This is a genomic window from Sulfitobacter alexandrii (assembly GCF_001886735.1).
Lineage (GTDB): Bacteria > Pseudomonadota > Alphaproteobacteria > Rhodobacterales > Rhodobacteraceae > Sulfitobacter > Sulfitobacter alexandrii.
Genome location: NZ_CP018076.1, coordinates 897,739 through 953,460 on the forward strand (window position 1 = coordinate 897,739; position 55,722 = coordinate 953,460).

General features: G+C 66.1%; 56 protein-coding genes and 1 riboswitch (2 of these 57 cut by a window edge). Of the genes, 29 read left to right on the plus strand and 27 right to left on the minus strand.

Features of this window, described 5'->3' with window-relative positions; all coding sequences use genetic code 11:
- The 3 genes in view from BOO69_RS04440 to BOO69_RS04450 are tightly spaced (each overlapping or abutting the next) and all read right to left on the minus strand, a layout consistent with a single transcriptional unit that may run on beyond the window.
- Positions 1-698 carry the 5' portion of a quinone-dependent dihydroorotate dehydrogenase gene (locus BOO69_RS04440; protein ID WP_071970676.1) on the minus strand. The gene continues 346 nt to the left of window position 1, outside the view, so only the first 698 of its 1,044 coding nucleotides appear in the window; its start codon is at positions 696-698; the stop codon falls past the left edge of the window.
- A complete protein-coding gene (locus BOO69_RS04445; protein WP_071970678.1) occupies positions 695-1,129 on the minus strand; it encodes a DUF1330 domain-containing protein in 435 nt (144 codons plus the stop codon). The genes BOO69_RS04440 and BOO69_RS04445 overlap by 4 nt, the downstream gene beginning before the upstream one ends.
- Positions 1,126-1,476, minus strand: coding sequence for a DUF952 domain-containing protein (locus tag BOO69_RS04450; protein ID WP_071970681.1), 351 nt, complete (start codon positions 1,474-1,476; stop codon positions 1,126-1,128). Before BOO69_RS04450 ends, BOO69_RS04445 begins: the two co-directional genes overlap by 4 nt.
- Positions 1,477-1,733: 257 nt before the next feature.
- Here BOO69_RS04450 and BOO69_RS04455 point away from each other — a divergent pair, with 257 nt between their 5' ends.
- Positions 1,734-3,290, plus strand: a complete 1,557-nt coding sequence (locus BOO69_RS04455; protein WP_071970683.1) for a bifunctional metallophosphatase/5'-nucleotidase — start codon at positions 1,734-1,736, stop codon at positions 3,288-3,290.
- 84 nt (positions 3,291-3,374) lie between these two features.
- On the opposite strand, the gene BOO69_RS04460 is transcribed toward BOO69_RS04455, so the two are convergent.
- Positions 3,375-4,619, minus strand: a complete 1,245-nt coding sequence (locus BOO69_RS04460) for an MFS transporter (RefSeq protein ID WP_071970685.1) — start codon at positions 4,617-4,619, stop codon at positions 3,375-3,377.
- 155 nt (positions 4,620-4,774) lie between these two features.
- Between BOO69_RS04460 and BOO69_RS04465 the strand changes: the two genes are divergently transcribed.
- On the plus strand, positions 4,775-5,443 hold the full coding sequence (locus BOO69_RS04465) for an SOS response-associated peptidase (protein WP_071970687.1): 669 nt from the start codon (positions 4,775-4,777) through the stop codon (positions 5,441-5,443).
- Between the two features lie 58 nt (positions 5,444-5,501).
- Here BOO69_RS04465 and BOO69_RS04470 read toward each other — a convergent pair whose 3' ends face one another.
- Together BOO69_RS04470 and BOO69_RS04475 are read right to left on the minus strand one after the other, a co-directional pair.
- Positions 5,502-5,849: a cupredoxin domain-containing protein gene (locus BOO69_RS04470; RefSeq protein ID WP_071970689.1), complete on the minus strand. Its 348-nt coding sequence runs from the start codon at positions 5,847-5,849 to the stop codon at positions 5,502-5,504.
- A 94-nt stretch (positions 5,850-5,943) separates the two neighbouring features.
- On the minus strand, positions 5,944-6,843 hold the full coding sequence (locus BOO69_RS04475; RefSeq protein ID WP_071970690.1) for a LysR substrate-binding domain-containing protein: 900 nt from the start codon (positions 6,841-6,843) through the stop codon (positions 5,944-5,946).
- Positions 6,844-6,943: 100 nt separating this feature from the next.
- On the opposite strand from BOO69_RS04475, the gene BOO69_RS04480 reads away from it, so the two are divergent.
- Both BOO69_RS04480 and BOO69_RS04485 read left to right on the plus strand, forming a co-directional pair.
- On the plus strand, positions 6,944-8,167 hold the full coding sequence (locus BOO69_RS04480; protein WP_071970692.1) for an acyl-CoA dehydrogenase: 1,224 nt from the start codon (positions 6,944-6,946) through the stop codon (positions 8,165-8,167).
- Between the two features lie 278 nt (positions 8,168-8,445).
- Positions 8,446-8,991: a hypothetical protein gene (locus BOO69_RS04485; protein ID WP_071970694.1), complete on the plus strand. Its 546-nt coding sequence runs from the start codon at positions 8,446-8,448 to the stop codon at positions 8,989-8,991.
- Between the two features lie 3 nt (positions 8,992-8,994).
- Here BOO69_RS04485 and BOO69_RS04490 read toward each other — a convergent pair whose 3' ends face one another.
- The 8 genes from BOO69_RS04490 to BOO69_RS04525 form a co-directional block, all read right to left on the minus strand.
- On the minus strand, positions 8,995-10,227 hold the full coding sequence (locus BOO69_RS04490) for a mandelate racemase/muconate lactonizing enzyme family protein (RefSeq protein WP_071970696.1): 1,233 nt from the start codon (positions 10,225-10,227) through the stop codon (positions 8,995-8,997).
- A gap of 66 nt (positions 10,228-10,293) precedes the next feature.
- On the minus strand, positions 10,294-11,382 hold the full coding sequence (locus BOO69_RS04495) for a Zn-dependent alcohol dehydrogenase (RefSeq protein WP_071970698.1): 1,089 nt from the start codon (positions 11,380-11,382) through the stop codon (positions 10,294-10,296).
- A gap of 101 nt (positions 11,383-11,483) precedes the next feature.
- Positions 11,484-12,689: a TCR/Tet family MFS transporter gene (locus tag BOO69_RS04500; protein WP_071970700.1), complete on the minus strand. Its 1,206-nt coding sequence runs from the start codon at positions 12,687-12,689 to the stop codon at positions 11,484-11,486.
- Positions 12,690-12,693: 4 nt separating this feature from the next.
- Positions 12,694-14,019, minus strand: coding sequence for a lyase family protein (locus BOO69_RS04505; protein WP_071970702.1), 1,326 nt, complete (start codon positions 14,017-14,019; stop codon positions 12,694-12,696).
- Positions 14,020-14,064: 45 nt separating this feature from the next.
- Positions 14,065-14,853, minus strand: a complete 789-nt coding sequence (gene pcaD / locus BOO69_RS04510) for a 3-oxoadipate enol-lactonase (RefSeq protein WP_071970704.1) — start codon at positions 14,851-14,853, stop codon at positions 14,065-14,067.
- 91 nt (positions 14,854-14,944) lie between these two features.
- A complete protein-coding gene (locus BOO69_RS04515; protein ID WP_071970706.1) occupies positions 14,945-15,913 on the minus strand; it encodes a threonine ammonia-lyase in 969 nt (322 codons plus the stop codon).
- Positions 15,910-16,734 carry an alpha/beta fold hydrolase gene (locus BOO69_RS04520; protein WP_071970708.1) on the minus strand — a complete coding sequence of 275 codons (825 nt, stop codon included), beginning with the start codon at positions 16,732-16,734 and terminating at the stop codon, positions 15,910-15,912. The genes BOO69_RS04515 and BOO69_RS04520 overlap by 4 nt, the downstream gene beginning before the upstream one ends.
- Positions 16,734-17,420, minus strand: a complete 687-nt coding sequence (locus BOO69_RS04525; RefSeq protein ID WP_071970710.1) for a haloacid dehalogenase type II — start codon at positions 17,418-17,420, stop codon at positions 16,734-16,736. The genes BOO69_RS04520 and BOO69_RS04525 overlap by 1 nt, the downstream gene beginning before the upstream one ends.
- A gap of 187 nt (positions 17,421-17,607) precedes the next feature.
- Here BOO69_RS04525 and BOO69_RS04530 point away from each other — a divergent pair, with 187 nt between their 5' ends.
- Positions 17,608-18,036 carry an FKBP-type peptidyl-prolyl cis-trans isomerase gene (locus BOO69_RS04530; RefSeq protein ID WP_071970712.1) on the plus strand — a complete coding sequence of 143 codons (429 nt, stop codon included), beginning with the start codon at positions 17,608-17,610 and terminating at the stop codon, positions 18,034-18,036.
- 127 nt (positions 18,037-18,163) lie between these two features.
- Here the strand turns inward: BOO69_RS04530 and BOO69_RS04535 are convergent, their stop codons facing one another.
- Complete coding sequence (locus BOO69_RS04535; RefSeq protein ID WP_172839496.1) at positions 18,164-18,430, minus strand: hypothetical protein; 267 nt, start codon at positions 18,428-18,430, stop codon at positions 18,164-18,166.
- A 127-nt stretch (positions 18,431-18,557) separates the two neighbouring features.
- Between BOO69_RS04535 and BOO69_RS04540 the strand changes: the two genes are divergently transcribed.
- A complete protein-coding gene (locus BOO69_RS04540) occupies positions 18,558-19,676 on the plus strand; it encodes a THUMP domain-containing class I SAM-dependent RNA methyltransferase (protein ID WP_071970716.1) in 1,119 nt (372 codons plus the stop codon).
- A 133-nt stretch (positions 19,677-19,809) separates the two neighbouring features.
- Here the strand turns inward: BOO69_RS04540 and BOO69_RS04545 are convergent, their stop codons facing one another.
- Together BOO69_RS04545 and fabB are read right to left on the minus strand one after the other, a co-directional pair.
- Positions 19,810-20,601 carry an enoyl-ACP reductase FabI gene (locus BOO69_RS04545; RefSeq protein ID WP_071970718.1) on the minus strand — a complete coding sequence of 264 codons (792 nt, stop codon included), beginning with the start codon at positions 20,599-20,601 and terminating at the stop codon, positions 19,810-19,812.
- Positions 20,602-20,611: 10 nt separating this feature from the next.
- Complete coding sequence (gene fabB / locus BOO69_RS04550; protein WP_071970720.1) at positions 20,612-21,841, minus strand: beta-ketoacyl-ACP synthase I; 1,230 nt, start codon at positions 21,839-21,841, stop codon at positions 20,612-20,614.
- A gap of 147 nt (positions 21,842-21,988) precedes the next feature.
- Between fabB and BOO69_RS04555 the strand changes: the two genes are divergently transcribed.
- Positions 21,989-23,368 (plus strand): NAD-dependent succinate-semialdehyde dehydrogenase, encoded by a 1,380-nt coding sequence (locus BOO69_RS04555; protein ID WP_071970722.1) that lies wholly within the window; start codon positions 21,989-21,991, stop codon positions 23,366-23,368.
- A 65-nt stretch (positions 23,369-23,433) separates the two neighbouring features.
- Positions 23,434-24,060, plus strand: coding sequence for an SDR family oxidoreductase (locus tag BOO69_RS04560; RefSeq protein WP_071970724.1), 627 nt, complete (start codon positions 23,434-23,436; stop codon positions 24,058-24,060).
- 76 nt (positions 24,061-24,136) lie between these two features.
- On the opposite strand, the gene fabA is transcribed toward BOO69_RS04560, so the two are convergent.
- Positions 24,137-24,646, minus strand: coding sequence for a bifunctional 3-hydroxydecanoyl-ACP dehydratase/trans-2-decenoyl-ACP isomerase (gene fabA / locus BOO69_RS04565; RefSeq protein WP_071970727.1), 510 nt, complete (start codon positions 24,644-24,646; stop codon positions 24,137-24,139).
- 188 nt (positions 24,647-24,834) lie between these two features.
- Between fabA and irrA the strand changes: the two genes are divergently transcribed.
- A complete protein-coding gene (gene irrA, locus BOO69_RS04570) occupies positions 24,835-25,254 on the plus strand; it encodes an iron response transcriptional regulator IrrA (RefSeq protein WP_071970729.1) in 420 nt (139 codons plus the stop codon).
- A gap of 20 nt (positions 25,255-25,274) precedes the next feature.
- Positions 25,275-26,069 (plus strand): phytanoyl-CoA dioxygenase family protein, encoded by a 795-nt coding sequence (locus BOO69_RS04575; RefSeq protein WP_071970731.1) that lies wholly within the window; start codon positions 25,275-25,277, stop codon positions 26,067-26,069.
- Positions 26,070-26,085: 16 nt separating this feature from the next.
- Here BOO69_RS04575 and BOO69_RS04580 read toward each other — a convergent pair whose 3' ends face one another.
- Positions 26,086-26,955, minus strand: coding sequence for a hypothetical protein (locus BOO69_RS04580; RefSeq protein WP_071970733.1), 870 nt, complete (start codon positions 26,953-26,955; stop codon positions 26,086-26,088).
- Between the two features lie 109 nt (positions 26,956-27,064).
- On the opposite strand from BOO69_RS04580, the gene miaB reads away from it, so the two are divergent.
- Entirely contained in the window at positions 27,065-28,363 is a 1,299-nt protein-coding gene (gene miaB, locus BOO69_RS04585) for a tRNA (N6-isopentenyl adenosine(37)-C2)-methylthiotransferase MiaB (protein WP_071970735.1), read from the plus strand.
- Between the two features lie 7 nt (positions 28,364-28,370).
- Here the strand turns inward: miaB and BOO69_RS04590 are convergent, their stop codons facing one another.
- Positions 28,371-28,721, minus strand: coding sequence for a hypothetical protein (locus BOO69_RS04590; protein ID WP_071970737.1), 351 nt, complete (start codon positions 28,719-28,721; stop codon positions 28,371-28,373).
- A gap of 574 nt (positions 28,722-29,295) precedes the next feature.
- Between BOO69_RS04590 and BOO69_RS04595 the strand changes: the two genes are divergently transcribed.
- The 11 genes from BOO69_RS04595 (at position 29,296) to BOO69_RS04645 (ending at position 39,040) form a co-directional block, all read left to right on the plus strand.
- Positions 29,296-29,871 (plus strand): OmpA family protein, encoded by a 576-nt coding sequence (locus tag BOO69_RS04595; protein WP_071970739.1) that lies wholly within the window; start codon positions 29,296-29,298, stop codon positions 29,869-29,871.
- 12 nt (positions 29,872-29,883) lie between these two features.
- Positions 29,884-30,207, plus strand: a complete 324-nt coding sequence (locus tag BOO69_RS04600; protein WP_172839497.1) for a hypothetical protein — start codon at positions 29,884-29,886, stop codon at positions 30,205-30,207.
- A gap of 117 nt (positions 30,208-30,324) precedes the next feature.
- On the plus strand, positions 30,325-31,335 hold the full coding sequence (locus BOO69_RS04605; RefSeq protein ID WP_071970741.1) for a PhoH family protein: 1,011 nt from the start codon (positions 30,325-30,327) through the stop codon (positions 31,333-31,335).
- Positions 31,336-31,377: 42 nt separating this feature from the next.
- Positions 31,378-31,881, plus strand: coding sequence for an rRNA maturation RNase YbeY (gene ybeY / locus BOO69_RS04610; RefSeq protein WP_071973635.1), 504 nt, complete (start codon positions 31,378-31,380; stop codon positions 31,879-31,881).
- Between the two features lie 34 nt (positions 31,882-31,915).
- Positions 31,916-32,815, plus strand: a complete 900-nt coding sequence (locus BOO69_RS04615; RefSeq protein WP_071970743.1) for a hemolysin family protein — start codon at positions 31,916-31,918, stop codon at positions 32,813-32,815.
- Complete coding sequence (lnt, locus tag BOO69_RS04620) at positions 32,812-34,317, plus strand: apolipoprotein N-acyltransferase (protein WP_071970745.1); 1,506 nt, start codon at positions 32,812-32,814, stop codon at positions 34,315-34,317. Before BOO69_RS04615 ends, lnt begins: the two co-directional genes overlap by 4 nt.
- 38 nt (positions 34,318-34,355) lie before the next feature.
- A riboswitch (SAM-SAH riboswitch) is annotated at positions 34,356-34,405 on the plus strand.
- Between the two features lie 4 nt (positions 34,406-34,409).
- Positions 34,410-35,591, plus strand: a complete 1,182-nt coding sequence (gene metK, locus BOO69_RS04625) for a methionine adenosyltransferase (RefSeq protein WP_071970747.1) — start codon at positions 34,410-34,412, stop codon at positions 35,589-35,591.
- A 130-nt stretch (positions 35,592-35,721) separates the two neighbouring features.
- Positions 35,722-36,423, plus strand: coding sequence for a tRNA (guanine(46)-N(7))-methyltransferase TrmB (gene trmB, locus BOO69_RS04630; RefSeq protein ID WP_083545449.1), 702 nt, complete (start codon positions 35,722-35,724; stop codon positions 36,421-36,423).
- 171 nt (positions 36,424-36,594) lie between these two features.
- The gene (gene aroA, locus BOO69_RS04635; RefSeq protein WP_071970751.1) at positions 36,595-37,947 is read left to right on the plus strand and encodes a 3-phosphoshikimate 1-carboxyvinyltransferase; all 1,353 of its coding nucleotides are present in this window, start codon (positions 36,595-36,597) and stop codon (positions 37,945-37,947) included.
- Positions 37,947-38,570, plus strand: a complete 624-nt coding sequence (locus tag BOO69_RS04640) for a (d)CMP kinase (protein WP_071973636.1) — start codon at positions 37,947-37,949, stop codon at positions 38,568-38,570. The genes aroA and BOO69_RS04640 overlap by 1 nt, the downstream gene beginning before the upstream one ends.
- Before the next feature lie 89 nt (positions 38,571-38,659).
- Complete coding sequence (locus BOO69_RS04645) at positions 38,660-39,040, plus strand: rhodanese-like domain-containing protein (RefSeq protein ID WP_071970753.1); 381 nt, start codon at positions 38,660-38,662, stop codon at positions 39,038-39,040.
- A 33-nt stretch (positions 39,041-39,073) separates the two neighbouring features.
- Here the strand turns inward: BOO69_RS04645 and BOO69_RS04650 are convergent, their stop codons facing one another.
- The 5 genes from BOO69_RS04650 to BOO69_RS04670 all read right to left on the minus strand — a co-directional run bounded on the left by BOO69_RS04650 (position 39,074) and on the right by BOO69_RS04670 (position 44,713).
- Positions 39,074-40,672: an N-acyl-D-amino-acid deacylase family protein gene (locus BOO69_RS04650; protein WP_071970755.1), complete on the minus strand. Its 1,599-nt coding sequence runs from the start codon at positions 40,670-40,672 to the stop codon at positions 39,074-39,076.
- A gap of 15 nt (positions 40,673-40,687) precedes the next feature.
- Positions 40,688-41,977, minus strand: coding sequence for a TRAP transporter large permease (locus BOO69_RS04655; RefSeq protein WP_071970757.1), 1,290 nt, complete (start codon positions 41,975-41,977; stop codon positions 40,688-40,690).
- Positions 41,974-42,513 (minus strand): TRAP transporter small permease, encoded by a 540-nt coding sequence (locus tag BOO69_RS04660; RefSeq protein ID WP_083545450.1) that lies wholly within the window; start codon positions 42,511-42,513, stop codon positions 41,974-41,976. The genes BOO69_RS04655 and BOO69_RS04660 overlap by 4 nt, the downstream gene beginning before the upstream one ends.
- Positions 42,514-42,580: 67 nt before the next feature.
- Positions 42,581-43,633 carry a TRAP transporter substrate-binding protein gene (locus tag BOO69_RS04665; RefSeq protein ID WP_237267559.1) on the minus strand — a complete coding sequence of 351 codons (1,053 nt, stop codon included), beginning with the start codon at positions 43,631-43,633 and terminating at the stop codon, positions 42,581-42,583.
- Between the two features lie 153 nt (positions 43,634-43,786).
- Positions 43,787-44,713 carry a LysR family transcriptional regulator gene (locus BOO69_RS04670; RefSeq protein ID WP_071970759.1) on the minus strand — a complete coding sequence of 309 codons (927 nt, stop codon included), beginning with the start codon at positions 44,711-44,713 and terminating at the stop codon, positions 43,787-43,789.
- A 96-nt stretch (positions 44,714-44,809) separates the two neighbouring features.
- Here BOO69_RS04670 and BOO69_RS04675 point away from each other — a divergent pair, with 96 nt between their 5' ends.
- From BOO69_RS04675 to BOO69_RS04685, 3 genes are all read left to right on the plus strand, one after another.
- Positions 44,810-46,438, plus strand: coding sequence for an amidohydrolase (locus tag BOO69_RS04675; protein WP_071970761.1), 1,629 nt, complete (start codon positions 44,810-44,812; stop codon positions 46,436-46,438).
- On the plus strand, positions 46,435-47,301 hold the full coding sequence (locus BOO69_RS04680) for a CobW family GTP-binding protein (protein ID WP_071970763.1): 867 nt from the start codon (positions 46,435-46,437) through the stop codon (positions 47,299-47,301). The genes BOO69_RS04675 and BOO69_RS04680 overlap by 4 nt, the downstream gene beginning before the upstream one ends.
- Positions 47,302-47,369: 68 nt before the next feature.
- On the plus strand, positions 47,370-48,212 hold the full coding sequence (locus tag BOO69_RS04685) for a sulfotransferase (protein ID WP_156874857.1): 843 nt from the start codon (positions 47,370-47,372) through the stop codon (positions 48,210-48,212).
- A gap of 17 nt (positions 48,213-48,229) precedes the next feature.
- Here the strand turns inward: BOO69_RS04685 and BOO69_RS04690 are convergent, their stop codons facing one another.
- Positions 48,230-49,894 carry an alpha-glucosidase gene (locus BOO69_RS04690; protein ID WP_071970767.1) on the minus strand — a complete coding sequence of 555 codons (1,665 nt, stop codon included), beginning with the start codon at positions 49,892-49,894 and terminating at the stop codon, positions 48,230-48,232.
- A gap of 32 nt (positions 49,895-49,926) precedes the next feature.
- Positions 49,927-50,778: a UTP--glucose-1-phosphate uridylyltransferase gene (locus tag BOO69_RS04695; protein WP_237267561.1), complete on the minus strand. Its 852-nt coding sequence runs from the start codon at positions 50,776-50,778 to the stop codon at positions 49,927-49,929.
- A gap of 439 nt (positions 50,779-51,217) precedes the next feature.
- On the opposite strand from BOO69_RS04695, the gene BOO69_RS04700 reads away from it, so the two are divergent.
- The 4 genes in view from BOO69_RS04700 to BOO69_RS04715 are tightly spaced (at most 38 nt apart) and all read left to right on the plus strand, a layout consistent with a single transcriptional unit that may run on beyond the window.
- Positions 51,218-52,348 carry an NAD(P)H-dependent glycerol-3-phosphate dehydrogenase gene (locus tag BOO69_RS04700; protein WP_083545451.1) on the plus strand — a complete coding sequence of 377 codons (1,131 nt, stop codon included), beginning with the start codon at positions 51,218-51,220 and terminating at the stop codon, positions 52,346-52,348.
- Entirely contained in the window at positions 52,348-53,112 is a 765-nt protein-coding gene (locus tag BOO69_RS04705; protein ID WP_071970771.1) for an HAD-IIB family hydrolase, read from the plus strand. Before BOO69_RS04700 ends, BOO69_RS04705 begins: the two co-directional genes overlap by 1 nt.
- Positions 53,102-54,580, plus strand: coding sequence for a glucosylglycerol-phosphate synthase (gene ggpS, locus BOO69_RS04710; protein WP_071970773.1), 1,479 nt, complete (start codon positions 53,102-53,104; stop codon positions 54,578-54,580). The genes BOO69_RS04705 and ggpS overlap by 11 nt, the downstream gene beginning before the upstream one ends.
- A 38-nt stretch (positions 54,581-54,618) precedes the next feature.
- Positions 54,619-55,722 carry the 5' portion of a cytochrome-c peroxidase gene (locus BOO69_RS04715; RefSeq protein ID WP_071973640.1) on the plus strand. It continues 228 nt past the right edge of the window, so 1,104 of the gene's 1,332 nt are visible here — the first part of the coding sequence; its start codon is at positions 54,619-54,621; its stop codon lies off the right edge, out of view.

Sequence of the window (55,722 nt, forward strand, 5' to 3'; positions counted from 1 at the left end):
ATGATCGCGTCGACACCGGCGGTTTCGGCGACCTCCGCCACGTCCGAGATCTCGGCGTCCGACAGGTCGGGCGCGATCTTCAGGAAGACCGGGGTGGTGCCGCGGACGCTCATCACCCCCGCCAAGAGCCCAGCCAGCGCCGCCTTGCCCTGCAGGTCGCGCAGCTTTTCGGTATTGGGCGAGGACACGTTGACCGTCGCGAAATCGACGTGGTCCCGTGCCGCGACCATGACGCCGGTGAAATCGGCCGAGCGGTCGATGCTGGCCTTGTTCGCGCCAAGGTTCAGCCCGACGGGAACGCTGCTGCGGCGCCGCGCCAGCCGATCGCAAATGAGCCGCGCGCCGTCGTTGTTGAACCCGAAACGGTTGATCGCGGCCCCGTCTTCTGTCAGGCGGAACAGGCGGGGGCGGGGGTTTCCCGGCTGGGCGAGAGGCGTCGCCGCCCCCACTTCGAGAAAACCGAAACCGGCCCTCGACAGGGGGCCGACCGCGCGCGCGTTCTTGTCGAAGCCTGCTGCCAGCCCGACGGGGTTGGGCAGGTCGATGCCCGCAACGCGGGTCCGCAGCCGGTCCGAGGTCACCGGGCCGGGTTGCGCCGCAAGCCCGCTGCGCAGCGCCCTGAGCGCCATGCGATGTGCTCTTTCCGGATCAAGTCGGTGCAGGGCCGCGAGGCCCAGCCGCTCCACCGCCGGTCTCATCCGAAGCCGCCTTGGGTCACCGCGCGCGGCGTCGTGCGGATCAGCCGCGAGGTGCGCACCGCCGCCTGCCGGTGGATCACCGCACGCTGGTACTCGGGGTCCGACACCATGGCGAGAAAGGCATGCGCGCTGGGGTAGGCGGCAATGAAGACCGCGTCCCAGGTCTCGTCCTGCGGGCCGATCAGGGTCACGTCGAAACGCCCGCTCCACAGGATGCTGCCGCCGACGCGGGCCAGAACGGGGGCCGAATGCTTGCCATAGAGCGCATAGGCCTCCGCCCCGCTGAGCCCGTCGCGCGCGAGGTCGTGGTCGCCCGGATAGTCGGCCTTGTCCCTGAAGGCGACCAGGTTCAGCATGTTGAGAGGCGCGTCGCGGTCCAGCGCCTTGAACGCGTCGAACTGCGCGCGGTCGGGGTCGATGTATCCTGTCATCGGCTGGCCTCCTCCAGGCCCGCGGGAAACTGGTGCGCGCCGCCGGCGATCGGCAGCGGCTGGGCCCAGACCACGTCGTCCATGGTCAGCCGGCGGTAGAGATGCGGAAACAGCGCGCCGCCGCGGGACGGTTCCCATTTCAGGTCGGCGCCCGCCGCATCGGCGTCGACGGCCACCAGCATCAGCCCCTCGATCCCGGCAAAGTATTTCTCCGCCGTTTCCGGGGCCTGCCCGGCGGTAGAGAAGTGCACGTAACCGTCCGCGACGTCGATCGGTGCGCCCTCTGTGCTGCCGTCGCGGCGCAGGGCCGCCCATTCGTCGGCGAGAAAAATCTTGTATATCAACATGGCGCAGTGATGCCCCGGGAGACGCCAGCGGTCAAGCACCTGCGCCGCCCCGGGCGCAGGGTCATGATCGGGGGCAGGCGCCCCGCTTCTTTATGCCAGAAATACTCCATCACGCGGTTTCGGCCCGTGCACCGGCTGCATGACGCGGCACATCCGCAGACGGGACGGGCTGACCCGGCGGCAGGCGGGATACAAGCCTTTGACAGGGGGCAGGTCGCAGGCCACCATGCGGACATGCATTCCAACGGGGAAAGACCATGACACGATTCTTGACGGGCGCCGCGGCGCTGGCCCTCACGGCCGGCGCGGCCGCCGCCGATTACCAGCTGACCATCCTGCATACCAACGACTTCCACGCGCGGTTCGAGCCGATCAGCAAGTACGACGGACCCTGCGCGGCCGAGGACAACACCGCGGGCGAGTGTTTCGGTGGCTCCGCGCGCCTGATGACGGCGATCACCGAGGCGCGGGCGCGGTCGAACAATTCGATCCTCGTCGATGGCGGCGACCAGTTCCAGGGCACGCTGTTCTATTCGTACTACAAGGGCGCACTGGCCGCCGAGATGATGAACAAGATGGGCTATGACGCGATGACCGTGGGCAACCACGAATTCGACGATGGCCCCGAGGTGCTGAAAGGCTTCATCGACACCATCGACTTTCCGATCCTGATGTCCAATGCCGACGTGTCGGCGGAGCAGCTGCTGGCGGACAGCCTGCCGAAGTCGGTGGTGATCGAGCGCGGCGGCGAGAAACTGGGCCTGATCGGCCTGACCCCGCAGGATACCGACGAACTGGCCAGCCCCGGTGAGAACGTCACCTTTTCCGATCCCGTCGCCGCCGTTCAGGGCGAAGTGGACAAGCTGACCGCCGAAGGCGTGAACAAGATCATCGTGCTGTCGCATTCGGGCTACGCGGTGGACCAGCGCGTCGCGGCCGAGACCACGGGCGTCGACGTGATCGTCGGCGGCCACACGAACACGCTGCTCAGCAACACCAACGATCGTGCCGAAGGCCCCTATCCGACAATGGTGGGGGATGTCGCCATCGTGCAGGCCTATGCCTACGGCAAGTTCCTGGGCGAGCTCAACGTGACCTTCGACGACGAGGGCAAGGTGACCGAAGCGACCGGCGAGCCGCTGATCATGGACGCTGCCGTGACCGAGGACGAGGGCACCGTCGCTCGCATCTCCGAAGCGGCCGCGCCGCTGGAGGAGATCCGGAACAAGGTTGTGGCCGAGGCCACCGACGCCATCGAGGGCAACCGCGATGTGTGCCGCAAGCAGGAATGTTCGATGGGCAATCTCGTCTCGGACGCAATGCTGGCGCGGGTGCGTGACCAAGGCATCGACGTGGCGATATCGAACTCGGGCGGTCTGCGGGCCTCCATCGATGCCGGCGAAGTCACGATGGGCGAGGTTCTGACGGTGCTGCCGTTCCAGAATACCCTGTCCACCTTCCAGGTCACCGGCGAGACGTTGAAGGCGGCGCTCGAGAACGGCGTCAGCCAGATCGAGGAAGGCGCGGGCCGCTTCCCGCAGGTGGCGGGCATGACCTTCGCCTTCGACGCCAGCGCCGAGCCGGGCAGCCGGATCAGCGACGTGACCGTGGGCGGGGAACCGCTCGACCCGGCCAAGACCTATGGCGTGGTCTCAAACAACTACGTGCGCAACGGCGGCGATGGCTACGAGATGTTCAAGACGGCGATGAACCCCTACGACTTCGGACCCGACCTTGCGGACGTCACGGCGGAATATCTTGCCGAGAACGGGCCCTACACGCCCTACACCGACGGTCGCATCACCGCAAAGTAAGGTGGCACTGAGGCCAGTTCAGAGGCGCGGCCGGTCCCGGCCGCGCCTTTTACTTTTTGCACCGGACCTTTTGCCCCCGGATCCTCAGCTGGTGGTTTCCGGGGCCTGCTGCGAGACCTCGACCGTTTGCAGGGCGGATGTCCGGCCCGCGTTGATCGGCTGGAAGCTGGACTTGTCCGCATCGGCCACCGCCTCGCGCTTGGATATCCGCCACAGCGTATAAAGGATCACGACTCCGTGCGAGACTGCCGTGGTGAGGAACAGCGCCCGCACGCCGATCTCCGCCATGGCGAGGCCCGCGACCGTGGGCCCGATGATAGACCCGATCCCGAAGGTCAGCAGCAGCCCGCCCGAGATCTGGATCGCGGTGCCGGGTTCGGCGTGGTCGTTCGCATGGGCGACGATGACCGGGTACATCGCGTAGATCGATCCGCCCAGAAGCGCGGCGAGGGTCAGGTTCAGCGCGCGGCCATCGGGGGCCAGCAGGATGAACGCGAGATCCGCCACCAGTGCCAGCGCCGCGACGCCCACGAGTACCTTGCGGCGGTCCATCCGGTCCGACAGCAGGCCCACCGGCATCTGGATCACCGCTCCGGCGAGGATGGGGATGGAGATGAACAGCGACACCGCCGCCAGCACCAGCCCGACGTTCTGCGCATAGACGGCCGCCAGCGTTCCGAAGGCGGCGTTGGACACGCCGACCCAGAAAACCGCAAAGACGGCCACGGGGGAATTGCGCCACAGCGCCCTGAGGTTGAGCTTGACCGTGACCAGCGGGGCAGGGGTGGAGGAGGAACTGAGCGCGGTCGGCACCAGCGCCATGCAGTAGAAGATCGCGGCCAGCGCAAAGAACAGGAAGCCCGAGGGGTCTCCGATCGTCAGCATCAGCGATCCCGCGGTGCTCGCCGCGAGGTTGACCATGGTGTAGACACCGAAGATGCGCCCGCGCGTTTCGGGGGTGGATTGCTCGCTCAACCAGCTTTCCACGATCATGGCCGCGCCCGCGAAACAGAAGCCGCAGACCCCGCGCAGCACGATCCACGCCCAGGGGGTGATCTGTATGGCGCTGGCCAGCATCGATATGGCGGCGATGGCTGCAAGCGCGCCGAACGCGCGGACATGGCCGACCCTTGCCACCAGGGCCGGCGTCATCAGGCAGCCCGACACATAGCCAAGCGCCCAGCCGGTCCCCAGAAGCCCGAGAGAGATGGCCGAAAAGCCCTCGATATTGCCGCGCACGGGCAGGATCAGGCCATTGATTCCCCCGGCGAACAGCAGGAAGGCGGACCCGAGCAGCAGGGCGCTGACAGGCAGGAATTGTCTGAGCATGGCGGTCCTTTCTCTTGCCGGATGACCGAAGATTGCCAGAGACCGGTCCGGGATTACAGCCCGCACGGGGCGATTCCGGGTTGGGTGGATGTCTTTGCAGGCCCCGCCGTGACGCTGTAGCCTGCGGCGCAGACATGACGCTGGAGGATGGATGAATGTGTGGACGAATGGCCGTGACGCTTCCGCATGATGCGATGGCGCAGATCTTTGCCGCGGCGCCCGCGAACGCCTTGCCGGCCGTTCCGAACTACAATGTCTGCCCGACCAACGACGTGCACGTCGTGACGGCGGGCGACGACGCTGGCCAGCGCCGGCTGGGGGCCATGCGCTGGGGCTTCATTCCGCACTGGTACAAGAAGCCGGGCGACGGTCCGTTGCTGATCAACGCGCGGGCCGAGACCATCGCGGAAAAGCCCGCCTTCCGCGAGGCGGCGCGTGCGCGGCGCGGCATCATCGTGGCCTCGGGCTTTTACGAATGGACAAAGGACACCGACGGCGGGCGCGATCCGTGGTACATCACCCGTCGCGACAACGGACCGCTGGCGCTGGCGGCTGTCTGGCAGGACTGGCGACCGGATGCGGAGGAGGGGATGCGGACCTGCGCGGTGGTGACCTGCGGCGCGAACGGGCCGATGCAGCAAATCCACCACCGCATGCCCGTGGTGCTGGAGCCCGAGGACTGGCCGCTCTGGCTGGGCGAGGCGGGCAAGGGCGCGGCCGTGCTGATGAAGTCCGCCCCGGATGACGCGCTGACGTGGCATCGCGTCGATCGTGCCGTGAACTCGAACCGCGCATCGGGGTCCGCGCTGGTCGAACCGGTCTGACCGCACGCCGAAAGGCCCCGTGCGGCGCACGGAGCCTTCGGCGGTCTGTCTTGGTGGATCAGTCGTTCAGCGGGGCCGGATCGTAGGAAATCTCGCCTTCCACAAGCCCTTCGCCGTCCTGACCGTTGGAGAAGGTCAGCGGGGTCGAATGGGTCAGGTTCAGACGATAGGTCGCATCCACGCCGATCGGGCCGGATTCCCAGCTGTCTTCCGGGCCGGAAAGATACTGTACCTGGCCGCTCAGGTTGGTGAAGATCACGTTGTCGCCCGGCTTGGCATAGGTCGTGGACGGGAAGAACGACCCTTCCATGATCAGGACGGACTGGTTGTCGGCCTGGGCGGCGCCGACCCAGAATGCGGTTGCGGCAGCAACGGCGACAGCGCCCTTGCAGAATGTGTCAAGCATCGAAGTGCTCCTTGTAACGGCCCCACCCGGTTACGGATGAGTCGTGGTAAACGGCAAATGCGGCGAAATTTTGTTCGCTCGCCGCTTTGTGACCCTATTTTTCGCCGGCTTCGCCTGCCTGTGCGGCGAGCCAGGCAATGAAGGATCCCAGCGCCGCGCCGGTTTCGCGTTCGCGCGGCCAGACGAGGTAGTAGCTGCCGATGCTCTGGGTCGTCTGGTCGGACGCGAGCGCGAGCTGCCCGTCGCGCAGATAGGGATCGGCAAAGAAGGTCGGCAGCAGCGCCACCCCCAGACCGTGTATCGCCGCCTGCGCCATGGTCGAGAACTGATCGAAGACCATGCCCGCCGGCGGGTCGGCATCGACATCGAGCGCGGCAAGCCAGCGCGCCCATCCCCTCGGTCGTGTCTCGAGATGCAGGAGCGGATGTTTCAGGATCTCGGCGGCATCGCGTACCGGCGCATCCATCAGCGACGGGGCGCAGACCGGCACGACGGTTTCGGGCATCAGCGGCAGATAGCTGACGCCGGGCCAGTCCTCGTGCCCGAAATGGATCGCGGCGTCGAAGGTGCTGTCCTGGATCGCGAAGGGTTTCAGCCGGGTGGACAGGTTCACCGTCACTTCCGGGTGGCTGCGGGCAAAGTCGCGCAGGCGCGGCGCCAGCCAGTGCATGCCGAACGCGGGCAGGATCGCCAGATTCAGTGCGCCGCCCTGCGGGTTGGTGCGGGCCGATACGCTGGCCTGCGCCAGCCTGTTCAGCACGTCGCGCACATGACCGACATAGGCGCGGCCCGCTTCCGTCAGGTCCAGCTGCCTGCCGTTGCGTGCCAGCAGGTCGACGCCAAGCTGGTCTTCCAGCGTCTTGAGCTGGCGGCTGACCGCCGATTGCGTCAGCGACAGCTCTTCGGCCGCGCGCGTGGCCGACCCCAGCCGCGCCACGGCCTCGAAGGCGAGCAGGGCGGAAATCGAGGGCAGGAAACGACGCGGCGCGATCATCTATGACTTTTTCTCATGCATGCAGGACAAAGGAGCGATAGTCATCGGAGGCGGATTTTGCAATACTGGGCGCAACCGCAACCCCTATGGAGGAATTGCCATGAATGCCGAAGCCCCGATCCTGCGCGCCAAGGATGCACCCGACCTGGGTACTTTCGACTGGTCCGACCCCTTCCGGCTGGACAGCCAGTTGACCGAAGACGAACGCATGATCCGAGATTCCGCGCATGCCTATGCGCAGGAGAAACTGCAGCCGCGCGTCATCGACGCCTTTGCCAACGAGGAAACCGACCCGGAAATCTTCCGCGAGATGGGCGAGATGGGCCTGCTGGGCATCACCATCCCCGAGGAATACGGCGGGCTGGGCAGCGGCTATGTCTCTTACGGTCTGGTCGCCCGCGAGGTCGAGCGGGTCGATTCCGGCTATCGTTCGATGATGTCGGTGCAAGCCAGTCTGGTGATGTACCCGATCTACGCCTATGGCTCGGAAGCGCAGCGCAAGAAATACCTGCCCAAGCTCTGCACGGGCGAGTGGATCGGCTGTTTCGGCCTGACGGAACCGGATGCCGGTTCGGACCCCGCCGGGATGAAGACCCGTGCCGTGAAGACCGAAAACGGCTACAAGCTGACCGGCTCCAAGATGTGGATCTCGAACGCGCCGATCGCCGACGTCTGCGTCGTCTGGGCCAAATCCGAAGAGCACGGCGGCAAGATTCGCGGCTTCGTGCTGGAAAAGGGGATGAAGGGCCTGAGCGCCCCCAAGGTGGGCAACAAGCTCTCCCTGCGCGCCTCGATCACCGGCGAGATCGTCATGGATGGCGTCGAGGTGGGCGAGGATGCGCTGCTGCCCCATGTTCAGGGGCTGAAAGGCCCGTTCGGCTGCCTCAACCGGGCCCGCTACGGCATTTCCTGGGGGGCCATGGGCGCGGCGGAGTTCTGCTGGCACGCCGCGCGTCAGTACGGCCTCGACCGCAAGCAGTTCGGCAAGCCGCTGGCGCAGACGCAGCTTTTCCAGAAGAAGCTTGCCGACATGATGACCGAAATCTCCCTCGGCCTGCAGGGATCGCTGCAGGTGGGCCGCCTGATGGATCAGGCGAATGCCGCGCCCGAGATGGTCTCCATCGTCAAGCGCAACAACTGCGGCAAGGCGCTTGAAGTGGCGCGCAATGCCCGCGACATGCATGGCGGCAACGGGATTTCGGGCGAATTCCAGGTCATCCGGCACATGATGAACCTCGAGACGGTCAATACCTACGAAGGGACCCACGACGTGCATGCGCTGATCCTTGGCCGCGCGCAAACCGGTTTGCAGGCGTTCTTCTGAAACGCGGACCGGGCTGATTGCCCCGGATCCTCTGCCGGAGATTTCCGCCGAAGATGACATCGGCCCACGCCTGCCGGCGTGGCTCAGCGCCCGGGGAACACCGGGCGCTTTTTCGTGTCTTTGGGTGGGGGTGTCGGCACAATCCCCAGTGCGGTTGGGGCATTTTTGCACCATATTTGGGCAACAAACCAAATTGTGACCGTTTCATTGCGGTCGTGTTTTGCTTTTGAAAATATTCGTGGGTTAGCCTTAACGCGCAACGCGCAACAGGAGTTCCCATGTTTCGAAATTTTTTTGCGGCCTGCCTTCTTTCCATTTTCACCCAGCCGGTGCTTGCGGCGGATGTCCTGCCGGAGTGCAGCCGCGCCGGTCCCGGTCTGACCTTCTGCGCCGGCGCGGATTTCACGCGCATCGACAAGGGGCAGAACAAGGGCATCAGCTACTGGCTGCACCCCAAGGGCTTCATCTCCAAGGTTCTGGCAGAGAAGGGCGGGGCGCTCACCGTCACGCAGCAGGCCATCGAGGCGCGGATCATCGAGATGATCGATGCGCGCGCCGGGGCGGTCGGGCAGAACTTCGAATTCATCGATCTCGACAGCCGGTCGATCAACGGCGCGCCCTTCGGGACGCTGACCTACCGTCTGGCAGGGCCGAACAAGTCGACAACCGTGTTGCACAGCTATGCGGCGCTGAACGGTGTGCTGGTGCAGGTGCTCAGCCAGATGTCGCCGCGCAGCACGGCAGAGGATGCCGCCGCCCTGCGCCATGCGCATTTCGCCGCCGTCGGCGCGCTCAAGCCCATCGGGCCGGAAGCCGAGCTCTGACGTTCAGTCGCGGGGGGCGGGTGCGCCGCCCTCGAACGCGTTGCCATTGACGTAGTCGCAGGGATCTTCCTGCATCTGCAGATGCAACCCTGTCCCGGTGTAGGGGTGCGCGCGGGCCAGGTCCTCGTCCACCTCGATCCCGAGTCCGGGAGCCTCCGGCGCGGGGATGAAGCCTTCCTCGACCCGGATGCTGCTCTTGATCAGCCGGTCGTGGAACGGCGTCTCGATGGTCTCGGCCATCAGCAGGTTCGGGATCGACACGGCGAACTGGACGTTGGCGGCCCATTCCACCGGCCCCGCGTAGAGATGCGGCGCCATCTGCGCGTTGTAGACTTCCGCCATCGCCGCGATCTTCTTGGTCTCCCAGATGCCGCCCGAACGCCCCAGTGCGGGCTGCAGGATCGTGGCGGCGCCCGCGCGCAACAGCGGGGCGAACTCGGCCTTTGTCGTCAGCCGTTCGCCGGTGGCGATCGGGATGCCCACGGCCCCCGCGACCTGCGCCATCTGCGCCACGTTGTCGGGTGGCACCGGTTCCTCGTACCACAGCGGCGCATAGGGCGCGATCGCCTGGCCCAGGCGGATCGCGCCGGCGGTGGTGAACTGGCCGTGCGTGCCGAACAGCAGGTCGGCCCTGTCGCCCACGGCCTCTCGGATCGCCGCGCAAAAGGCGACGGACTGGGTGATATCGCTCATCGCGGGCATGTGGCCGCCGCGCATTGTATAGGGTCCGGCGGGGTCGAACTTCACCGCTGTGTAGCCTCGGGCGACACAGTCCGCGGCCGCCTCGGCGGCCATCTCGGGCGAGGTCCAGAAGTCGGCAAGCGGATGCCCGGGCAGGGGATAGAGATAAGTATAGGCGCGGACGCGGTCGTTCATGCGCCCGCCGATCAGCGCATGCACCGGGCGGTCGCGGTCCTTGCCCAGGATGTCCCAGCAGGCGATCTCCAGCCCCGAGAACGCCCCCATGACCGTCAGGTCGGGCCGCTGCGTGAACCCGCTGGAATAGACCCGCCGGAACATCAGCTCGATGTTCTCGGGGTTCTCCCCGGCCATGTGCCGCTCGAAGACGTCCGCGATGACCGCCCGCATCGCCTCAGGCCCGACGGAGGCGGCATAGCATTCGCCCCAGCCGGTGATGCCGGTATCCGTGGTCACCTTCACCAGGATCCAGTACCGCCCGCCCCAGCCGGGCGCCGGGGGCGCGGTGACGATGATATCAAGATCGGCCAGCTTCATGCCTTCAATCCTTCTTTATGCCCCAAATACCTCCGGGGGGTCCGGGGGGCTGGCCCCCCGGGGCGCTCACCGATCGAACAGGATCACGTTGCGCCGTGCCGCGCCGGTCTTGGTGTCGGCGATGGCCTCGTTGATCTGGTCAAGCGACCAGCGGCCCGAAATCAGTTCGTCCAGCTTCAGACGCCCTTGCAGGTACAGGTCCACCATCCAGGGAATATCCCGCTGGATCACCACGTCCCCCATCTTGGAGCCGACCATGCCCTGGCCCATGAAGGCCATCGTCACCGGCTCGTAAGACGACATGCCGCCGGAATGCGGCATGCCGACCATGATCACCTTGCCGCCCCAGGCGAGATAGCGGGGCGCCGCGTCATAGGCCGGGATCGCGCCCACGGTGACGATCACCGCGTCGGCGCCGCGGCCCATCGCCTTCTGCGCCGCGCGCCATGGTTTCGGATCGCTGGCGAGAACCCCGTCGGTGGCACCGAACTCCTTGGCCACGGCCAGCTTTTCCTCGCTCATGTCCACCGCGACGATACGGCGGGCGCCCGCGATCCGCGCGCCCTGTATGGCGTTCAGACCGACCCCGCCCGCGCCGATCACCACCACGTCCTGCCCGGCGCGCAGCCCGGCGGCATTCACCACCGCGCCGACGCCGGTGATCACGCCGCAGGCGATCAGGGCCGCGGCGTCCTTGGGAATATCCTCGCTGATCTTCACGACCTGCGCCTGTTCCACCACGACCTTCTGGGCAAAGGCGCCCGATGCCATGGCCTGGTGCAGCGTGCCGCCGTCCGCGGTCTTGAGCGGCCCCTTGTCCCCGTCATAGGGCGTCTCGCAAACGGTCGGGCTGCCGCTGGCGCAATTGGGGCAGGTCCCGCAGGCCCGGATGAGGGTCACCACCACGCTGTCGCCCGCCGCCAATCCCTGCACGCCCGGCCCGACGGCCGAAATGCGCCCCGCTGCCTCGTGGCCGTAGACCGCCGGCAGCGTGCCGCCCCAGGCGCCTTCGGCAAAGGAGATGTCCGAGTGACAGATCGCCACGGCATCCAGCGTGACCTCGACCTCGGTGCCCTCGGGCGCGCGAAGCTGGACCTCCTCGATCACGAGGGGGGCACCGAATTCATGGGCGACTGCGGCTTTGATCATTTGCACGGGAGAATCCTTTCCGGTGGGCCTTTGACAGGGCGTTCGCGCGTCAGCCTGAACCGGAACGGGCTTGTGAAGCAACCGGGGAATTGCCGGTGGCGGTGGCTTTACGCTGCGTCGGTTCGCACAGCGGGACGGACGAACAGGGCCAGTGCCGCGACGGTCAGGCACATCGCGACCAGGAAGGGGGCACCGGGCAGATAGAACGGCGTGTCGCGGTGGGTGAATGCCGCAAAGGTCCAGGTCATCGCAAGGGGAGACAGAATCATCGCCAGAGATGCGGCCGAGGTCAGCGCGCCCTGCAGTTCACCCTGCGCATCCGCGGCAACGCGCTGCGACATGATCCCCTGCAACGCGGGCGGGATCACGCCCGCCAGCGCGGCCAGCGGCGTCAGCAACAGGGCAACCGGACCGGAGGCGATGATCCCGAGCGCGCCGTAGGCCGCGACGGCAAAGACATGGCCGGCGACCACCGTGCCGCGCTCGCCCCACCAGCGCAGCGCCAGGCGGATCGCACCACCCTGCACCAGCGCCATGACCGCGCCGAACAGGCCCAGCGAGAGTCCGATCAGCGCGGGCGTCCAGCCGAACCGTTCCTGCCCGAAGTAGGACCAGACCGAGGGGTAGACGGCAAAGGCGACGTGGTAGAAGAAATAGACCAGCAGCAGCTGCCGGACCCCCGGCAGCCGGTCGAGGTTGCGCAGCACGCCCAGCGGGTTGGCCCGCCGCCATTCGAAGGCGCGGCGGTGTTCCGGTCGCACGGTCTCGTGCAGCACCACCCAGCCAAGCACGACATTGGCCGTGGCAAGGCCCGCAGCGGCCCAGAAAGGGGCGCGGGTGCCGTATTCCGCCAGCATCCCGCCGATCAGCGGTCCGAGCACGAAACCCGCGCCGAAACTGGCCCCGATCAGCCCGAAATTGCGCGTGCGGTCCCGGGGCGTGGAGATATCCGCCATGTAGGCCGCGGCGGTGCCCTGCGTCGCCGCGGTGATGCCCCCCACCAGCCGGCCCGCGAGGAGGAGCCAGATGCTGCCCGCCAGCGCCATGACGACGTAATCCATCGCCATGACCCCCAGCGAGACGAGCAGGACCGGCCGCCGTCCGAACCGGTCGGACAGGCTGCCGAGAGCCGGGCCGCAGAGGAACTGCATCGCCGCGAAACTGGTTGCGAGAACGCCGCCCCAGACCGCCGCCTCTGCCAGTGTGCCGTCCTGCACCTCGCGGATCAGGTCGGGCATCACCGGCACCATCAGGCCGATGCCCATGGCATCGATCAGCACTGTCAGCATGATGAACAGCGCGGCCGGTTTCATCCCGTCAGAGCGCCCGCGCACGGGCGGCAAAGCGCTCGGCCTCGCGCGGGGCATCGCCGGTCCCCGAGCCGGGCGCAAAGACCCCGGGGTCAAGCTGGGGGTAATCCGCCAGCGCAAGGGATTCTAGCGGCGTGCGCTTGTCGAGCGCATCGAGGCAAAGCGCCTTCGTCACCTTCTGCGCCTCGGGGCGCGGCATGAACTCGGCGAGGGCAAAGCTCAGTGCCTCGGCATGGATCAGCCCAAGGCCGCTGTCCAGATTGGCCTGCATCCGAAGGGGGCGCGGCACCAGCCCGGCGGTCACCGCCTTGGCATGGGACAGCGCCGCCGCCAGCGACAGGCACAGCTGCGGCAGAACCAGCCATTCGGTGAACCATGCGGCGCCGTCGCGCTGGTGCTGGTGCGCCGCGCCCGTCTGTAGCCCGGCACGCAACCCGGTGAACTGCTGCCCGAGCGCCACCAGCGCCGAGGGCGCAACCGGGTTTTGCTTTTGCGGCATGGTCGATGACGATCCCCCCGAGCCGAGCGCAACCTCCTGCGTGTCGCTGCCCGAAAGCGCGATCAGGCTTTGGCCCATGTGCGCCAGCGCCGCCATGACCTGACCCTGCCAGTCGGCGATGCGCAGGATCGGCGTGCGGTCGGTGTGCCAGCTGCGCCGCGGATCGCCAAGCCCCAGTGCCTCGGCCAGCGCCGCGCGGGTGGCTGCGGGATCCGGCCCCAGCGCCGACCCGGTGCCGGACGCCCCCGACAGGGAAACCCACAGCGCCGACGCGCGCAGTGCCTCCAGCCCCGCCAGCGCGTCCAGCAGGGGCGAGCCGAACTGTGCCAGAACCGCGCCCCATGTCGTCGGGGTGGCATGCTGGCCGTAGGTCCGCGCCGGCATCGGCAGGTCCGCATGTTCGGCGGCCTGGGCGCCCAGCGTCGACACGATCTCTTTCAGTTCGCTTTCCGCGAGTGCCAGGGCCTGCCGGAGACGCAGCATCAGACCGGTATCGACGATGTCCTGACTGGTGGCGCCCCAGTGGACGTATTGCGCATGTTCCGGCGCCTGCATTTCCGACCGGAAAGCGCGCACAAGGGCAGGCACGGGCACCCCGTTCTGCCCGGTTTCTGCCGCCAGTGCACCGGGATCCACGGCAATTTCCAGCGAGGCGCGGTGGATCGCGGCGGCCGAAAGCTCGGGGATGATGCCCTGCGCGCCCTGCACCTTGGCCAGAGCGCCCTCGACCAGCAGCATGGCGCGGACGGCGGCGCTGTCGGTGAACAGACGCCCGGCCTCGCCCGGATCGAAAAGCCGCCCGAAGAGCGCGGAATCGAAGACCGACGCGGCCATCAGTATGGTCCCTGTCCGCGGGATGCCGGGCGCGGGCTTGCCGGTTCAGACATGGCCGACCCCTTTCAGGAAATCCGTCAGCACGCGCGCGTACTCCTCGGGCTGTTCGACACAAGGAAGATGACCCGCCTTGCGGATCAGGTGGAACTTGGACGCCGGGATCAACTCGACGGTCTCGCGCACCAGATCGGGCGGGGTGGAGCCGTCGTCCGACCCGGCGATGCCCAGCACCGGCAGGCGCAGGGCGGCGGTCGGGGTATAGAAATCCGTGCCCGAGATCGCGGCAGAACACCCGGCATAGCCCGCGTCCTCGCCACGCACCAGCATGTTGCGCCACAGTTCGAGTTCCGGGCGCGCGCGGAAACCGGGAGAGAACCAGCGTTCCATCACCGCGTCGGCGAGGCTTTCGACGCCGCCGGCTTCCACTGCCGCGATGCGCTCGGACCACATGTCGGGATTGCCGATCTTGGCGGCGGTGTTGCTCAGGACCATGGCGCGGATCAGGTCCAGACGTTTGGTGGCCAGCCCCTGCGCGATCATGCCACCGATGGAAAGACCGACGAAGACACATTGGCGCACTTCCAGAAAGTCCAGCAGCCGTTCCACGTCGGTGATCAGCGCCCCCATGGAATAGGGCGCCGGCGGGCAGGACGACAGCCCATGCCCCCGCTTGTCGTATCGGATGATCCGAAGACCCTCGGGCAGAAGCGGCAGGATCGGATCCCAAAGCCGCATGTCGGTGCCGAGCGAGTTGGCAAAGACGACCGGTGCACCGTCGCGGGGGCCGTCCGCGCGGTAGTGCAGGCGCACGTCGCCGGTATCGTAGATTTTCATGTCGGGTCTCCGTTCTGGTGCATGGGTGCCGGGTGCCGCGCGACGGCCCGAGGCGGGGCGTCGCGGGTGGGGCAGGCGGGGGTGCAGCCGGTCACAGGGTCTCCAGCGCGCGCGCGAACATGGCCGGGTCCACGTTGCCCCCCGAAACCGTGACGATCACGTCGTCGCCCCGGATTTCGTCGCCACGGAAGAGCGCGGCGGCCAGCGCAACCGCCCCCCCGGGCTCGGCCACCAGCTTGAGCCGGTTGAAGGCCTGGCCCATGGCCGCCAGCGCCTCGTCCTCGGTGACGACAAGGCCGGGCCCGCAAAGCCGCTTCAGGATGGGAAAGGTGATGTTTCCCGGCTGCGGGGTGATGATGGCATCGCAGATGTTGCCCGAGGTGCGGGCGTTCCGCTCGATCTCGCCCGAATGCAGGGAGCGGGCCACGTCGTCGAACCCTTCGGGTTCCGCCGTGCGCACCCGCAGTCCCGGTGCGTCGGCCTCCAGCGCCAGCGCGATGCCGCTCGACAGCCCGCCGCCGCCGCAGCAGACGAGGACATCGGCGGTCTCGATCCCCTGTTCCGCCGCCTGCTGCGCGATCTCAAGACCGCAGGTGCCTTGCCCCGCGATGACCTCAGGTTCGTCGAACGGTTTGACCAGCGTCAGCCCGCGTTCCGCGCTCAGACGTTCGCCGATCTCGTCCCGATCCTCCGAGGCGCGGTCGTAGGTGATGACCTCGGCCCCCAGGGCCGCGGTGTTCGCCAGCTTCAGCGCGGGGCTGTCGGCGGGCATGATGATGACCGCAGGCACGCCGTGCATCCGCGCCGCCAGCGCCACGCCCTGCGCGTGATTGCCCGAGGAAAAGGCGATGACCCCGCGCCTGCGGACCTCGGCATCCATCGCCGCCAGGGCGTTGAAGGCGCCGCGAAACTTGAAGCTGCCTGTATGCTGCAGACATTCCGGTTTCACCCAGACCCGCCGTCCGGCCAGTTCGTCCAGAAAGGGCGAGGACAGCAGCGGCGTGCGCCGCGCGTGTCCGTCGAGCCGACCTGCCGCGGCGCGGATCATGTCGAGGTTCATGTCATTTTTCCTATCCATTTTTTCAGGGCGGCCACCGCCTCCGGCTCGTCCAGAAAGGGGACATGGCCGCGCCCGGGCACCACGGCAGTGATCATGTCCGGGCGGCGTCTTTGCATCTCTGCAAGGGTTTCGGCGCTCAACAGGTTTGACGCCGACCCCCGGATGCAGGCCAGCGGCAGACCCTCCAGCGCGTCGAAGAACGGCCAGAGATCCGGCGCGTCCTGCGCCATCGCCGCCTCCACCGATTTGCGCAGCGCGGGGTCGTAGGTGATCTTCAGCCCGTTGTCGGTCAGGACATAGTGTTTCTCGGCCTCCGCCAGCCAACGGCTTTCGGGCACGCCCTCGAACTCGGGGAAGGCGCGGGCCATGGCCGCCGCTGCTTCCGCGTGGGTCCTGGCCGCCGGATTGCGGCCGATATAGCCCATGATGAAGTCCAGCCCCTTGGGATCGACGAAGGGCCCCACGTCGTTCAGCGCCACGCCCAGAAGGCGGTCCTTTGCCCCTGCTGCGAGGCCCATCGCGTTCAGCCCCCCGCGCGAGGTGCCGAGGATCGCCACCTTGTCCAGCGACAGGTGCGCCAGCAATTCCAGCACGTCGCGGCATTCGACGGGCGGGGTGTAGTTGCGCCAGTCGGGATCGAAGTGGGATTGTCCGCGTCCCCGGTAATCCAGCCGGATGATCCGGTTGCCGGCAAGATGCGGCGCGACGTAATCGAAATCCGCGCCGGTGCGCGTCAGCCCCGCCAGGCACAGGATCGGCAGGCCGGAGCCTTCGTCGGTGTAATGCAGCGACAGCCCGTCAGAAGTGGTGAAGCGCGCCATCACAGACCCGCCAGTGCCGGAATGCCGGTCAGGTCATCCAGAACGTGCGCGGGTGTCCAGGGCAGGCGGTCCTGCGGTTCCCCGCTGCGGTTGACCCAGGCGGTGTCAAAGCCATAGCCCGTTGCCGCCGCCGCGTCCCAGCCGTTCGACGACACGAACAGCACCTCGTCCCGTCCGCAGGCGAAATGCTGACCCACGAGGTCGTACACGGATGCGTCGGGCTTGAAGATGCCCACGCTTTCCACCGACAGCGACACGTCCAGCATGTCGCCGATCCCGGCGCTGTCCACGGCCCCCTGCAGCATCGCGGGTGAGCCGTTGGAGAGAATTGCGGTGTTCATCCCGCCTTGTTTCAGAGCGGCAAGCATGGACGGGACCTCCGGATAGGCCTGAAGTTCCCAGTAGAGCGCCAGCAGCCGTTCGCGCAGGGCGGTATCGCCGCCGTGGCCGGTCTTTTCCATCGCCCAGTCGAGGCCGTTCTGGGTGACGACCCAGAAATCCTCGTGCGCGCCGGTGATCGCCCGCAGCCACGAATACTGCAGCTGCTTGCTGCGCCAGTGATCGGCAAGCGCGGGCCAATCGTCGCGAATGGCGGCGAAATCGGCCTCCGACGCCGCCTGGCGGGCGGCGGCGGCCACGTCGAACAGCGTGCCGTAGGCGTCGAAGACGCAGGTGGTGATGGGCATGGGCGCCTCCTTGTCGGGCGCAGATTGTCATGGCGCGCGCACCCTTGAAAGACCCCAAATCGCCTTTGAAGGCCGCTCGGGCAGGGGGGTTTACACTCGGGCCATGGTTTGAAAGGCTTGGGCGAATCCGAAGCACCCGCGCAGACACGCGGCCTTCATCCCCTTCCCGAAAAGATTGGAGAACGTCATGACCGAGGTCAAATCAGGCGACAAAGTTGCTATTCATTACACCGGCACCCTGCAGGACGGCACGAAATTCGACAGCTCCGAGGGTCGCGACCCGCTGGAGTTCGAAGTGGGTTCCGGCCAGATCATCCCCGGCCTCGACGGCGCGCTGCCCGGCATGTCCGTCGGCGAGAAGAAGGTCGTCAAGGTCCCCAGCACCGAAGCCTACGGCGAGGTGAACCCCGAGATGCGCCAGGCGGTCCCCCGTGAGGGCATCCCGGCAGATATCCCGCTGGACATCGGCACCCAGCTGCAGATGCAGACCCCGGATGGTCAGGCATTGCCCGTGACCGTCGTCGAAGTCGACGAATCCACCGTGACGCTGGATGCCAACCATCCGCTCGCGGGCAAGGATCTGCAGTTCGACATCGAAGTCGTCAGCATCGGCTGAGGCCGCAGCGCGGGCGGGTCGCCGTCCGCCGAAAGGTTTTTCTCAGGGGCGTGGTTTCATCTTGCGAAGCCGCGCCCCTGTTTCATCCGCCAGCGTCGCCGCGTCCACGGCGGGGCCGGCCGATGGGTCATGGGCCGGCGCGAAGCCCTCGGGCCGGTTGACCCGGACCCGCCGACGCCTGCCGTCCCGCCACGGCGAGGATCGCGTCCGTGCCCGCCGTCGCGAGGGCGCGCCGAAGTTCAGGCTCCGCCCGCAGGACGGCCGCGACGGTCAGCATCAGTACGAGCCCGAGGACGCGGGACCAGAACAGGGCGCGCCGCGCACGGTCCTGCCGCGACCGCAGGACCTCTTGCCGGTATGTCTCTGCGAATTCCATGTCAGTGGCGTAGTGCACGAATCCGGCGAAAACGGGGCGTCATCCCGGCCCGTCCGGGACGGAGACATGCCATTATTCCGGCCCGGCCGTTTCGAAAAGGCCGATGCCCCCTCGCGCCCGGCGTGGCATCGGCTTATGCAAGGGCATGAACAGCGACACCGACCTCGAGATATTCATCGTCTGCCCTCCGGGACTGGAAGCTGCCCTGCTGGCGGAGGTTACGGAAAAAGGCTTTTCCGACCCCGTGATCGGCCCGGGGGGTGTCACCACCCGCGGCGGCTGGCCCGAGGTCTGGCGGGCCAACCTCGAACTGCGCGGCGCCACGCGCGTGCTGGTGCGGATCGGGCAGTTCATGGCCTTCCATCTGGCCCAGCTCGACAAGCGGGCGCGCAAATTTCCCTGGGGCGATGTGCTGCGCCCCGACGTGCCGGTCCGGGTGCAGGTCACTTGCAAGGCGTCGAAGATCTATCACGCCGGGGCGGCTGCCCAACGGATCGAGACGGCGCTGCGCGAGAGCCACGGCATACCGGTGTCATCGGAGTCCGATCTGGTCATCAAGGTCCGCATCCATGACAACGCGGTGACCCTCAGCCTCGATTCCAGCGGCGAGGCGCTGCACAAGCGCGGCCACAAGGAAGCGGTGGGCAAGGCGCCCCTGCGCGAGACACTGGCCGCGCTCATGCTGCGTCAGTGCGGCTACGACGGTTCCGGGCCGGTCCTGGATCCCATGTGCGGTTCCGGCACCTTCGTGATCGAGGCGGCGGAGATCGCCGCGGGTCTGAAACCGGGCCGCAGCCGCAGCTTCGCCTTCGAGCGGCTGGCAAGCTTCGACCCGGCGCAGTGGGCCGACATGCGTGCCGCAGGCCCGGCGGCGCCGGTTGCGCAGGCCCGTTTCCACGGCTCCGACCGGGACGCCGGCGCGATCCGGATGAGCGGGGAGAACGCCGCGCGCGCCGGCGTGTCGGACTGGACCGCCTTTGCCTGCCATGGGGCCGCCGAGGTCGCGCCGCCCGGCGGCGCGCCGGGGCTGGTCATGGTCAACCCGCCCTACGGCGCGCGCATCGGCAACAAGAAGTTGCTCTACCCGCTCTACGGCACGCTCGGCCGCACGCTGCTCGAGCGGTTTGGCGGCTGGCGCGTGGGGATGGTCACCAGCGAACCATCGCTGGCCCGCGCGACCGGTTTGCCTTGGAAGGATCAGAGCGCTCCGGTCGCGCATGGCGGGATGAAAGTCTGGCTGTGGCAGACGGGGCCGCTGCGCTGAGGCAGCGGTGGCGTGCCGGGCGCATCAGGGCCGCCGTGCCGCGGGCTGCGCCGTCGGGTTGGAGTATTTTTGGCATAAAGAAGCGAGGCGCGCGCCCCGCTGCGCCCGAACCGCAAACCGTGAGGGCGGTCGCTCAGAGGTTTTCGGCCTGCGGCATGCCCAGCACGTGAAAGCCGCCGTCCACATGGATGATCTCGCCCGTGGTGCAGGCCCCCGCATCCGACGCCAGGTAGACGGCCGTGCCGCCGACCGCCGCCAGTGTCGCGTTGGCGCGCATAGGCGCGTTCATGTCGGTATGCTTGTAGGTCCGGCGCGCGCCGCCGATGGCGGCCCCGGCGAGCGTTTTCATCGGGCCGGGAGAGATCGCGTTCACCCGGATGCCCTCGGGGCCGAGATCGTTGGCGAGGTAGCGCGTGGCGGATTCCAGCGCCGCCTTGGCCACGCCCATGACGTTGTAGTTCGGCACGACCTTGTTCGACCCCTGGTAGGTCAGGGTCAGCAGGGTTCCGCCGTTCTCCACCATCAGCGGATGCGCCCGACGCGCGACGTCGATGAAACTGTAGGCGGAAATTTCCAGCGAATGCTTGAAGTTAGCACGGCTGGTGTTGAGGAACCGGCCGGTCAGTTCGGACTTGTCCGAATAGGCGATGGCGTGCACGAGGAAATCGATGGTGGGCCAGCGCGCGGCGAGCTGGTCGAAGGCCGCGTCGAGCGAGGCGTCATCGGTCACGTCGGCGTCCACCATGAAATCCGAGCCCACGCTTTCGGCCAAAGGTCTGAGCCGGGTGCCGAAGGCTTCGCCCTGGTAGGTGAAGGCAAGCTCCGCTCCGGCCTCGGCCATGGCCTTCGCGATGCCCCATGCAATGGAACGATCGTTCGCGACACCCATGATGAGGCCGCGTTTTCCCTTGAGTGTATTCGACATCTGCGGCCCCTCAGCCCTGGTATTTCGACAGGATCATCGATCCGTTGGTGCCGCCGAAGCCGAACGAGTTCGTCATCACCGAATCCAGCCCCGCGTTGTCCACCCGTTCCAGCGCGATCTCGGCCGGGTCCAGCGCGGGATCCAGGGTTTCGACGTTGATCGAAGGGGCGATGAAATCATGCTCCAGCATCAGCAGGCTGAAGATCGCTTCCATGGCACCGGCTGCACCCTGTCCGTGGCCGGTCATCGACTTCGTGGAGCTGACGGGCGGGGTACTGCGCTGGCCGAAGACCCGGCGCACCGCCTCGATCTCGCCGACGTCACCGACCGGCGTCGAGGTGCCGTGCGCGTTGATGTAGCTCACCTTGCGCCCCTCGGGGAGGGTCGCGAGCGCGAGTTCCATCGCGCGCTGCCCGCCCTCGCCGGAAGGCGCCACCATGTCGTGGCCGTCCGAGGTCGCGGCGAAGCCCGTCACCTCGGCGTAGATTTTGGCCCCGCGCGCCTTGGCGTGCTCGAGGTCTTCGAGCACGACGATGCCGCCGCCGCCGGTGATGACGAAACCGTCGCGGTTGGCGTCAAAGGCGCGCGACGCCTTTTCGGGCGTGTCGTTGTACTTGCTGCTCATGGCGCCCATCGCGTCGAACAGGCAAGACAGGGTCCAGTCCAGTTCCTCGCCGCCACCGGCGAACATCACGTCCTGCTTGCCCATCATGATCTGTTCCGCGGCCGACCCGATGCAGTGCAGCGACGTCGAACAGGCAGAGGTGATCGAATAGTTGATGCCCTTGATCTTGTAGGCGGTGCTCAGGTTGGCGCTGATCGTGGAGGACATGCACTTCGGCACGGCGAAGGGTCCGATCCGCTTGGTCGTGCCGGTGTCCTTGACCACGTTGTGCGCGGCGAACATGGCCGAGGTCGACGGCCCGCCGGACCCGGCAATCAGGCCGGTTCGCGGGCTGCTGACGATCTGGTCGCCCAGTCCAGCATCGGCGATCGCCTGACCCATCGCGATATGGGCATAGGCCGCGCCGGGGCCCATGAAGCGGAGCGTACGTTTGTCGACATGTTCGGACACGTCGATCTTGAGCGTACCGGCGATCCGGCTGCGAAAGCCGTGTTCGGCCATTTCCTCGCTTGCGGTGATCCCCGAGGTGCCGGCCTTGAGGGACGCGAGCACTTCTTCGGCGTTGTTCCCGATCGAGGATACGATCCCCAATCCCGTGACGACGACGCGGCGCATGGGCGCACTCCTTTGATGGTCTTTGCCCCTGTGTAGGACAGGACCGTCGGCACACGCAACCTGATTGGGGCACGAGAGGGATGCCCCCGGGTCAGGCAGGAACCATTGCCCGACGCCACCCGTTGCCCCTCAAACGAGGAGAGCACCATGAACCAGATCACCACCATCAATCCGGCGACCGACACCAAGATCGCCGAGTATCCCAAGATGTCCGAGGCCGAGGCCAAGGACCGCCTGAAGGCGTGTCACGCCGCATTTCTCGACTGGCGCAAGAAGTCAGTGGAGGAGCGCTCGCCCTTCCTCAAGGATATCGCCGCAAAGCTGCGCGATGCCAAGGAAGAGCTGGCCGAACTGATGACCCGCGAGACCGGCAAGCTGTACAAGGACGGCCTGACCGAGGTCGATCTTTGCGCGGCCCTCTTCGAATATGCCGCCGAGAATGGCCCCACGGAGCTTGCGGACGAGGAACGCACCCACGCCGGCGGCAAGAAGCGCGGCATCGTCACCTACCAGCCGATCGGCGTGATCTACTCGATCCAGCCGTGGAACTTTCCGCTTTACCAGCCCGTGCGCGTTCTAGCGGCCAACCTGATCGCGGGCAACGGCTGCATACTCAAGCATGCGTCGATCTGTACCGGCAGCGCGCTGCGGTTGCAGGAAATATGCGAGGAGGCGGGGCTGCCGAAAGACTTGTTCAGCGTGGTCCTGATCGGCCATGACGTCAGCGACAAGCTGATCGAACATGAGCTGGTGCGCGGTGTCACCATGACGGGCAGCGACACCGCCGGGCGTCACATAGGCGCCGTGGCCTCCAAGGCGCTGAAGAAGACGGTTCTGGAACTGGGGTCGAACGACGCCTTCATCGTTCTGGAAGATGCGGACATCGAAACCGCGGTGAAGTTTTGCGTGATGGGGCGGCTCTACAACAACGGCGAGACCTGCGTGTCCGCCAAGCGGTTCGTGGTCGCCGACAAGGTCTACGATGCCTTCACCGAAGCCTTCGTCGCGCAGATGAAACAGATCGAGATGGGCGACCCGATGCAGAAGGAAACCAAGCTTGGCCCGCTGTCCAGCCAGGAACAGTTCGAGACCGTCCGCGACCAGGTCGAGGAAAGCGTCAAGAAGGGGGCCAAGGTGCTTTGCGGCGGCGGCGTGCCGGACCGGGAAGGGGCCTACTATCCCGCTACCGTGCTCGGCGACGTGACGCCGGGGATGCCGGCCTACGACGACGAAATCTTCGGCCCCGTCGCCTCGGTCATCCGGGCGAAGGACGACGAGGACGCGATGCGCATCGCCAACGACAGCCGCTATGGCTTGGGTGGTGGCATCTTCTCCACTGATGAGGAGCGTGCGATCCGGCTGGCGCGCGATCACTTCGACACCGGCATGGTCCGGATCAATTCGTTCGGTGCCGCCGATCCCAACATGCCCTTCGGCGGGGTGAAGGATTCCGGCTACGGGCGCGAGCACGGCGGCTTCGGCATGAAGGAGTTCGTGAACATCAAGTCGATCTTCCTGCCAAGCTGAAATCCACAGAGCGGCGGGGCCGCGGCCCCGCCACAAACCAATCGCATTCAAAGAGGTGACCGAAAATGAAACACAAGGTTCTCGTAGCTGGCGCAACCGGCAAGACCGGGCGTCTCCTTTTCCGCGACCTGATCGACCTGGGGGCGGATCCCATCGCCCTGGTACGTGACGGGTCCGACACGCAGGTTTTGCCCGAAGGGGCAAAGACACGGTCCGGCGATCTGACCGACCTAGCGGATGACGTCTGCGCGGAAATCGACACGGTGGTCTTTGCCGCCGGGTCGGGTGGCGATACCGGCGCTGACATGACCGACAAGGTCGACCGGCTGGGCGCCAAGCGTCTTGTCGACCTGGCCGAGAAGAACGGCGTGCAGCGGTTCATCATGCTCAGCTCCATCGGGGCCGATGCGCCGCCTGCCGAACATCCGCTGAAGCATTACCTCGAAGCCAAGCATGATGCGGACCAGCATTTGCAGGCGTCATCGCTGACGCATGCGATCCTGCGCCCGGTCGCGCTGACGGACGATCCACGTTCCGGCAATGTTGTCTTGGGCAACGAGGTTGATCCGGAAGCCAAGGCAAGCCGGGCCGACGTGGCCTTCACCCTCGCACGAGCGGCCGTGACGGGATCATACGATGGCCAGTCGCTGAACATGCAATCCGCGGCGGACGCGCCGTTTCAGGCGGCCTAGATCGCGACCGCGACCGCAGAATGAAAAACGCCCCGGATGATTTCCGGGGCGTTTCCTTTCCTGACGTGGCCTGGGCTCAGCTTTCGCTCAGGGCCACCTTCATGTCCTTGACTTCGTAGATGACCTCGCCGTCGGCCTCGACGATGCCGTCCGCCACGCCCATGGTCAGCCGGCGGGTCTGCACGGCCTTGGTGAAATCGATCTTGTAGGTCAGCATCTTGCGGTCGGGCCGCACCATTCCCTTGAGCTTGACCTCGCCGACACCCAGCGCATACCCGCGCCCCTGCCAGCCGCGCCAGCCGAGGTTGAAGCCGGTCAGCTGCCACAGGCCGTCCAGACCCAGGCAGCCCGGCATGATGGGGTTTCCGGGAAAGTGACATTCGAAAAACCACAGATCCGGGCTGATATCGAATTCGGCGGTGATGTGACCCTTGCCATGCGCGCCGCCATCGGCCGAGACATCGGTGATGCGGTCCATCATCAGCATGGGCGGCGCGGGAAGCTGCGCATTGCCGGGACCGAACAATTCTCCGGCAGCGCATTTCAGCAGTGCGTCCTTGTCGAAACTCGTGGGGTAGTCGGCCATGTGTTCGGCTCTCCTGCTCGGGCTTTGGGCTCCGAGAGGGTCTAGCATCGCCGCCGCGGCTGCCGCAAGGGGCAGGGCGGCCGGCGCGCCCGACAGTCAGGACAACCTGCAGGACGGCTGGGGAATATCGTTTGAAAATAGGGCGTGAAATGCTTAATACAGTCTCAGAAACAGACAATGGGGCCATAATGGCGCAAGTGCATCAGGATAAAGGTACGAAATGGCTGGAGCAGGCCGGCGTCCGCCCGACGCGGCAGCGCGCCATTCTCGCGCGCCTGCTGGTGGGCGACGGCAAGCATCGCCATGTCACCGCCGAAAGCCTGTTCGAAGCGGCCAAGCGGGAGGGCGACAGCGTTTCCCTCGCCACCGTCTACAACACCCTGCGCGCGTTCTGCGAAGCCGGTCTGCTGCAGGAAGTGACCGTCGACGGATCTAAGAGCTACTTCGATACCAACACGCATGATCACCCGCATTTCTACTGGGAAGACGACGGCAAGCTGACGGACGCCGCCTCTGACCAACTGATCATCTCGAATCTGCCGGATGCCCCCGACGGTGCGGAGATCGCCTCGGTGGATGTCGTGATCCGCCTGCGACGCAAGTCCTGATCCGGCAGGGGCGGGCACCGGTGACCCATCCGCTCATTTCCCGAGAACACATCGACGCCTACCAGCGCGACGGCGTGGTGCTGATCAGGGGCTTGTTCGCCGATCATGTCGAAACGCTGCGCGCCGGCATCGAACGCAACATGGCCGCGCCCGGTCCCTATGCATCCAACAACGACAAGCCGGGCGAGACCGGGCGGTTCTTCGACGACTACTGCAACTGGCAGGACATACCCGAATTCCGCGAGGTGATCCTCGGGTCTGACGCGGCGCAGGTCGCGGCGGAACTGATGCAGAGCGAAAGCGCGCAGCTTTTCCACGATCACGTTCTGGTCAAGGAGCCGGGCACCTCCATGGCGACACCCTGGCATCAGGACGGGCCCTACTACTTCGTCGAGGGGCGCCAGACCCTCAGCTTCTGGTCGCCGCTCGATCCGGTGCGCGAAGCGTCGCTGCGCTGTGTCGCGGGTTCGCACCTTTGGGACAAGCCGGTCCTGCCTACCCGATGGGTCAAGGGCGACCCCTTCTTCGATCCGGAACCCTACATGCCCGTGCCCGATCCGGAGGCCGAAGGCATGAAGATTCTTGAATGGGAAATGGCGCCCGGCGATGCGGTGGCCTTCAATTTCGGCGTGCTGCACGGTGCACGGGGCAACAGCACCGTGGCGCGGCGACGGGCCTTTTCGCTCAGGCTGGTAGGCGACGACGCCCGCTATGTCGAGCGGCCCGGCCCGACCTCGCCACCCTTTCCGGGGCATGACATGGTGCCGGGTCAGAAACTGAGAGAGGACTGGTTCCCGGTGCTCTGGCCCGCCTGACACGATCCGGACCGGTTCAGAACCACTGTCCGGGTTCCATCAGCCCCAAATCCAGCAACTGACGTGAATGCCATTCGAACGGCGCGGAGTTGTGCCATTTGAAGGTGTCGATCTCGTGCCGGCTGCCGGGATTGCTTTTCAAGGCCTTGGCGGTGCGAAAGGAACAGATCGCCGCCGTGATGTTGTGATGCCACGGGCAGGCGTAGGTATTGTATTCCTCGTCGTTGAACGTGTGGTCCCAGCGCAGCCGCAGTCCCTTCTTCGCGCGGAACAGCGCGATGCGGTCTATCTTGCGGCGCACCGCGGGGACGTGTTCCTCGAACCGCCAGCGCAGGCCGCCGAAGAAGTCGAGCTGCCTTTCCTTAGGGTGGCCGTGGTTCGTTTCGTCAGGCCGCGCAAGCGCGTAGTATCCCGACCGGTCCATGTGCGCCTGATCCAGCGATACCGCGTTGGGATACCGCGACAGGTCTTCGGCATAGAGGTCGACGACGTAGGTCAGCATCGCATCCCGGCGTTCCTCGCCATGAAAGGCGAGCAATTCGATGACGTTGCGTGTCTCGCAGAACGGGTGGAACAGGTATTCCGCGTTGAAGCAGTAATACAGCCATTGCCCCGGCACCGCCTCGATCATCCGGTTGACGGCGTCCTCCATCGCACCTTCGGCGCTCGTTTCATAATCCACTCGCAGGACCGTGTCCTGAAGGTCGCGAGGCAGGTCGAACAGGTCGGGCATCAGGGCGATCACGCTGGTGAAACCCGCCTGCTGATGGTGCCGCAGCGTGGTCGCCACCTCGACGTCGTCCTCGACCATGATGATCGCCACCGGCCCCTTGGCCAGCGCGGCGGCATTCTCCTTGATCATGGCGGTCAGGCTGGCGTACTGCATGCGCTCGCTCGTTGTGGTTTTGTGCCGCAGAATCGGTTAATTCCCGGTGCATTGCAAGCCTTGCCGCGCCCTGTTAGACGACACTCTCTCCCGCACCAGGACAGAACCGATGACCAAGAAGCTCTTTATCAAGACCTACGGCTGTCAGATGAACGTCTACGACAGCGAACGCATGGCCGAGGCGCTGGGCGGGCAGGGATACGTCGAAACGGCCACGCCCGAAGACGCGGACATGATCCTGCTCAACACCTGCCACATCCGCGAGAAGGCCGCGGAAAAGGTATACTCCGAGCTGGGCCGGCTGAAGCCGCTCAAGGAGCTGAACCCGGAACTCAAGATCGGCGTGGCAGGCTGTGTCGCCCAGGCGGAGGGAGAGGAGATCATGCGCCGCCAGCCCGCCGTTGACCTGGTCGTCGGCCCGCAGACCTACCACCGCCTGCCCGAGATGGAGGCGCGGGTGCGGTCGGGCCTGCCGGCGCTGGACACCGATTTCCCGGCGGAGGACAAGTTCGATCATCTGAAGGGCCGTCCGAAAGCCCGGCGCGCGCCCGCCGCGTTTCTCACGGTGCAGGAAGGCTGCGACAAGTTCTGCGCCTTCTGCGTCGTGCCCTATACCCGCGGCGCCGAAGTGTCGCGCCCCGCGGCCCGCGTGCTGGAGGAAGCCCGCGACCTCGTGGAACGGGGCGTGCGGGAGGTGACGCTGCTGGGCCAGAACGTCAACGCCTACCACGGCGGCATGACACTGGCCGGCCTGATCCGGGAGCTCGCTCGCATCGACGGGCTGGAGCGTATCCGCTACACCACCAGCCACCCCAATGACATGGGCGACGATCTGATCGCGGCGCATGCCGAGGTGGAAGAACTGATGCCCTACCTTCACCTGCCCGTGCAATCGGGCAGCGACCGCATTCTCAAGCGGATGAACCGCAGCCATACGGCGGAAAGCTACCTGCAGCTGATCGAACGCATCCGCGTCGCGCGGCCCGACATCGTGCTGTCAGGCGATTTCATCGTGGGTTTCCCGGAAGAGACGGATGCGGATTTCGAGGCGACGATGGAGCTGGTCCGGCAGGTGCGCTACGGCTACGCGTTCTCGTTCAAGTATTCGTCGCGCCCCGGCACACCGGCGGCGGAACGGCCCGGCGTCGACCCGGACGTGGCGGATGACCGGCTGCAACGGTTGCAGGCGTTGATCACCGAACACCAGCGCGAGATCCAGGACAGCATGGTCGGACGCGAGATGGACGTTCTCGTGGAAAAGCCGGGGCGCAACCCCGGCCAGATGATCGGCAAGTCGCCCTATCTGCACTCCGTCCATATCGAGGGCGGCACGGCCGCGGTGGGCGACATCGCGCGGGTCAGGATCCTGGACGCCAAGACCAATTCGCTGGGCGGCGTCCAGGTCTGAGCCCGTTTCAGTAGTTGTGGCGGCGGTGCGAGCCGGGATCGGCCCAGATCCGCTCCATCGTCTCTTTCATCGCGTCGGGACGGCCGACAAGGTTCTTGTCCCGGCAGATGCGCGTCGCGATGGCATCCGCGGTGGAAAAGTCGTAGCCGACGGAGACAAGGCTATCGACGAACACCGCGTTCGGGCGGTCCCAGATGACCTCGTTCCACGGGCCGCGCCAGCAGCTCACCACGATCCGGTTTCCCGACGGGCCGTAGTTGCCATAGTGATAGCTGTAGGTCTTGTGTCTCTTGTGGTCCGCGGCAGCCGGTACGGCCACGGCGGCCACGATGGCAGCCAGTACAATTTTCTTGATCATTTACCACACCCCGGTGTTGTGGCCGAACGGCTCGGCCTTGCAGATAGTCCACTTCAGCCCCATGAGATGCGGATGGCAGTCCGTGCGGCTGACGTTGAACGGCATGATACGACGATTAAGGCACGGCGGAGCTAATTCAAGACAATTTTTGGGCGTTTGCGCGCAGTTGGGAAACAATGCCTCCACCTTTCCGTGCATTGTCACGCCAGCGGTATCAATGACGCGAAAACCACCTGACCGGCGCCTGTTTCTGCCCGGCGACTGATACCGTTTTCACCCCGCCGGTCAATCGGCGCCAGCCCCGGCGGTCGGATCGTCCCGCGGCCTTTCAGGGCCCCGTATGACACCAGTTGGCCCCCATGGCGGCGCGGCGCGGCGGCGGCCTGGGAAACCGGCATTCCGTTCAAACCTGAAATTATCAGGCTATTTCATTGTTTGCGCGGCGAAAACCGCCCCAATTCGAGTCATACCCGCTTCACAGCCGATGAAAACTTTCCTAACCTCGCGGTATCTGCTGGGCCCTGTGGATCTGCTGTGCGGGGCTCTCTTGGGGGAATAATAAAGGAAAATAGCTGTGGTGAACTTCATCTCCAAAGCGATCCGCACCGTGGCGAGCCTGTCGCTGGTGGCGGCACTCGCCTTGCACGCGTCAGCTGCCGACGCGCAAACCCGGTCGCAGGAGGGCCGCGACAAGGGGGTCTACATCCCGACCATCTGGGTCGACCCGGACGGCTGCGAACACTGGGTCATGGACGACGGTGCGGAAGGCTACATGTCGCCTCATGTCACGCGCCAGGGGATCCCGGTGTGCCGGCGGGGCAATGTCTGCGGCGTGATGAACACGGACCAGTTCTTCGCCACCGACAGCTACCGCATCCACAAGGCGGGCCGCGCAAGGCTTCTGAACTTCTTCCAGACCACCGGTGCGGTCAGCTACATCATTACCGGCCACACCGACAGCCGCGCCTCCGATGCCTACAACATGCGGCTGAGCTACAACCGCGCCAACGCCGTCGCCTCGATTGCCAACCAGGCGGGCGCGCGCATCGCGGACGTGCGCGGCTACGGAGAGCGGATGCCGGCGGCATCCAACAACACCGCCGCAGGCATGGCCAAGAACCGCCGCGTCGAAATCATCTGCATTCGCTGAGGGGACAGTCACGTGATCAAAACGAAAATTCTTCTTGTGACCCTCTGCGGTTTCGGCCTGTCGGCCTGCGCCGACTACGAGGGCGCGCTGGGCCGGGGCTATCCGTCCGACAAATCCATCGACCGCGGCATCGACCGCAAGCACCTCAGCCAGCTTCAGGCGGGGATCTGGGTCGATCCGAACGGCTGCGACCACTGGATCATCGACGACGGGGTCGAAGGCTACCTGTCGCAGCGGCTGGACAAGTACGGCAAGCCGGTCTGCTCCGGCGTGGCACCGCCGAACCACACCGTCAGTGACTTCAAAGGCGGCTCCACCATCCCGGATCCGAACTGATTTGACCTTTCGTGGCGCGATATCGGGGCCGGCGTGTTGCACACGCCGGCCCTTTTCCTATGCTTGTCACAACCGAGTCTGCCACTTCGGCCTCGTACCTCAACCAAGGAGCCTCCCTTGTCCCCAAGCGACCTGACCACTGCGCCGGATGCCCCGGTGGACCGTGTGCTGGAATTTCCCGACAACCGCCTGCTGATCGACCTCTGCGGCCCTTTCGACGCGCATCTTGCCTCGATCGAGAACGCGCTGGAGGTGCAGATCGTGCGCCGCGGCAATCACCTGAGCGTGCTGGGCGAAGCCGACGCCGCCGATCGCGCCGCCGCGCTGCTCAACACGCTCTACGCCCGGCTCGAGGGCGGACGGTCGGTGGAACCGGCGGACATCGACAGCGCCCTGCGCATGGGCGGGTCCGAGGCCGGCACGGGGGTGCGGGCAGGCGACCAGATCGAGATGCAGATCGGCGAAACGGTCGAGATCCACACCCGGAAGAAGCGGGTGGAGCCGCGCACCGCCGCTCAGAAGGCCTACGTGCGGTCTCTGTTCGACAACGAGCTGGCCTTCGGCATCGGACCGGCCGGCACCGGCAAGACCTATCTCGCCGTGGCGGTCGGCGTGTCGATGTTCATCGGCGGGCACGTGGACCGCATCATCCTCAGCCGCCCCGCGGTGGAGGCGGGGGAGAAACTGGGCTACCTGCCCGGTGACATGAAGGACAAGGTCGATCCCTACATGCAGCCGCTCTACGACGCCTTGAACGACTTCCTGCCGGGCAAGCAACTTGCCAAGCTGCTGGAGGAAAAACGGATCGAGATTGCGCCATTGGCCTTCATGCGCGGCCGCACGCTGTCGAACGCGTTTGTCGTACTGGACGAGGCGCAGAACGCGACATCGATGCAGATGAAGATGTTTCTGACCCGTCTGGGCGAAGGGTCGCGCATGGTCATTACCGGCGACCGGACGCAGGTCGACCTGCCGCGCGGGGTGCCGTCAGGCCTTGCGGATGCGGAGCGGCTGCTGAAATCGATCCCCAAGATCAGCTTCAACTACTTCACGTCCAAGGACGTGGTACGGCACCCGCTGGTGGCGGCCATCATCGAAGCCTACGAGGCAGACCTGGGCACCGGGTGATGCACAGCACTGCCCTTGGCCTGCCTGCGCGGAACGAACGCGGTGGATGAACTTTCCGTGATAATCGAGGATGCGCGCTGGGAGGCGCTGGACCTCGACTCCCTCGCGGCAAAAGCGATCGGCGCGGCGCTGGCGGATCGTGGTCTGGACCCCGACGGCTGCGAGGTCACCGTGCTGGCCTGCGACGACGACCGCATCGCGGTCCTGAACGGCGACTTCCGCGACAAGCCGGTTCCGACCAACGTGCTGAGCTGGCCCGCCGAGGACCGCGCGCCCGGCACGCCCGGCGATATTCCGCGCCCGCCCCGGCCGGGCATTGACGGGCTGTGCGAACTCGGCGACATCGCGATCAGCTATGACACCTGCGACCGCGAGGCGCAGGCGGCGCGCAGGCCGATGTCGGAACATGTTGCGCATCTGCTCGTTCACGGTGTGCTGCATCTTTTGGGCTACGACCACGAAACCGATGCCGACGCGGCCCTTATGGAGGGGCTCGAGGTCAAAATACTTGGCAAAATGGGTCTGGATGACCCATATAGGGAATGAAGGGGCGATGCCCGATACTCTTAGACAGGACCCAATGGGCGACACAGACGGATCTTCTACCGCAGCGCATAGCGCGCTTGACGAAGAAAATTTCGAGGAACACGACGACAGCCACGCCAGACAGGGCAGCTTTTTCTCGCGTGTGATCGGGGCGCTCAGCCCCTCGGATTCAGATGAGGACGACGATGTGACGCCACCACCGGTGGATCGTGTCAGCACGCGCGGGATGATGAACCTGCGTCGCATGCGGGTCGACGACGTGTCGATCCCCAAGGCGGACATCATCGCCGTCCCCGTGACGGCATCGCTGGACGAGCTGGTCGAGGTGTTCAAGGACAGCGGCATGACCCGCCTGCCGGTCTACGACGGCACCCTCGACAGCCCCGTCGGCATGGCCCACCTCAAGGATCTCGCGCTGCAATACGGCTTCAACGGTCACGGTCACGATTTCGACATGGCCAGCATGCTGCGCCCCCTGCTGTTCGTACCGCCGAGCATGACCATCGGCGTGCTTCTGACCAAGATGCAGACCGAACGCCGCCACATGGCGCTCGTGATCGACGAATATGGCGGCGTGGACGGTCTCGTGACCATCGAGGATCTGATCGAACAGGTCATCGGGGAAATCGAGGACGAACACGACGTGGACGAGGGCAAGAACTGGACGGTGGAGAAACCCGGCGTCTACCTCGCCCTGGCAAAGACCCCGCTGGACGAGTTCGAGGCCGAGATCGGTCATTCCCTGACGGACCACGATACCGTGGACGAAGAGGAAATCGATACGCTGGGCGGGCTGGTCTTCATGCTTTCGGGCCGCGTGCCGGCGCGCGGAGAAGTCGTGCTGCACCCCGACGGGCCGGAGTTCGAGGTGATCGAGGCCGATCCGCGCCGGATCAAGAGACTGCGGGTACGGACCACCGGAGCTTCGGGATGACCCGACGCCTCGCGGCGTGGCAGGTACTCCTTCTGGCGGCGCTTTTCGGGGCAGGGGCCGCTTTTGGCCAGCAACCCTACGACCTGCCGCCACTCATGCTGCTGGGACTGATCGGTGCCGCCTGGCTGTTCGTTGGGCGCGTGACACCGGGACAGGCGGCATGGACCGGCTGGGCGTTCGGGCTGGGCTACTTCATGCACGCGCTGCAATGGATCGTCTCGCCCTTCATGGTGGACGTGGCGCGTCACGGCTGGATGGCGCCCTTCGCGCTGGTGTTCCTGGCGGCAGGGATGGCGCTGTTCTGGGGCGCGGCGTTCTGGGGCGGGCGCAAGCTGTCGCGCACGGGCCCCTGGGCGCTGATCCCCTGCTGGGTCGCGGCGGAACTGGTGCGCGCCTACATCTTCACCGGGTTTCCATGGGCAAGCCCCGCGCAATCGACGGTCGGTGTTCTTGCCGGGCAGACGCTGGCCTGGATCGGACCGCACGGTCTGAACGTGATCCTGATCGGCGCGGCGGTCTGGGGGGCGACGGCCCTGACATCGCGGCCAGCCCTGCACTGGCGCCTGCTGCGCGAGGCGAGCCTGCTGGTGCTGCTGGTGGCACTTCTGCTGCCCGTGCCCGATCGCGACGCACCGCTGTCGGGCCATACCATCCGACTGGTACAGCCGAATGCCGCGCAAAAGGACAAGTGGGATCCGGACAAGATCCCGGTGTTCTTCCAGCGCCAGCTGCAATACACGGCCGCCCCGCCCGAGGGAGCGGCGCCGGACCTCGTGCTGTGGTCCGAGACCGCGATCCCATGGAACCTCGAATGGGCCGGCACCGCGCTGGAGGAAATCGCCCGCGCCGGGGCTGACGCCCCCGTGGCGCTTGGCGTGCAGCGCAGCGACGACCTGCGCTATTTCAACGCGATGATCACCCTCGACCAGAGCGGCGCGGTCACCCAGACTTACGACAAGCACCATCTGGTACCCTTCGGCGAGTACATGCCGCTGGGCGACTTCCTGGCCCGGTTCGGCATCTACGGGCTGGCCGCCAACCAGGGCCACGGGTACACGGCCGGGCCCGGGGCGCGGCTGCTGGATTTCGGCCCGCTCGGCCGGGCGCTGCCGCTGATCTGCTACGAAGCGGTCTTTGCACATGACGTGAACGCGGCGCCGGAACGGCCCGATTTCCTGATCCAGATCACCAACGACGCCTGGTTCGGGCGCGGGGCGGGACCGCGACAGCATCTGGCGCAGGCGCGGATGCGGGCCATCGAACAGGGACTGCCGCTGGCGCGGGTGGCAAACACCGGGATCTCGGCCATGATCGACCCGCAGGGACGTGTGACCGCCAGCCTGCCGCTGAACACCGCCGGGTTCCTTGACGCGGCGCTTCCCGCGCCTGCCGCGGTGACGCCCTATCGCCGCACCGGGGACCTGCCGGTCGCGCTGTTCGTGCTGCTTGCACTGGCGGCCTGTGGCCTGCACGCCCGGCGGCGGGGGCAGGGCCGCCCTTAGCGATTGACCTTGGCGCAATGCCCCGATAAGCCAGCGAAATCGCGCCACAACGGCTTCCTGACGTGGCGTCTGCATTTTAACTGGAGCACGACATGTCCCGACAGAATTATACCTTCACCTCGGAATCCGTTTCCGAGGGGCACCCCGACAAGGTGTGCGACCGCATTTCAGACGCCATCCTCGATGCGTTCATTGCGGAGGAACCGGAAGCCCGCGTCGCGGCGGAGACTTTCGCCACCACCAACCGCGTGGTGATCGGAGGAGAGGTCGGGCTGTCCGACAAGTCCAAGCTGGACTCGTACCTCGAGAAGGTCGAGGACATCGCGCGGGCCTGCATCAAGGACATCGGCTACGAGCAGGACGAGTTTCACCACGCCACCTGCGAGATCACCAACCTGCTGCACCCGCAGTCGGCTCACATCGCGCAGGGCGTGAACGCGGCCGAGAACAAGGACGAAGGTGCGGGCGACCAGGGCATCATGTTCGGCTTCGCCACCGACGAGACGCCGGAACTGATGCCGGCGCCGATCCACTACGCGCATGCCATCCTGCGGCGCCTTGCCGAGGTGCGCAAGGACGGCTCCGAGCCGACCCTGCGCCCGGATGCCAAGAGCCAGCTTTCGGTCATCTACGAGAACGGCAAGCCGGTGGGCGTCAGCTCCATCGTGCTGTCGACCCAGCACGAAAGCGAAAGCCAGACCAGCGCCGATATCCGCGCCATCGTGGAACCCTACATCCGCGAGGTTCTGCCCGAGGGCTGGATCCGCGACGACACGGTCTGGCACGTGAACCCCACCGGCACCTTCGTGATCGGCGGGCCGGACGGCGACGCGGGCTTGACGGGACGCAAGATCATCGTGGACACCTACGGCGGGGCCGCCCCGCACGGCGGCGGTGCGTTCTCGGGCAAGGATCCGACCAAGGTGGACCGCTCCGCCGCCTATGCCGCGCGCTACCTCGCGAAGAACGTGGTGGCCTCGGGCATGGCCGCGAAGTGCACGATCCAGCTGTCCTATGCCATCGGCGTCAGTGAACCGCTGTCGATCTATTGCGACACCCACGGCACCGGCGAGGTCGAGGACGCGGCGGTGGAGAAGGCGATTCGTTCGGTGATGAGCCTGACACCCCGTGGCATCCGCGAGCAATTGCAGCTCAACAAGCCGATCTACGCCCGGACGGCCGCCTACGGCCACTTCGGTCGCGCCCCCGAAGCGGACGGCGGTTTCAGCTGGGAACGGACCGATCTGGCGGACAAGCTGAAGGCAGCGGTCTGACCACCGGGCGCGCGGCGCGACGCCCGCGCTGTCCTAACAGGACGCTGCCACATGGCACAGGACAGGGCGGCCCTTTCGGGGGCCGCTTTTTCGTTTGCGGGCCTCGGGCGGGGAAGCTAAAGCGCTTGGCATGAGCGAACCCGTCAGACCCCGCCGCAACTTCTATGGCCGCCTCAAGGGCAAGGCGCTGAAGAAGTCCCAGAAAACCTACCTCGACGAGGACCTCGAGGCCTTGTCGCCCGGCCCGGTGAGCTGGGAGGCAAACCCCGAACGCCATCCGCTCGACCTTGGCGCGCGTTTCGGCGACAGGCCGGTCTGGCTGGAGATCGGTTTCGGCGGCGGCGAACATCTGGTGCACCAGGCCACGCGGAATCCGCAGGTGGGGATCATCGGCTGCGAGCCCTACATCAACGGGGTCGCCATGTTGCTGGGCAAGATCCGGCGCGCCGGGGTCGACAACCTTGCCGTGCATCCGGGCGACGCCCGCGACCTCTTTGACGTCCTGCCCGAGGCGACGGTCCAGCGGGCCTTCCTGCTGTATCCCGATCCTTGGCCGAAAGCGCGGCATCATCGCCGCCGCTTCGTCACCCCCGAGCACCTGGAACCGTTGTCGCGGGTCATGGCGACCGGCGCGATCCTGAGGATCGCCACCGACATCGAGGACTACGTCCGGCAAACGCTGGAAGAGGTGCCTCGGCACGGGTTCGAGTGGCTGGCCGAAGGGCCGAGGGACTGGCGCACCCCCTGGGACGACTGGCTGTCGACGCGCTATGAACAGAAGGCGCTGCGGGAGGGGCGCAGGCCGCACTATCTGACCTTCCGCCGGACCTGACTGCGCGGGCCGGGGGCCCGCACGCGATTTCATTGATTTGGCGCTGCCAAATCGGTGCGAGACGCTGTCTCGCGCTCTGGAGTACTTGTCGGCATAAAGAAGCGGGAAGCCGGCATGGACCCCGCGCGGGGCGTAGGGTAGAAACCGCCGGAAACAGGTAAGGACGTTCAGATGTCAGCCCACGGTGACCCCATTCCGATGACCTCGCAGGCCTGCGGACCGCTGACCGGCACGGCCGATGTTCCCGGCGACAAGTCGATTTCGCACCGGTCGCTGATCCTCGGCGCCATGGCGGTGGGGGAAACCACGATCACCGGTCTGCTCGAGGGGCAGGACGTGCTGGACACCGCGCGGGCGATGCGCGCCTTCGGGGCGCAGGTGGTCGATCACGGTGGCGGCCGCTGGTCGGTGCACGGCGTCGGTGTGGGTGGCTTCGCCGAGCCGGACAACGTGATCGACTGCGGTAACTCGGGCACGGGGGTGCGGCTGATCATGGGCGCCATGGCAACCTCTCCGATCACCGCGACCTTTACCGGGGATGCCAGCCTGAATGGCCGGCCGATGGCGCGGGTGACGGACCCGTTGTCGCTGTTCGGGTGCGTGGCGGTGGGGCGCGCGGGCGGACGGCTGCCGATGACCCTCGTGGGGGCGGCGGAACCGGTGCCGGTGCGCTACGCCGTGCCGGTGCCGTCGGCGCAGGTGAAGTCGGCGGTGCTGCTGGCGGGGCTGAATGCCCCGGGACAGACCGTCGTGATCGAGGCGGAAGCGACGCGCGACCACACGGAGCGGATGCTGGCGGGCTTCGGTGCCGAGGTCACGGTGGAAGAAACGGCGGAGGGCCGGGTCATCACCCTCACGGGCCAGCCCGAGCTGTCGCCGCAGCATATCGAGGTGCCGCGCGATCCGTCTTCGGCGGCCTTCCCGGTCTGCGCGGCGTTGATCGTGCCCGGATCGGACGTGCTGGTGCCGGGGATCGGGCTGAACCCGACGCGGGCGGGATTGTTCACCACGCTGCGCGAGATGGGTGCCGACCTGACCTATGAGAACGAACGCGAGGAAGGCGGCGAGCCCGTGGCGGACCTGCGGGCGCGGTTCTCGCCGGATCTGCGCGGCATCTCGGTGCCGCCGGAGCGGGCGGCGAGCATGATCGACGAATATCCCGTGCTGTCGGTGGTCGCGGCCTTTGCCGAAGGCCGCACCGAGATGCGCGGGGTGAAGGAGCTGCGGGTCAAGGAGAGCGACCGGATCGACGCCATGGCGCGGGGGCTGCGCGCCAACGGGATCGAGGTCGAGGAAGGCCCAGACTGGTGGGCCGTCACCGGCCGCGGGCATGGCAAGGTTCCGGGGGGGGCGACCTGTGCCAGCCAGCTCGACCACCGGATCGCCATGTCGTTCCTGATACTCGGCATGGCCGCCAACGCGCCGGTAGACGTGGATGACGCGGGGCCGATCGCGACGTCCTTCCCGATCTTCGAGCCGCTGATGCAGCGGCTGGGCGCCAGGATCAGCCGGGGTGCCGCATGATGCTGAACGGTTTCACGGTCGCGATCGACGGTCCGGCGGCGTCGGGCAAGGGCACGATTTCCAAGGCGGTGGCGCGGCATTTCGGGTTCGCCCATCTCGACACGGGGCTGCTGTACCGGGCGGTCGGCGCGCGGGTTCTTGACGGCGAACTTCCCGAGGATGCCGCGCGGGCACTGGTGCCGGCGGACCTGGAGGACGACCGGCTGCGGTCGCCCGAGGTGGCGCAGGAGGCAAGCCGGGTCGCCGCGGTGCCCGAGGTCCGGGCGCTGCTGGTCGATTTCCAGCGCAGCTTCGCCGCCCGCGCCGGGGGGGCGGTTCTGGACGGGCGCGACATCGGCACGGTGATCTGTCCGGACGCGCAGGTGAAGATGTTCGTGACGGCCCGAGCGGATGTGCGGGCGCGTCGGCGGTTCGAGGAACTGCGGGGCAAGGGGGTCGACACCACGTTCGAGGCGGTGCTGGCCGATGTCGAGGCGCGGGACGCGCGCGACATGGGGCGCGCCGATGCCCCGCTGCGCCCCGCGCCGGACGCGGTGCAGGTCGACACCTCGAACCTGGCGATCGACGCGGCCGTGGAGGCCGCCGTCGCGCTGATTGCGGAAAAGCTGCCCGCCCGCGGCTGACGCCGACATGCCCTTGCGCAGCGTCACGGCATCTGGCCCGCGGGCGGAACCGCGCTATCTCAGGCGCGAGTGAAGCAAGGAGACCCTCGATGAAATCCGCAAAAGACTACCTGGATGAAGCCAATGCAACCGTGCCGAAGATGAGCGCCGAGGACGCGATCGCCAAGCACGCCGAAGGCAACGGCGTGTTCGTCGACGTCCGCGACAGCGGTGACATCGCCAAGAGCGGCACCATCGCCGGGGCGCACCGCATCCCGCGCGGGATGATGGAGTTCCGCGCCGATCCGGCGATGGAGCAGTTCTACAACCCCGCCCTCAAGAAGGATGCCGAAATCTACCTGATCTGCGGCGCCGGCGGACAGGCCGCCTTGGCGGGCAAGACGCTTCAGACCATGGGATACACCAATGTGACGAACATCGGCGGTTTCCCCGGCTGGAAAGAGGCGGGCGGCCCGACCGAAGAGGGATGATGCCCTGACCGGAGGCTTCGCCGTTCGCGCAAGTCAGGCGGCGAAGTCCCGCAGCACCCTGCCGGCATTGACCGTCGTGCGGGCGCCGTTGTGCATCGACAGCTGCCCGTTCACCAGCACGTGGGCGATCCCGCTGGCATAGCGCCGCAGGTCGCGCGCGGTGGCGTTGCTGGTGATCGTGGCCGGATCGAACACGCAGATATCCGCGTTGTAGCCCGGCAGCAGGCTGCCCCTGTCCGCCAGTCCCAGCCGCCGGGCGGGGACCGATGTTATCTTCTGCACGCCGGCTTCGAGGCCCAGCACGTTGCGGTCGCGGACGTAGTACTGCAGGAACCGCGCGGCCCAGCCGTAGCCCGAGAGGGATCCGACGTGATCCTTCAGGATGCCTTCGTTCGCGACGGCGACGGTGTCCGATATCACCGCGCATTCCGGTTGCGACAGGCACAGGTCCACGTCGTCGTCCTTGAAGGATTTGGATGACCAGATCGCGCCTGACAGGTTGTCGCCTTCCTCGAGCAGGATATCGAGAACCGCATCGTAGGGATCGACGCCGCGCATCCGGCCGATCTCTTCGAAGTCGGCCCCGATCAGGTCCTTGTTCTCGGTCGCGTTGAGCAGGACGACGTCCTGCCACTTGCGGGCCTTGACGATCAGCCACATCGGCTTGGGGTTGGCCTTGATCTTCTCGCGGGCTTCCGGGTCCTTGAGACGGGCGAGCAGGGCGGCGTGGCCGCCTTCCTGCGCCCATTTCGGCAGGATCGCGGCCATCAGCGTGTGGTTCCAGTCGTGCGGGATCACGTCGAAGGCGATGTTTACGTCGTGGCGGCGAGCGACCTCGATCATCTCGAGCGTGTGTTCCATGGCGTGCCGGGGGGCGCCGAACTTGGGCTGGATGTGCGAAATCTGCAACCGCGCGCCCGACTGGCGGGCGGTCGAAATGGCTTCGGCAAAGCCGAGGTCGTATTCGGTGTCGCGGTTGCGCACATGCGTGGCGTAGAGCCTGCCGCGCTTTGCCGCGACTTCGCACATCGGCACCAGGTGTTCGGGCGACGCGAGGATACCGGGCCAGTATTCCAGCCCGGTGGAGAAGCCGCCGGCGCCTTCGTCCATCGCCTGGTCCACCATCCTCGCCATCTCAGAGATCTCGTGCGGTTCGCCCGCGCGCAGCTGGTCGCCCAGCACGGCGCGGTGGATGGTGCCGTGCCCGACGAAGGCCATCACGTTCACGCCCAGTTCGGTGTGTTCGAGCGCATCCAGATAGTCGCCGAAGCTGCGCCAGTCGGCGCGATGGGGACCTTCGGTGTACCACGGAGAGACGGACTTGATCGCGCCGTGCGAGCAGACGGGCGCGCAGCTGATGCCGCACTGGCCGACCACCTCGGTGGTGACCCCCTGGTGCACCTGGCTTTCGGCGCGGCCATCCGCGATGAGTGTAAAATCCGAATGGGTGTGCATGTCGATGAAGCCGGGCGCCACCGTCAGGCCGGTGACGTCTATCACGTTGGCGGCCCCGGCCGCATCGAGGTCACCGACCTCGACGATCTTGCCACGGGTGATGCCGACATCGCCCGCGAAGGCGGCCCGTCCGGTGCCGTCGATCACGGTGCCGCCCCTGAGGATGGTATCGAACAACGCGGTCTCCTTTTCCTATCTCGACGGGCCGTAGATCAGGTCCGGCAGGAACGTGGTCAGGTCGGGCACGAGGATCAGGATCAGCATCCCGATGATGTAGGCGCCGATGAAGGGAAGCACCGCCACCGAGATCCGCTCGATGGAAATCCCCGAGATGCGTGCGGCCACGGTCAGGTTCGCGCCCAGCGGCGGTGTCAGGAAACCGATTTCGCAGGTGATGACGGTAAAGATCCCGAACATCACCGGGTCAATCCCCAGCGACGTGGCGAGGGGCAGGAAGACCGCCGTGAACAGCACGATCTGCGCCAGCGACTCCATGAAGGTGCCGATGAAGATGTAGAACACGCCGATCAGCAACAGCACGAGCACGCGGTTTTCCGTCAGCGCGGTGATGCCGTTCTGGACGGCCGTGGGAATGTCGTAGAACGCGGTCAGCTGCCCGAAGGCCAGTGTCGGCGAGATCAGGATCAGGATGCCGGTCAGAAGGGCCGTGAACTTGAGCGCGTCGACCAGCTTGGCCAGTGTCAGTTCGCGGTAGACCACGAGGCCCACGAAAAGGGCATAGAACACGGCCACGCCCGCTGCCTCGGTGGGGGTGAAGATACCGCCGTAGATGCCGCCCAGGATCAGCACGGGCGCACCGATGGACCACTTGCCGTCCCAGCAGGCGCGCAGGAATGGGCCCCAGGAGAATGGCGCGCCGTCGCCGCCGTAGCCGCGCTTGCGCGCGATGATGTAGGTGGTCAGCATCAGCAGCAGGGTGACGACGATGCCCGGCACGATGCCGGCGAGGAAAAGCCGCGGGATCGAGGTTTCGGAGACGAGTCCGTAGATGATCATCAGGTTCGATGGCGGGATCAGGCTGCCGAGCGCCCCCGCACTGGCGGTGATCGACGCGGCGAAGGGCACATCGTAGTCTTCCTTTTTCATCGCCGGCACCGTGACGGAGCCGATGGCCGCCGTGGTGGCCGGGCCCGAGCCGGAGAGGGCTGCGAACAGCATGCAGGCAAAGACGGTGACGAGCCCCATCGAGCCGCGATAGGCGCCGACGAGATTGGTGGCGATGCCGATCATCCGGGTGGCCATGCCGCCGACCTCCATCAGGCGGCCCGCCAGCACAAAAAGCGGAATGGTCAGCAGCGGAAAGGGCGTGAGGCTGGAATAGCCGGTCTGCGCCAAGAGCGTATAGGGGATGTCGATCAGGAAAAGCGCAAGGCCCGTGGTCAGCCCCACGGCCGCGAAAAGCGGTACACCGATGACGGTCAGGACGACAAAGGCGATGCAAAGGATCAGAAGCGGGCTCACAGGGTCTGTTCCTTGTCTTCGAGGGTATCTTCCCAGTCTTCGTTCAGCATGCCCGGCAGGCCGTTGCGGCCTTCGCGGTACCAGCCCACGTAAAGTTCGATCAGCCGCAGCAGCATCAGTGCATAGCCGATTACAAGGATCGACTGCGGCCAGAACTGGTCGATGCCGAGGCTGGGGCTGTAGGATTTGTACTTCCAGACGGTGGTCAGGTAGTCGGCGCCGACGCGGATCATGAAGATGCAGAAGAACGCCCAGAGCGCATCGGATACGAAAATGACCCAGCGCCCCAACCCTTCGGGCAGGGATTTCACCCCGACGAGGATGCGGATGTGGAACCGTTCACGTACGCAATAGGCCGCACCCATGTAGACCGCCCAGACCATCGCCATGGAGGCGACCTCTTCCGACCAGTGCAGCGCCGTGCCGAACATGTAGCGCGCCACCACCTGGGCGAACACGCAGACCGCGATGACCACGATGCAGGCGCAGGCGATCGCTTCCTCGAAATGGCGGACAATCCGTTTCAACACGGCCATGGCATTACCTCTGGCAGGGAGAGAGTGGGGGGAAGCGGGGCCGCGCGCGGCGGCCCCGCGGCGCGCCTTACTTGGCGGCGGCCTGGATCTTGCCGACAAGTTCCACGAACTCGGGGCCGCGGGCCTCGGCGAATTCGTTCTGGATCTTCTCGGCCGCGGCAATGAAGTCGGCCTTGTCCGGCGTGGTCATGGCCATGCCGCCCTCGGTCGCGAGCCATTCGCGGATTTCCTGGGTCTCGTTCTCCACCTGCTCGCGCAGTTCCTTGCCGGCGGCGTCGGCGGCGTCCAGCACCCACTGCCGCTGTTCATCGGTCAGGCGCTTCATGAAGGCGTCAGAGGCAAAGAGCGGCGACATGGAGACGAAGTGTTCGAGGATGACCAGATGGGGCTCGAACTCGTAGAATTTCATGTCGCGGATGAAGGAGGTCCCGTTGTCACCGCCGTCGACGGTGCCCGTCTGCAGCGCGGTGGGTGTCTCCGACCAGGCCAGCGGAACCGGCTCGGCGCCGAAGGCTTCGAAGGTGGCGATCATCACTTCGTTCTTGGGCACACGGATCTTGAGGCCTTCCATGTCGGCCATCGTGTTGATCGGGCGCACCGAATTGTAGAAGTCGCGATAGAGTGCGGGACCGTAGGCCAGAAGGTGCACGCTGGTTTCGGCCTGAAGCTGGTCCTTGATCTCCTGTCCGACTTCGCCGTCGAGCACTCGGAGCAGGTGGTCGCCGTCCTGGAAGATGTAGGGCAGCACGGTGACGTCCATCAGCGGCCAGTGCGGAGAAACGTTGTTGGCGGTGATGATGAAGCCGTCCACGGTCCCCAGCTGCATCGCCTTGAAGGCGTCGTCTTCGGTCGAGATCTGGTTGCAGCAGCGCAGCTTCACCTCGATTGCCCCGTCGGACATCTCTTCGAGGTTGTCCTTGAACAGCGTGCCGAAGCGGCCATAGATCGACGTCTCGGGCGCGCCGAAGCCGAGGTTCATGGTGACGTCCTGCGCCAGTGCGGGCAGGGCGGACAGGGCCACGCCCAGCGAAAGCGCCGTGGTAGAGGCAAATTTGAGGAAGTTTCGTTTCAGCATCGGATACTCCATGTCGGTGTCGCGTGCCGATTCGATGCGGCACATGTTGTTCGGGGCTGTCGTGTCGTGCGAAAACCGAGGTACGGGTCATTGGCCCGCACGCGCGCCCGGCGGCAGTCTGCCCCTGCGGAAAGGCTAGAGGACAGCCTTATCTACACAAAATGTTTTTTCTGTTCTGTATTATCACATTTAATGAAGTTAAGCGGTCGCGATCGACAGGTGATCGAAGCCCCCTTCTGCCGCCAGCTTGACGGCTGTGTCGATGACGGCCCGCACCACGGCCGAGTTCTCGAGCTGCGGCGCATAGGCGATGCCGAAGACGGGATACTCGGCCTGTCCCGAGATCGGCAGCGACAGGTAGCCCTGCGACGGGTCGCGGTCGGCGGGGCTGCATATGTTCAGGATGGCATGACCGAACTGCGCCGCGATCAGGCCCCGCAGGACCGCGCCCGACTTGGTGCTGTGTACCACGGTGGGGGTCAGTCCGGCGTTCTTGAACAATCTCTGGAAATAGCCCCGCGTGCGGGGCACATCCAGCGCCACCATCGGCACGTCGACAAGGTCTTCGAGCGCAAGCTCGCTCCGGTGGGCGAGATGCGAGCTTTCCGGCACGAGCGCATAGGGCGGTGCCTCGAAAAGAGGCACAAAGCTGTGCTCGGGCCGGACCTCCATCTCGTAGGTCAGCGCCGCATCGACCGCGCCGGTCTGCAGAACGTCGGACATCTTTTCCATGTCCCCCTCCATCAGGTCGATCCGGATCTCGGGATAGCCGTCCGATATGCGGCGCAGCAGGGGCGGCAGCACGTAGGGCGCGGTCGGCTCGAAGCATCCCAGCCGCAGCGTTCCGGTCGGGTTGCCCCCCAGCGACATCAGGTCGGACTGGAACAGCCGGGATTGTTCCAGAAAGGAGGTGATGCGCCGTCCCACTTCCTCGCCCATCCGGGTTGGCACCACGCCTTTTGCAGGAATCCGGCGAAACAGTTCGATGCCCACGCTCTGTTCGATCTGGTCCACCGCAGCGGTGATCGAGGATTGCGAGATGTTCATCTCCACCGCGGCGCGGGCGATGGACCGATTGCGCAGTGCGGCGTCGAAATAGAGGAGCTGCTTGAGGGTGAAGTTCATCGCGTCACTACATTGGCTGGGGTTTTCACGGACAGTAAATCTATTTTGGCTGGCAATAAAGCTGCGCTACCAAGATAGCCGAAAGGGAGGGCCGGCATGGGCGACGTTACACTATTCAAGGCGAAGAAGATCATCACGATGGACCCGTCGATGCCGGAAGCGACTCATGTCGCGGTGCGCGACGGGCGCATTCTGGCCGTGGGCGGCCCGGATTGCGCCGATCAGTGGGGCGCGGCCGAACGCGACGACAGGCTTGCGGACAGCGTGCTGATGCCGGGCCTCGTGGAGGGGCACGCCCATATGATGGCCGGAAGCATGTGGAATTTCGCCTACGCGGGATACCATGACCGGATCGATCCCGACGGCGCGGTGCATCCGGGCATGACCACCATCGATGCGGTGATCGACCGGCTGCGCGCGCACGTCAAGACGCTGGACGACGGCGCGCCGCTGATCGCCTGGGGGTTCGACCCGATCTTCCTGCGCAGCGAGCGTCTGAACAAGGCACATCTGGACGTCGTGGCATCGGACCGGCCGGTGGCGGTGCTGTTCTCGAACTTCCACCTGATGTGCGTCAATTCCGTCGCGCTGGAACAGGCGAATTACACGTCGGCAAGCAACGTCGAGGGCGTGGTGAAGGGGCCTGACGGCGCGCCCACGGGCGAGTTGCAGGAAATGGCCGCGATGTTCCCGGTCATGCGCCGGGTCGGCATCGACTTTCGCGGATTGTCTCAGGGTGAGGACGCGATGCGGACCTACGCGCAGGTCTGCCGCCATGCGGGCGTCACCACCGTGACCGACCTCTATTCGAGCATGGAGGACGAGGATATCGACGCGATGCTGCGGGTGACCGGGGCCGATGACTTCGGCGTGCGGCTGGTGCCGGCGCTCGGCGCCACGGGCGCCGCGCCCGACGCGCTGGCAGGTCGGGTGGGGGAGATGCACAAGCGATCCACCGACAAGCTGCGGCTGGGCGCCATCAAGATCATGACGGACGGGTCGATTCAGGGCTGGACCGCGCGGGTCAAGTGGCCCGGCTATGTCGGTGGGCAGCCGAACGGGATCTGGAACGCCCCGCCCGAGGAAATTTTCGCCGTCTGCAAAGGCATGCAGAAGCACGGCATCCAGATGCACATTCACGTGAATGGTGATGAGGCCGCCGAGGTGGCGCTGGATGCGCTGGAGGCCGCGGCACGCAAGCATCCCTGGCCCGGCGCTCGGCATGTGCTTCAGCACTGCCAGATGATGGACGGGGACTTGTACCGCCGCGCCGCCGAACTGGGCGTCTGCACCAACATCTTCGCCAACCATCTGTACTATTTCGGCGATCAGCACGCTGAATTGACCCTGGGCCTTGGCCGCGCACGCCGGATGAACGCGGTGCGCACGGCGCTGGATGCGGGTGTAAATGTCGCCATCCATTCGGATGCGCCGGTCACGCCGCTGGGGCCGCTCTTTACCGCGTGGTGCGCGGTGATGCGCCAGACCATGACCGGCCAGACGCTGGGAGAAAATCTGCGCATCGAGGTGTCGGAAGCGTTGCGTCTGATCACGCTGGGCGCGGCCTACACGCTGAAGATGGACGCGGACATCGGCAGTATCGAGCCGGGCAAGTTCGCGGATTTCGCGGTGCTGGGGCAGGATCCGACGGCGGTGGAGCCGGCGGCGCTAAAGGATGTGCCGGTGCTGGGTACGGTGCTGGGCGGGCGGGTGATGCTGCTATGATGCGCCTGCCGCTCACCGTGATCAGCGGCTATCTCGGCGCGGGCAAGACCACCCTGATCAACCGTTTGCTGGCCGAGGATCACGGCCTGAAGCTGATGGTGATGGTCAACGACTTCGGCGCCATAAACATCGACCAGGCGCTGATCAGCCGCCGGAGCAAGGACGTCATCGCGCTGACCAACGGGTGTGTCTGCTGCACGATGGGCGCCGACCTGTTCATGGCGCTGGGCGACGCGCTGGACCGCAGGCCGCGCCCCGATCACCTGATCATCGAGGCCAGTGGCATAGCCGATCCGATGGCCATCGCGAATGCCGCCATCGCCGAACCGGACCTGAGCTATGCCGGGATCGTCACCCTGATCGACGGGCAGGCGATCGGCGGGCTGCTGGACGATCCGCTGATCGCGCCGCAGGTCATGCGGCAGATCACGGCGGCCGATCTGACCGTGCTGACCAAGACGGATGCCCTGCCCGAGAGATCCGCGGCCCGGCTGGCGGCGGAAGGTCTGCAGGTGCCGGTGGGGCTGGAAGGCGTGCCCGTTTCGGAGTTGCTGTTGAACCTGCTGCCGCAGCCGCGGTCGCGCCCCGCACAGGCGCATCCGGCCTACGCGACCTGGCACCACGAGTCGCAAACGGTGATCCCCCATGCCACGCTGGAGCGCAAGCTGGCCGCCCGGCCGCCCGGCCTTTATCGGCTGAAAGGTTTCTGCCGGACAGATCGGGGCGGGGTGGAGGTGCAGGCCGTGGGGCGGCAGGCCGACATTCTGCCCGCGGCGGATGCGCAGGCCACGACGCTGGTCGGGCTGGGCCCCGCGGCACGGATCACCTCCGGGCAGATCGACGACTGGTGGCGGGCGGGCTGACGTAACGCTTGCCCCCTCGGCCCCGGCGGCTTAGCCATTGGTGTGGTGGCCGCAAGACAGGGGACGCCGTGAGCACGCGAATACTACCAGCCGCAGACGGCCCGGACAATTTGCCCATTCATGACAGTCGCCCGGTGATCCTGCTGGGGCGCGGCGGGGGCGGCACGCGCCTGTTGTCCGAATTCGTGCAGGGGCAGGGCGTGTTCCTGGGCTCCGAGATCAACAAGAGTTTCGATTCCGTGGAGTGGGTCGAGACCATCTATCCCATCGCGATCGAGATGCTGTCGGCCACTGTACCGCCTGACGCGGCCCGCCGCAGCGCGCATGTCGCCCGATTGCATGCGCGGGCAGAAGAGGTGCTGGCGCGGGCCGGTCTGGATTCCCGTGCCTACTGGGGGTGGAAGCTGCCGGAAACGACGCTGGTCTGCGACATCGCGAAGCAGGCGTTCCCGAAGGCGCAGTTCGTGCACCTGGTGCGTCACCCGGTGCGCGCGAGCCTGCGGCGCACCCACATGACATCGCGCATGAACAATCCGATCGGCCGGGCGGCGCTGCCGGCAGCCTACGCGCATCTCGGGCGCGACCCGGCCCTGATCGAGACCGACAGCCCGGTCATCAACAACGCGCATGGCTGGCGGCACCACGTCGACCTGATGGCGCGCTGTTTCGACGGTGACCCGGCACTGCACGTCGTCCGGTTCGAGGACACGCTCACGCGGCCATCCGAGACTGCCGACGCGCTTGCCGCCTTCCTGCACCGTGCGCCGCCCCCGGATGCGCCGCCCCTCGCGCCGGACCCCGAGCGGGCGGAGCCGATCACGTTGGACCGCGACGACGCGCACCGGGTCTGGGATATCTGCGGCGCCCGTGCCGAAGGTTTCGGTTATACCCTTGATGAAGTGCTGGACTGAACCGCCAGCGTGCGGCGCTAGCTCCCCCGCACTTCGGGCTCGGCATCGCCGGACAGCTTGCGCGCCACGCAGACCTGCCACGGGCCAAGGTGAAGCCGCCCGTCGCGGGTAGGGCTGGCGCTGCCGATCTTGCGACCGATGGTCTTCCATTCGCCGCCCGGCAGGCTGTGGATTGACGGGGTGTCGGACATGTTGAAGGCGCAGAAAACGGTCTCTTCGTCGGTGACCCTCTGGAAGTGCAGAACGTCGCCGAAAACATAGACGTTCTCCTGCCGCCCCACCTGCAGCGCAGGATGCTTGCGGCGGAACGCGATGGCGTTGCGATAGTGATGCAGGATCGCGCCCGGCTCGGCCTCCTGGGTGTGGACCGCGCGATGCCGGTTCTCGTTGCTGAGCGGCAGCCATGGCACGCCGGTCGTGAAACCCGCGTTCGCCTCCGCCTGGTCCCAGACCATGGGCGTGCGGCACCCATCGCGGCCCTTGTACTCGGGCCAGAATTCGCGGCCGTAGGGATCCTGCAGATCCTCGAAGGTGATCACGTCTTCCTCGAGGCCCAGTTCCTCGCCCTGGTAGAGGCAGACCGCACCGGGCAGGCACATCAGGAGCGTCGCATAAAGGCGCTGCGCCGCCGGGGTGAGATGCCAACGGCTCGCATGGCGCATCACGTCATGGTTGGAAAACGCCCACGCCGGCCAGCCGTCGCGGGCGACCTGATTGATCGTGTAAAGCACTTCGGCCACCCGCGACGCATTGAGCGGCTCGGCGGCGAGGAATTCGAACGCGTAGCACATGTGCAACCCGTCGGTGCCCCGCGTGTACTGGCCCAGAAGCTGCAGGCCCTTGGAGGCATCCCCGATCTCGCCCAGCGAGGTGACCGCACCGTATTCATCCAGCAGCGCCCGAACCCGCTTGATGAAGTCGAGGGTTTCGGGGCGGTTCTTGGAATTGACGTGATCCTGATAGTTGTAGGGATTGACCGACGGGGTCAGGATCTCGTTGCGCTGCGCCTTTTCCAGCGCGGGGTTGTCGCGCAGATCCTTGTCCGCGAACAGGAAGTTCACGGTGTCGAAACGAAAGCCGTCGACCCCCCTGTCCAGCCAGAATCGCATCACCTCGAGCAGCGCGGATTGCACGTGGATATTGTGCAGGTTCAGGTCCGGCTGGGACGTCAGGAAATTGTGCAGGTAGTATTGCTCGCGCCGCGGATCCCAGTGCCAAGCGGAACCGCCGAAGATCGACAGCCAATTGTTGGGCGCGGTGCCATCGGGCTTTGGGTCGGCCCAGACGTACCAGTCGGCCAGCGATGAATCGCGTGCCGCGCGACTGTTGGCGAACCAGGCGTGCTGATCGGAGGTATGCGACAGCACCAAGTCGATGATGACCTTGATGCCGGCACGGTGGGCGGCCGAAATCAGATCGTCGAAATCCGCCAATGTACCGAAGATCGGATCGACGTCGCAGTAGTCGCTGACGTCATAGCCGAAGTCCTTCATCGGCGAACGGTAGAAGGGCGAAACCCAGATGGCATCGACACCGAGGCTGGCCACGTAATCGATGCGCTGGACGATGCCCTGCAGATCACCGATGCCGTCCGCGTTGCTGTCCTGAAAGCTGCGCGGATAGATCTGGTAGATGACGCCGCCGCGCCACCAGTCGGGGTCAGAAGCGGGTGTTTCAGTCATGTCTTTCTTCAAGAGGCCGGGGGCGTGTCCGCTCAGGCGACGTTCATCTGCTGATTGGCACTGAGAAAGTCGCCGATGACGTGGTCGAAACGGGCGTCCTGCTGGGCAAGGAACAATTGCGCGCTCAGCATACCGTCCTTGGAGCCGCAGTCGAACCGTTTTCCGATGAAGCGGAAGCCGGCCACGGTCTTGTCACCGATGTCCGCCGCGATGGCGTCGGTCAGCTGGATCTCGCCGCCCGCGCCGGGTTTCTGCCCGCGCAGGGTGTCGAAGATGCCGCCGTCCAGAACATACCGGCCCACCACGGCCTGCGTGGAGGGGGCCGCGTCGATCTCGGGCTTTTCCACCAACCCGTCGCAGTACGCCAAGGCATTGTCATGACGGGAGATGGACAGCACGCCGTAGCTGGACACGGTTTCGCGCGGAACCTCCATCGTCGCCAGCATATGATCCACGGGCTCCGCCTCGTAGGCTTCGATCATCTGGCTCAGGCAGCCCTTCTTGCTGAGGATCAGGTCGTCGGGCAGCAGCACGGCGACGGCCCCCGGCAGCGCGTGATCGGCGGCACAGAGGATCGCGTGGCCCAGGCCCAGCGGCTCGTTCTGGTGGACGAAGACGATGTCGTGCGTGTTCCGGTCAAGCGCGGCGTCCTGCAGTTCGCGTGCCAGGGCATCCTTGCCCTTTTCGCAAAGAGAGGCGCAAAGCTCGGTGTCGTCGAGGACGTAACGTTCGATGGCGGACTTCGAAGGGTGGTTGACGAAGACCATGCGCTCGATCCCGGCGTCGCGCGCCTCGTCGATGACGTACTGGATCAGCGGGGTGTCGAGGACGGGAAGAAGCTCCTTGGGGACCGCCTTGGTCGCGGGAAGGAAGCGTGTTCCCATGCCGGCCACCGGGAAAATCGCTGTTCTCACTCTCTTCTTCATCTCTTGTCCACTCCTGTTTCCGCCACCTGAAAGAGGTAAGGCTGCAGTTGCAGAAAGTCAAAAATGCGGGGGATTGTTCCGGTGTCGGAGGAAGGCGTTCAAAGCCGCCGCAGCACCGCTGCCCCCGGACTCGCCATCTTTCGACCCGGAAAATGTGTTTGTTGTCATACTGTTACAAGTTTGGTGCAGAGCCTTGCCTCGCCTTCCGCGCTGAAACATGAGTTGCACAACCATTGGGCGTTTGATTAATACTTGTGCGAAGTTGGAACGGAGGCAGCCCGGTTGACCGCTTTGTCGGGCCTCATTCATTGAACTGGCAGGGCATCCCTTTAGGTCTTGTGCGGACGATGGAGGCCCCTTCACCGAGCGGGCCGTCAGCAAGCAGGGAGACCGAGACATGACTGCGGAGATCAAGGTTCTGCCGAAACAGGAACAGCCCTATGCCCGGATCGCGGTGATCGGGGGCGGTGCCTGGGGCACGGCACTGGCGAGCGTGGCGGCGAAGGCGGGGCGCGAGGTGACGCTCTATGCCCGCGACGCGGACACTGTCGACGGCATCAACTCTGCCCACATAAACACGAAGTACCTTCCCGACATCCCGCTGCCGCCCGCGCTGAAAGCGACTGATGACATCGGCGCGGCGCTGGACGGGGCCGATGCCGTGCTTCTGGTGGTGCCCTCGGGCGCCGTGCGCAGCATGGCCGCGCGGATTTCAGGGCTGGTCAAGGACGGAACGCCGGTCGCGATCTGCACCAAGGGGATCGAGCCGCGCACCGGCTACCTCATGTCTCAGGTCGTGGCCGAGGAGATGCCGCACGTGCCGGTCGGCACCATTTCGGGCCCGACCTTCGCGCGGGAGACGGCGCTGGGCCATCCGACAGCGGCAACCGTGGCGTTCGAGTTCTCGCATCGCGACCGGCTGGAGCCGTCGCACAGCCCGGCCGCGCGTCTTGCGCTGTCGATGAGCACCGGCTTTTTCAAGACCTATATCTCGGATGACCTCGTAGGGGTTGAGATCGGGGGCGCGGTGAAGAACGTGGTCGCGATCGGTTGCGGCATGATGACCGGTGCCGGCTTTGCCGAGAACACACGCGCCGCGCTCATCACCCGCGGCCTGGACGAGATGAAGGCGCTGGCAGAGGCGCTGGGCGGGCGTCGTGAAACGGTCACCGGACTGGCGGGAACGGGCGACCTGACCCTCACCTGTTCCAGCCGGACGTCGCGGAACATGTCGCTTGGCGTGCAACTGGGGCAGGGCATCCCGCGAGACGCATGTTTTGACGGCGCGCCGGTCGTGGTCGAAGGCGAGGCGAACGCGCGCTCCGTGGTCGATCTGGCGCAGCGGGTGAACGTGGCCATGCCGATCTGCCAGACCGTCCACGCGATCCTGCACGAGGGGCGCGCGTTGAACGAGGCCTTCGCCGACCTCTGGACGCAACCGATCTCGGCCGAGCCGCGCGCGATGGACCTGACGCTGAACAACCCTGCGCAGAAATCCCTGACCCGACTGGACGGAGGCGTCGCCTGATGGACAAACCCTTCGTGCTCGCGACGGATCTGGACGGCACGTTCCTTGGTGGGACGGAAGCCGACCGCCGCGCGCTTTATGACTGGATCGAACGCAACCGTGACACGGTCGGGCTGATCTTCGTCAGCGGGCGCGACCCGGATTTCATCTACGAAACCTGCGCCTCCAAGCAACTGCCCTGGCCCGAATTTGTCGTCTGCGACGTCGGGACGAGCATCGCACAGGTGCATCCCAACAAGGGCATTACGCCGATCGACGCGCTGGAGCGGGAAATATCGGCCCAGTGGAATGACAGCGGTGACGCGGTCCGCGAAGCGCTCAAGCCCTTTCCGGGCCTTGTCGAACAGGAAACGCCGTTCCGCTACCGTGTCAGCTTCGACTACGATCCGCAGGCCTACGACCCCCGCGCCGCCGAGGTGATCGATGGGATGGGCCACGATGTGCTGATCTCGGACGACCGTTTTCTCGACGTACTGCCGCGTGGTGTCAGCAAGGGGCCTTCCCTGTTGCGGCTGCTGGATCACCTGTCGATCGATCCGGCGCGGGTGCTCGCCGCCGGCGACACGCTGAACGACCTGTCGATGCTCGTGGCAGGGACGCCCGCCGTGGCGGTCGGCGGTTCGGAAGGGCGGCTCATCGCAGCGCTGCCCGATCTGCCGCGCATCCACCGCGCCCGCGCCATCGGCGCCGCCGGCATCGTCGAGGCGATGATCGCCTTCGACCTTCATCCTGATGCAAAGGAAATACTGACAGATGTCATCTGATCTGGTCATCGTGTACCACCGCCAGCCCTACGAGGAAGTCGAGAAGGATGGCAAGATCGTCCTGCGCGAGAACAAGAGCCCGAATGGCATCGTGCCGACGCTCAAGAGCTTTTTCGGGACGGCGGAACACGCCACCTGGATCGCGTGGAAGCTGGCGGAGGAGCCGGCGAACCCCGATTTCGAGAAGGTGGTGGAGATCAACGACAACCACGGCACCTACAACGTGTCACGCCTACCCCTGACGGAGGAGCAGGTCAGGAGCTTCTACCACGTGTCGTCGAAGGAGGCCTTCTGGCCGATCCTTCACAGCTTCAAAGAGAAGTTCAACTACGATCCCGTCGACTGGCCCACCTTCCGCGAGGTGAACTGGGCCTTTGCCGAGGCCGCCGCGCGCGAGGCGGGCAGGGGCGCCCGGGTCTGGGTGCACGACTACAACCTGTGGCTGGTGCCGGGCTACCTGCGGCAACTGCGGTCGGACGTCACGATCAGCTTTTTCCACCACACGCCCTTTCCGGCGGCGGACATGTTCAACGTCCTGCCCTGGCGGCGCGAGATCGTGGACAGCCTGCTGAAATGCGACATCATTGGCTTTCACATACCGCGCTACGCGTCCAACTTCGTGGCGGTGGCCAACTCGCTGTTCGACCTCGACGACATCACCATCGGGCCGGTCAACGATGACCTCGTGTCGGACGGCACGGCGCTGAGCGAACGGCGGGTGCCGACCGCGATTGTCCAGAACGGGCGAAAGATCGCGATCAGCTCGGCCTCCGTCGGGGTGCATGCGGAATACATATCGGGCCGCTCGAAAGAGGCGGAACTGATCGCCAAGGCGGAGGACATCCGCGCGGAGATGGGAGACGAGAAGCTGATCCTGTCGGTCGGGCGGACGGATTACACCAAGGGCGGGGTGGACCAACTGGAAAGTTTCGAGCGGGTGCTCGACGACAATCCGCACCTGCGCGGAAAGGTACGGCTGATGCATGTCTCCGTCAGCGCGGATCGCAACATGTCGGCCTATGCAAGAACCCAGACCGGGATCGAGGAAACGGCCGGCCGGATCAACGGCCGCTTCGGCACGCTCGAATGGCAGCCCATCGCCCTGATCTCGCGGGCGATCCCGTTCGAGCAGCTTCTGTCCTACTACATGGCGGCGGACGTGGCGTGGATCACGCCGCTGGTGGACGGCATGAACCTTGTCTGCAAGGAATTCGTGGCGGCGCGCAGCGACGGGGACGGGGTGCTGGTGCTGTCGGAATTCGCCGGCGCGGCGGTCGAGCTGCATTCCGCTGTCATCACCAACCCCTTTTCCCACCGGTCCATGGACAACGCGATTCTTGCCGCGCTCGACATGCCGGAGGAGGAGCGGCGCGCGCGGATGACGGAACTCCGCAAGGCGGTCTTCCGCTACACGCTGGAGGCCTGGGCCGAAGAGCACAAGCGCCAGTTCGATGCCATGACCGACTGACCCCTTTCGCGGTGCCGTCCAGCTGGTATGCTGGCAACATGAAGACGCCTTTCAACCTGCGATGGATACTGGCCGGGCTGGTCTGGTGGCCGGCACTGGCCCTCGGGCAGGGTCTGCCAGAGCCTGTCACCGACGCGGATTACCGGCCTGTCGATCTGGACGAGGCCAAGCTGGGGCAGCTGCTTTTCTATGACCCGATCCTGTCGGGCAACCGGACGGTGGCCTGCGCCACCTGCCATCATCCCGATTTCGCCACCGGCGACGGGGTTTCGCTGTCCTTCGGTGACGGGGGGGCGGGGCTGGGCCCGGATCGGGTGGCGGATGCCGACAACATGCCGGAGGAGCGTATCCCGCGCAACGCGCCGGCGCTGTTCAATCTCGGGGCGCATGAATTCACCGTGCTGTTCCACGATGGCAGGCTCGAGGTCGACCCCGACCGCCCGGGCGGCCTGCGCACGCCGATGGATGCGGACATGATCGTCGGTTTCGCCTCGGCCTTGTCGGCGCAGACGATGTTCCCGGTCCTCAGCCGCGACGAGATGGCCGGTTCGCACCGGGAAAACGACGTGGCGCGCGCGGTACGGCAGGGGGTGATCACGGGGACGGGCGGGGCCTGGGACCTGATCGCGCGCCGGGTGGCGGCGGTGCCGGAATACGCCACGCGTTTCTCGGCGATCTATCCGCATGTCGCGGGGCCGGAGGACATCGCCTTCACCGACATTTCCAACGCCATCGCGGCATTCATGGAGCACGAGTGGCGGTCCGACAGCGCGCCTTTCGATGCCGTGCTGCGCGGGGAGGCCGAGCTGGACGGGCCGCAGCAGGCGGGGCTGGATCTGTTCTACGGCGCAGCGCGCTGTTCGACCTGTCACCTCGGTCCCTTCCTGACCGATCACGGGTTTCACGCCATGGGCGCGCCCCAGATCGGGCCCGGCAAATCGGCCAGCTTCGAGGACCACGACCGGGACGAAGGACGGTTCAGGGTCACCGGGGATCCCGCCGATCTTTATGCCTTCCGCACGCCTTCCCTGCGCAATGTCGCGCTGACGGCCCCCTACGGACATGCGGGCGCCCACCGCGACCTGGCCGCGTTCGTCGCGGCTCATGCGGACCCCGTGGCGGGGATAAAGGCCTATACCACT

Excerpts from the sequence above, each read along its gene's own strand:
- BOO69_RS04445 (WP_071970678.1), bottom strand. The coding sequence starts at position 1,129 with ATGACAGGATACATCGACCCCGACCGCGCGCAGTTCGACGCGTTCAAG.
- BOO69_RS04450 (WP_071970681.1), bottom strand. The coding sequence starts at position 1,476 with ATGTTGATATACAAGATTTTTCTCGCCGACGAATGGGCGGCCCTGCGC.
- BOO69_RS04455 (WP_071970683.1), top strand. The coding sequence starts at position 1,734 with ATGACACGATTCTTGACGGGCGCCGCGGCGCTGGCCCTCACGGCCGGC.
- BOO69_RS04460 (WP_071970685.1), bottom strand. The coding sequence starts at position 4,619 with ATGCTCAGACAATTCCTGCCTGTCAGCGCCCTGCTGCTCGGGTCCGCC.
- BOO69_RS04465 (WP_071970687.1), top strand. The coding sequence starts at position 4,775 with ATGTGTGGACGAATGGCCGTGACGCTTCCGCATGATGCGATGGCGCAG.
- BOO69_RS04470 (WP_071970689.1), bottom strand. The coding sequence starts at position 5,849 with ATGCTTGACACATTCTGCAAGGGCGCTGTCGCCGTTGCTGCCGCAACC.
- BOO69_RS04475 (WP_071970690.1), bottom strand. The coding sequence starts at position 6,843 with ATGATCGCGCCGCGTCGTTTCCTGCCCTCGATTTCCGCCCTGCTCGCC.
- BOO69_RS04480 (WP_071970692.1), top strand. The coding sequence starts at position 6,944 with ATGAATGCCGAAGCCCCGATCCTGCGCGCCAAGGATGCACCCGACCTG.
- BOO69_RS04485 (WP_071970694.1), top strand. The coding sequence starts at position 8,446 with ATGTTTCGAAATTTTTTTGCGGCCTGCCTTCTTTCCATTTTCACCCAG.
- BOO69_RS04490 (WP_071970696.1), bottom strand. The coding sequence starts at position 10,227 with ATGAAGCTGGCCGATCTTGATATCATCGTCACCGCGCCCCCGGCGCCC.
- BOO69_RS04500 (WP_071970700.1), bottom strand. The coding sequence starts at position 12,689 with ATGAAACCGGCCGCGCTGTTCATCATGCTGACAGTGCTGATCGATGCC.
- BOO69_RS04505 (WP_071970702.1), bottom strand. The coding sequence starts at position 14,019 with ATGGCCGCGTCGGTCTTCGATTCCGCGCTCTTCGGGCGGCTTTTCGAT.
- pcaD (WP_071970704.1), bottom strand. The coding sequence starts at position 14,853 with ATGAAAATCTACGATACCGGCGACGTGCGCCTGCACTACCGCGCGGAC.
- BOO69_RS04515 (WP_071970706.1), bottom strand. The coding sequence starts at position 15,913 with ATGAACCTCGACATGATCCGCGCCGCGGCAGGTCGGCTCGACGGACAC.
- BOO69_RS04520 (WP_071970708.1), bottom strand. The coding sequence starts at position 16,734 with ATGGCGCGCTTCACCACTTCTGACGGGCTGTCGCTGCATTACACCGAC.
- BOO69_RS04525 (WP_071970710.1), bottom strand. The coding sequence starts at position 17,420 with ATGCCCATCACCACCTGCGTCTTCGACGCCTACGGCACGCTGTTCGAC.
- BOO69_RS04530 (WP_071970712.1), top strand. The coding sequence starts at position 17,608 with ATGACCGAGGTCAAATCAGGCGACAAAGTTGCTATTCATTACACCGGC.
- BOO69_RS04540 (WP_071970716.1), top strand. The coding sequence starts at position 18,558 with ATGAACAGCGACACCGACCTCGAGATATTCATCGTCTGCCCTCCGGGA.
- BOO69_RS04545 (WP_071970718.1), bottom strand. The coding sequence starts at position 20,601 with ATGTCGAATACACTCAAGGGAAAACGCGGCCTCATCATGGGTGTCGCG.
- fabB (WP_071970720.1), bottom strand. The coding sequence starts at position 21,841 with ATGCGCCGCGTCGTCGTCACGGGATTGGGGATCGTATCCTCGATCGGG.
- BOO69_RS04555 (WP_071970722.1), top strand. The coding sequence starts at position 21,989 with ATGAACCAGATCACCACCATCAATCCGGCGACCGACACCAAGATCGCC.
- BOO69_RS04560 (WP_071970724.1), top strand. The coding sequence starts at position 23,434 with ATGAAACACAAGGTTCTCGTAGCTGGCGCAACCGGCAAGACCGGGCGT.
- fabA (WP_071970727.1), bottom strand. The coding sequence starts at position 24,646 with ATGGCCGACTACCCCACGAGTTTCGACAAGGACGCACTGCTGAAATGC.
- irrA (WP_071970729.1), top strand. The coding sequence starts at position 24,835 with ATGGCGCAAGTGCATCAGGATAAAGGTACGAAATGGCTGGAGCAGGCC.
- BOO69_RS04580 (WP_071970733.1), bottom strand. The coding sequence starts at position 26,955 with ATGCAGTACGCCAGCCTGACCGCCATGATCAAGGAGAATGCCGCCGCG.
- miaB (WP_071970735.1), top strand. The coding sequence starts at position 27,065 with ATGACCAAGAAGCTCTTTATCAAGACCTACGGCTGTCAGATGAACGTC.
- BOO69_RS04590 (WP_071970737.1), bottom strand. The coding sequence starts at position 28,721 with ATGATCAAGAAAATTGTACTGGCTGCCATCGTGGCCGCCGTGGCCGTA.
- BOO69_RS04615 (WP_071970743.1), top strand. The coding sequence starts at position 31,916 with ATGGGCGACACAGACGGATCTTCTACCGCAGCGCATAGCGCGCTTGAC.
- lnt (WP_071970745.1), top strand. The coding sequence starts at position 32,812 with ATGACCCGACGCCTCGCGGCGTGGCAGGTACTCCTTCTGGCGGCGCTT.
- metK (WP_071970747.1), top strand. The coding sequence starts at position 34,410 with ATGTCCCGACAGAATTATACCTTCACCTCGGAATCCGTTTCCGAGGGG.
- trmB (WP_083545449.1), top strand. The coding sequence starts at position 35,722 with ATGAGCGAACCCGTCAGACCCCGCCGCAACTTCTATGGCCGCCTCAAG.
- aroA (WP_071970751.1), top strand. The coding sequence starts at position 36,595 with ATGTCAGCCCACGGTGACCCCATTCCGATGACCTCGCAGGCCTGCGGA.
- BOO69_RS04640 (WP_071973636.1), top strand. The coding sequence starts at position 37,947 with ATGCTGAACGGTTTCACGGTCGCGATCGACGGTCCGGCGGCGTCGGGC.
- BOO69_RS04645 (WP_071970753.1), top strand. The coding sequence starts at position 38,660 with ATGAAATCCGCAAAAGACTACCTGGATGAAGCCAATGCAACCGTGCCG.
- BOO69_RS04660 (WP_083545450.1), bottom strand. The coding sequence starts at position 42,513 with ATGGCCGTGTTGAAACGGATTGTCCGCCATTTCGAGGAAGCGATCGCC.
- BOO69_RS04665 (WP_237267559.1), bottom strand. The coding sequence starts at position 43,633 with ATGTGCCGCATCGAATCGGCACGCGACACCGACATGGAGTATCCGATG.
- BOO69_RS04670 (WP_071970759.1), bottom strand. The coding sequence starts at position 44,713 with ATGAACTTCACCCTCAAGCAGCTCCTCTATTTCGACGCCGCACTGCGC.
- BOO69_RS04675 (WP_071970761.1), top strand. The coding sequence starts at position 44,810 with ATGGGCGACGTTACACTATTCAAGGCGAAGAAGATCATCACGATGGAC.
- BOO69_RS04680 (WP_071970763.1), top strand. The coding sequence starts at position 46,435 with ATGATGCGCCTGCCGCTCACCGTGATCAGCGGCTATCTCGGCGCGGGC.
- BOO69_RS04690 (WP_071970767.1), bottom strand. The coding sequence starts at position 49,894 with ATGACTGAAACACCCGCTTCTGACCCCGACTGGTGGCGCGGCGGCGTC.
- BOO69_RS04695 (WP_237267561.1), bottom strand. The coding sequence starts at position 50,778 with ATGGGAACACGCTTCCTTCCCGCGACCAAGGCGGTCCCCAAGGAGCTT.
- BOO69_RS04700 (WP_083545451.1), top strand. The coding sequence starts at position 51,218 with ATGACTGCGGAGATCAAGGTTCTGCCGAAACAGGAACAGCCCTATGCC.
- BOO69_RS04705 (WP_071970771.1), top strand. The coding sequence starts at position 52,348 with ATGGACAAACCCTTCGTGCTCGCGACGGATCTGGACGGCACGTTCCTT.
- ggpS (WP_071970773.1), top strand. The coding sequence starts at position 53,102 with ATGTCATCTGATCTGGTCATCGTGTACCACCGCCAGCCCTACGAGGAA.